Raw genomic sequence first — 49,902 nt, forward strand, 5'->3', positions numbered from 1 at the left:
AGCTCACCGTGCCTGGCAAGGCGCTGTACAGCTGCATGCTGAACCCCCAGGGCGGCGTGATCGACGACCTGATCATTTATTTCTTCGCCGCCGATGAATGGCGCGTGGTGGTCAATGCCGGCACCGCCGACAAGGACGTGGCCTGGATGCAGCGCGTCAAGCAGGCCGGCCGGTTCGACGTCGCCATCACGCCGCGCCGCGACCTGGCCATGGTCGCCGTGCAGGGCCCCAACGCCCGCGCCAAGGTCTGGGCCACGCGCCCGGCGTGGCAAGCCGCCAGCGAGCCGCTGACCGCCTTCGTGGCCGCCCGCGTGGGCGACGACACTCTGGTGGCACGCACCGGCTACACGGGCGAAGACGGCTTTGAAATCGTGCTGCCCGCCGCCGAGGTCGTGCAGCTGTGGCGCGATCTGGTTGCCCAGGGCGTGCGCCCCTGCGGCCTGGGCGCGCGCGACACGCTGCGCCTGGAAGCCGGCATGAACCTCTACGGTCAGGACATGGACGAGCTGACCCAGCCCGACCAGGCCGGCCTGACCTGGACCGTGTCCCTGAAAAACGCCGAGCGCCGCTTCATCGGCCGCGACGCGCTGGAACAATTCGCCACCCCCGCCACCTTCATCGGCCTGAAGCTGCAAGAGCGCGGCGTCATGCGTGCGCACATGGCCGTGCGCACCAAGCAAGGCACGGGCGAACTCACCAGCGGCACCATGTCCCCCACGCTGGGCGTGTCGATCGGCTTCGCGCGCCTGCCGCAAGGCGTGAAGCCGGGCGATACGGTCGAGGTCGACATCCGCGGCAAATGGGTGCCCGCCCTGGCCTGCAAATTGCCGTTCGTGCGTAACGGCAAAGCGGTCGAACACTCGTAAACTCGAAGCTTCGCTCGAGCCGCCGGCCCATGGGGCGACGGCCGCCCGCGCGAGGCGCGCAACACCATTCATCTACCCGCATTCCCTCAGGAGTTCCCATGAGTCTGCCCACCGATCGCAAGTACACCGAGTCCCATGAATGGGTCAAAGCCGAAGGCGACGTGTTCGTCGTCGGCATTACCGATACCGCCCAGGACCAATTGGGCGATCTGGTCTTCGTCGGCGACGTGAAGGTCGGCGCCAAGCTGAACGCCGGTGAAACCGCCGGCGTGGTCGAGTCGGTCAAGGCCGCTTCGGACATCTATGCTCCCGTGGCCGGCGAAATCGTCGCGTTCAACGAAGAACTGGAAAACAACCCCAACCTGATCAATGAATCGGCCTTCACCGCCTGGATCTTCAAGATCAAGCCGGTCAACGCCGCCGACGCCGACAAGCTGCTCGACGCCGCCGGCTACGAAGCCGTCGCCAACGGCTAAGCCGCCTGGCCGGAACGGACGCGGCGCCGCAAGCCCCGCGCCCGTTCCGCAAGATGCATTACCGTCCGTCCCCCGACGACACCCGCTATCCCGAGATCCTCCATGTCGCGCGCCCTAGACACCCATACCGACTTCATTCCCCGCCACATCGGCCCCTCCGACGCCGACCAGGCCGCCATGCTCGCCGTTATCGGCAGCGCCAGCCTGGACGCCTTGATCGAAGAAGTCGTGCCGCCCAAGATCCGCAGCCAGGCCCCGCTGGCGCTGCCCGCCTCGCGCAGCGAAACCGACGTGCTGGCCGAGCTGAAGCAGATCGCCGGCCGCAACAAGGTCTACCGCAGCTACATCGGCCAGGGGTACTACGGCACGCAGACGCCCAACGTGGTGTTGCGCAACATTCTTGAGAATCCCGCCTGGTACACGGCCTACACGCCTTACCAGCCCGAGATCTCGCAGGGCCGTCTCGAAGCCCTGCTGAACTACCAGACCATGGTCGCCGACCTGACCGGGCTGGACATCTCCAACGCCTCGCTGCTGGATGAAAGCACCGCCGCCGCCGAAGCCATGACGCTGGCGCGCCGCAGCGCCAAGTCGAAGAGCCCGGTGTTCTTCATCTCGCGCCACGTGCATCCCCAGACCATCGAGGTCGTGCGCACGCGCGCCGAAGGCCTGGATATCGAAATCGCCATCGGCGACGAGGCCGAAGGCCTGCCCGAGTGTTTCGGCGTGCTGCTGCAGTACCCGCACAGCACCGGCTCGGTGGTCGACTACCGCAAGCTGGCCGAAGCCGCGCACGCGCAAGGCGCCATCGTGGCCGTTGCGACCGACCTGCTGGCGCTGGCCCTGCTGGCCGCGCCGGGCGAATGGGGCGCGGACATCGCCATCGGTTCGGCCCAGCGTTTCGGCGTGCCGTTCGGTTTTGGCGGTCCGCACGCCGGCTTCATGGCCTGCAAGGACGCCTTCAAGCGCAACATGGCTGGCCGCCTGGTCGGCGTGTCCAAGGACGCGCAGGGCAACCCGGCAATGCGCTTGGCGCTGCAAACGCGCGAACAGCACATCCGCCGCGAGAAAGCCACTTCCAACATCTGCACCGCGCAAGTGCTGCTGGCCGTCATGGCCGGCATGTACGCCGTGTGGCACGGTCCGGCCGGCATCCGTCGCATCGCCGAGCGCGTGCAGCGCAGCACCGCCATCCTGCGCGCCGAGCTGGTCAAGCTGGGCGTGAAGGTCGCCAACGACACCTTCTTCGATACGCTGCTGCTGGAAACCGGCGCGGCCACCCCGGCCATCCTGACCGCGGCGGACTGCGAGCACGTCAACCTGCGCCGCGTCGACGGCGCACGCCTGGCGGTTTCCTTGGACGAGACCGTCACCGTGGCCGACCTGCAGGCGCTGGTCAATGTCTTCGCCGCCGGCCTGGAGCGCGACGACGTCGAGCTCGACATCGACGCGCTGGACGCGGCCGCCGCGAGCGGCATTCCCGCCGGCGTGGCGCGCGCAAGCGCCATCCTGACGCATCCGGTGTTCTCCAGCGTGCAGTCGGAAACCGACATGCTGCGCTACCTGCGCAAGCTGGCCGACAAGGATCTGGCGCTGGACCGTACCATGATCCCGCTGGGCTCCTGCACCATGAAGCTCAACGCCACCGCCGAGATGATCCCCATCACCTGGCCCGAATTCGCGCTGATCCACCCGTTTGCGCCGGCTTCGCAAAGCCAGGGCTACAACGAGCTGATCGACCGCCTGTCGGCCGCGCTGTGCGAAATCACCGGCTACGACAACATCAGCCTGCAGCCCAACTCGGGCGCGCAGGGCGAGTACGCGGGCCTCTTGGCCATCCGCGGCTACCACCAGGCCAACGGCCAGCATCAACGCAACATCTGCCTGATCCCGTCGTCGGCGCACGGCACCAACCCGGCCTCGGCGCAACTGGCCGGCATGGACGTGGTGGTGGTGGCTTCCGACTCCAACGGCAACGTCGATCTGGCCGACCTGCGCGCCAAGATCGAACAGGTCGGCGACAAGCTGGCCGCCCTGATGATCACGTATCCGTCGACCCACGGCGTGTTCGAGGAAGCCGTCACCGAGATCTGCGATCTGGTGCACCAGGCCGGCGGCCAGGTCTACCTGGACGGCGCCAACATGAACGCGATGGTGGGCGTGGCCCAGCCGGGCAAGTTCGGTTCGGACGTGTCCCACCTGAACCTGCACAAGACCTTCTGCATCCCGCACGGCGGCGGCGGTCCCGGCGTCGGTCCGGTGGCGGTGCGCGCGCACCTGGCGCCGTACCTGCCGGGCGTGGTGAACGAGCAGGGCAAGCTGCCGGGCGACGCCAAGGTCGGCCCCGTGTCGGCGGCGCCGTTCGGTTCGGCCGGGATCCTGCCCATTCCGTTCGTGTACATCTCGCTGATGGGCGCCGATGGCCTGCGCCGCGCCACCGAAGTCGCGATCCTGAACGCCAACTACATCGCCACCCGCCTGCGCGACCACTATCCGGTCCTGTACGCGGGCCGCAATGGCCGCGTGGCGCACGAGTGCATTCTCGATGTGCGTCCGCTCAAGGAAACCAGCGGCATCAGCGCCGAAGACATCGCCAAGCGCCTGATGGACTACGGTTTCCATGCGCCCACCATGAGCTTCCCGGTGGCCGGCACGCTGATGGTCGAGCCGACCGAATCGGAAGGCGTGGCCGAACTGGACCGCTTCATCGACGCGATGATCTCGATCCGCGAGGAAATCGCTCAAGTCGAGCGCGGCGAGCGCGATGCGGAAGACAACGTCCTGAAGAACGCGCCGCACACCGCGCAGATGCTGCTGGCCGAGGAATGGCTGCACGACTATCCGCGCCAGCAAGCCGCCTACCCGGTGGCCTCGCTGCGCGACGCCAAGTACTGGCCGCCGGTTGCCCGCGTGGACAATGCCTACGGCGACCGCAACCTGGTGTGCGCCTGCCTGCCGATCGAAGCCTACGCATAAACGCGGACGGCAAGGCCCGGCACCAGCCGGGCCCGGGCAAAAAAAATCCCCCATCGAAAGATGGGGGATTTTTTCGTCCTGCGTCGGCTGAAATTTACTTCGCCGGCGCGGCCTTGCTGGTGACGGCGAAGTCTTCCGCGATGCTGAAGAACGTGTTGAGCATGATCTGCAGGTTTTCCTTGCCGATGCCGCCCTCCGAGTTCATGTCCATCTGCAGCACGGCCCGGTTCTTGTCGTCCAGGTAGGCGCGCGTCCAGCGGTATTCCTGGTTCCAGGCGTTGATGGCCTTGAGCGAGACCGGCTTCTTGCTGCTGTAGGTCGCGGTCACGACGAGGTCATGGCACTTCTCTGTGAAGTCGTTGCACAGGAAGTCGACGCGCAGCTCGCTGGCGCCGGTGTCGCGGGGATCCAGCATCAGGACAGGACCTTCGTCGCCATCCTGCTTGCGCGGGTTGTAGGCCATGTCGTCCAGCATGGCGGTCACGGTGTCCATGTCGAAGTCCTGCATGTAGCCGGCCACGGAGGCGGTGTCGGTGGCTGCGGCCAGCTCGGCGCCTTCGGCCGGTTCGCCTTCCTCTTCCATGCCGTCCATGTCGTCGTCCATGCCGGTCGCGCCCAGCAGGCCCGCGAACAGTTCATCGGCGGGGATCTTCTGGCCGTTCAGATCGCCCATGCCATCGGCGAAGTGGAACTTGCCGATGATGTTGTCGCCGTCGTTCTTGCCGACGTTGAGCATTTCAGCCATGCCGGACATCGAGCGCATCTGGTCGTCGGCTTCCTCGGCGGCCTTTTCCGCGGTCAAGCCTTGCTTCTTGACGGCGTACTGCACGATCAGGTCGCGCACCATGGGCTTGGAGATGACCAGGGTGGCATCGATCTGCTTGATGGCCTTGACCATGATCTCCTGGGGAGTCAGATCCTTGACGTTGGGCGGATTGGTCAGGTCCAGCGTGAAGTTCAGCTTGCTTTCGCCCTTGTCGGTCTTCCAGCTGATCGGATCGATGCTGAACGAGGGGTTGCCGTTGAGCAGCTTGCCGGCGTTTTCCAGCACGGCGTCGAACTGCTCGTCCTTCAGGCCTTCGTCGCTGGCGCCCAGCATGTACTGGCGCACGATCTGGTTATAGGTGTCCGACAGCTGCTTGATGGCGGCGCCGTCCAGCTTGGCCAGCTTGATCACGGCCTGGCCGCTGCCCAGCGCCACGTCGTTCAGCGTGATGGTGCCGGTCTGGTAGGTGGCTTCGACATTGACGTTCTTGTCGTCTTCGGCCAGCTTGACGCCATAGCCCAGATTGTCCACCGAGACCTTGACGTCGTCACCGGGGCGGGTGACGTCGATGCGCTTGAGCTTGACGCTCGAATCGCCGACCGACAGGCCGAACTTGCCCATGCGGCTGTTGACGTCCATGGTCAGGCCGGACAGCAGCATCTTGATGGGGTCATCCGACTTCTCGCCATCCACCGACAGCGTTTCGACCAGGGCGTGCGCCGTGACGGCCTGCTGCGCGCGGTCGAAGGTGCCGTTGATCGCCATGCCGCTAAAGTTGACAGCGTTGCCGTCGTGCGTGATCTGCACGGGGGCGATATTGGCGGTGGAGGTGGCGAAGCCGCCGAAATTGATGACCGTGTCCGCGCTCAGGGGCGCTACGCCCTTGGTCAGCTCGAACAGTTCCTTGATGTTGTCGGTCTTGGCGAGCTCGGCGTGCGTGAACGCCAGCTTGGGGGCGATGGCGCCGCGCGCCAGGGCGCTCTTGGGGAAGGGACCGTGTTCGATGGACGCGTCGAACTCGATCATGCCCTTGGGCAGGTCCTCGCCGAGCTTGTCGCCGTTGACCAGCGACACGCCATAGCGCGCCTGCGTCGAGAACAGGCCGCGTTCGTACTTCAGCTGATCGATGCGCAGACCGAACAGAGGCGTGATCTTGGCCAGTTTCTCGTTGGCTTCCGCCAGATGGCGCTGCGAGCTTTCCTCGATGCGCTTGCCGGTGTACCACGTGGCCCCGACCCAGCTTCCCGCTCCCACTATGACCACGCCGAGGGTGATCGCTACGCTCTTTTTCATCGTTCTGCTTGTATCGTTGATTGTCGAGTCATATCCGGTGACTGGCGGCTGCTTGTGGCCGCTGGACCCTGTTGCTGGCGTCCGCCATCGGAATACGCGCATTCATCGGCCTGTAAGGCCCGCGGCGAGTATACCGAGGCCGGTGGTCATGTGACCGTGCTCGCAGTTACAGAAGATTTCAAAATGAAAGCCGGCGCGTTCGCGCCGGCTTTTCAGGGCAAAAGGCCAAGGTCGCGGATTACATCGGATCCAGGGGATAGATCGGACGGCGCACGTGCTGGAAATCGAGCTGGCCGTAATCCGAGGTGGTAACGCCCACGCCGGTGCATTCAATCACTTGCGTTGCCATGTCGGAGAAGCCCGCGCGCCAGTGCACCCGGCTCTTGAGCACGACGTAGCGCTTTTGCAGCGGATCGATGCCGGCCGACAGCAGGCAATTGATGTCGAAGGGCTCCTGGTGGCGCGACACGACCACGATCTCCACGCGGCCGGTATCGATCACGACGGTCAGGCCGGTGTCGTTGCGTACGCCGCGGTACATGGGGCCGCGGTTCAGGTAGACGCCGTCGAACACCAGCTTGACGCGGCCGGTGATTTCCAGCGGTTCGCTGGGTTCCTTGATGGCGGGCATGGCCATCTTGCCGCCGAGCTTGATCGTGATGGTCTGGCCCACGCCGGCCGCTGCCGCCTGCTGCGCCGCCTGCGGGTCGCAGATGGCGTAGAAGACCACGTTCTCCAGTTCCTGGCGCAGCACTTCGGCCAGTACGGCGGTGGTGTCCATGGTGCCGCCGGAGCCGGTATTGTCGTAGTGGTCCAGCAATACGACGGGGCCTTGTTCGATAGCCTTGGCGCGTGCGATGGTGGGTGCCAGCGGCTCCGGGTGGAACACCCAGTCGGCGCGGCCGTTCCAGGCCTGGTCCAGCAGTTCGTCGCGGTAGCGCTGCGCGTCGGCCAGGTTGCCGTCGGTACAGACCACGGCGCTCAGGCCGGCTTCACGGATGTCGGCGTGCGGAAATCCCACGAAGACCGAGGCGGCCAGCACGCCGCCGGCTTCCAGCTCCTGGCAGCGTTCCTGCAGCGGCTTGTTGGGCGCGGCATGGGTGCCCTGGCACATGATGTGCGGCAGCATGGGCTTGTTGGCCCAGGACATGACGGGCTTGATCTCGCCCTTCAGGGTGCGCGCGATCACGTTCGCGGCGCGCAGGCCCGCCGCGCGGATGTCCACGTGCGGGTAGGTATGGAAGCCGCTGATGACGGTGGCGTGCTTGACGATGTCGTCGTAGATATTGGCGTGCATGTCCAGCGTTACCGCCACCGGCGTGTGCGGATCGATCTCGCGCAGGCGGCGCAGCAGGTCGCCCTCGGCGTCCTCCACGCCCTCGGCCACCATGGCGCCGTGCAGGTCGAGCAGGATGGCGTCATAGCCGCCGCGCTGGACCTCGTCCAGAACCAGCTTGCACAGCCGTTCGTGGGTGTCGGCGCTGGCTGGGCCGCTGGGCCAGGACTCGGCCGCCACCGGCACGACCATCTCGGCGCCTTCGCGGCGCGCCACTTCGATATAGCCGCCCAGGCCGCTGTCGGTATTTTCGTAGGCCTTGATGGCGCGTTCGCCGGCCAGGACCTCGGGGTTGCCGCGGAAAAAGCGTTCAAGCGGTGTCGGCACGGGCGAAAACGTATTCGTTTCGTGCTTGATCATTGCCAAAAGCCAACGCATGGGAATTCCTGTGGGTTTGCTGTTGAGGATAGGTCAGGCTGCCTGGGGCGGTTGGGGCCAGGGGTGTTGTTCGGGCCGCAGGGTTTCCCAGGCGCGCGCGATGCGCAGCACGCCCAGGTCGTCGAAGCGGGCGCCGGCGATCTGCAGGCCGATGGGCAGGCCCGCCTTGGTATAGCCGCAATTGACGGACGCCGCGGGCTGCTCGCTCATGTTGTAGGGCAGCGTGTAGCCGATGTGGTGCATGGTGGTCGCGACTTCATTGGTGGGCGACGGCCACTCGGCGTTGTAGGCGACGACCGGCGCCACGGGCGAAAGCACGTAGTCGTAGGGCGCGCAGGCCGCGACCGTCTTGGCGCGCACGTTCATGGTCTCGTAATAGCTGCGGAATACGTCCTCGCCGGATTGGCCGCCGCCGCTTTCCGCCCAGGTGCGGATGAAGGGCAGGATCTTGTCGCGGCGCTCCTGGGGCAGGGCTGCCAGGTCTATGGCCGAGCGGGTGCGCCAGAAGCGGTCCACGCCTTCCAGCATGGCGGGCGTCATCCAGGGCTGCATCGGCGTGACGGTGGCGCCGGCGGCCTCGAAGGCGCGGGCCGCGGCCTCGATCGCAGCGCGGATTTCAGGGTCCAGGGGCAGGCCGCAGCCCGCGTCCAGCAGCAGGCCGATGCGCAGGCCGCGCAGGTCGCGCTCGAGGTCGAGCCAGTCGAAGTCCTGGTAGGGCAGGCTCATATGGTCGCGCGCGTCCGGCTGCGACAGCACGCCCATCATGAGGGCCGAGTCGGCGACCGTGCGGGTCATGGGGCCGGCGCAGCGGCCCATGAAGGGCGGATCGATGGGGATGCGGCCCAGGCTGGGCTTGAGGGTGGCGATGCCGCACCAGGCCGCCGGCAGGCGCACGGAGCCGCCGATGTCGGTACCGATGTGCAGCGGGCCGTAGCCCGCGGCCGCCGCGGCGCCCGCGCCGGCGCTGGAGCCGCCCGGGTTCTTGGACAGATCCCAGGGATTGCGAGTCAGTTCATGGAAGCTGGACAGGCCTGAGGACAGCATGCCGAAGTCGGGCATGGTGGTCTTGCCCAGCAGCACCGCCCCGGCTTCACGCATGCGCGCGGCCGGCGGCGCATCGGCGGCGGCGGGCTTCAATTCCGTGGCTGCCGTGCCCAGCGGCACCGGCACGCCGCGCGTGGCGATGTTCTCCTTGATGGTGGCCGGCACGCCATCCAGCGTGTGGCCCCCGGTAGCCAGCGGTTCGCCCTTCATCCAGCGGGCTTCGGAGGCGCGGGCCTGGGCCATCGCACCGTCCGCGTCCAGGGCGTAGGTGGCCTTGAGCCGCGGCTCCCAGCGCGCGATGTGGTCCAGCACCGAGCGGGTGACCTCGACGGGCGAGAGCGTCTTGTTGCGGTAGGCCTGGAGCATCTCCACGGCGGACAGTTCATGCGGTTGCGGCATTTCGGTTCCAGTGTGTGTACAGGCTGCGAGCCTCAGGGCGCGGCGGCGTGGCCCAGGCCGGCCGCGACCGGCCGGAAGTTGCGGAAATCCCAGTCGCGTCCGGGCGCGGCATCGATCAGGGCCCGCGTGTATTCGTGGCGCGGTTCGGTCAGCACGGTTTCGGCGGAGCCGGTCTCGACGACCTTGCCCCGCTGCATCACCATGATGGTGTCGCAGATCTGCGCGGCCACGCGCAGGTCGTGAGTGATGAACAGCACGCCCACGCCGGTGCGCTGGCGCACCTGCTCCAGCAGCTCCAGTACCTGCGCCTGTACCGACACGTCCAGGGCGGACACCGCCTCGTCGGCCACCAGGACCTCGGGGTCCATGACGAGGGCGCGCGCGATGCAGATGCGCTGGCGCTGGCCGCCGGAGAACTGGTGCGGATAGCGGTTCATCGCGTCCGGGCTCAGGCCCACGACGCTCAGCGTTTCGCCGGCGCGCTTCAAGGCCTGCTCGCGGGCCACGCCGAAGTTCAGCAGGCCCTCGATGATGGATTCGCCGACCGTGCGGCGCGGATTCAGCGAACGGTACGGATCCTGGAACACGATCTGGATGCGGCGGCGCACGGGGCGCAGCGCCGCGCCGGACAGGGTGCTGAGGTCTTCGCCGCCCATCATCATGTGGCCGGCGGTGGGTTCTATCAGGCGCACGATGCAGCGCGCCACGGTGGACTTGCCCGAACCGGATTCGCCCACGATGCCCAGGATCTCGCCCTTGCGCAGCGTCAGGTTGACGTCGGTGGCCGCGATCACGCTGCGCGCGGTCTGGCGCGAAAAGAGCGAGCTCTTGGTGCCGTAGGTACGGCCCAGCCCCTTGACGTGCAGCACCGGCATGCCGGCCGGCGCCTCGCGGCGCGAGGGCACCAGGCTGGGCACGGAGGACACCAGGCGGCGGGTGTAGGACTGCTTGGGCTCGGCCAGGATCTCGTTGCGCGTGCCGCTTTCGATCAGGTCGCCGCGGTTCATCACCACGATGCGGTCGGAGATCTCGGCCACCACGCCGAAGTCGTGCGTGATGAACAGCACGGCGGTCTGGTGCTTGACCTGCAGTTCCTTGATAAGCGCCAGGATCTGCTTCTGCGTGGTGACGTCCAGCGCCGTGGTCGGCTCGTCGGCGATCAGCAGCTTGGGTTCCAGGATCAGCGCCATGGCGATGACGATGCGCTGGCGCTGGCCGCCCGACAGCTGATGCGGATAGGCCTCGAAGATGCGTTCGACGTCGGGCAGGTGCACGGAGCGGAACATGTCCAGCACCTTGGCGCGGCGTTCCGCGGCCGACATCTGCTTGCGGTGCAGGCGCAGCACTTCGTCGACCTGCTTGCCCACGGTGTGCACGGGGTTCAGCGCGGTCATGGGTTCCTGGAACACCATGGCCATGCGCGTGGCGCGCATCTCGCGCAGGCGGCGCTGCGTGGCGCTGACCACGTCTTCGCCTTCGACGCGGATGGAACCCGCGCTGACGCCCAGCACGCCGGGCGGCAGCAGGCCCATCACGGCCAGCGAAGTGACGGACTTGCCCGAGCCGGATTCGCCGACCACGCACACGGTCTCGCCGGCGTGCACGTCCAGGCTCAGGTTGCGCACGACGCGGTTGCCGGCGCCGGCGACTTCTACCGAGAGGTTGCGGATGGCCAGGATGGCGGACGAGGTGTCGCCCGCGGGAGGAATGGGAGAGTAGGTCATCGGCATCAGATCCTGCGCACCATTTTCGGGTCCAGCGCGTCGCGCAAGGCGTCGCCCAGGATGTTCACGCTGAGCACGGTCAGCGACAGGAAAAGGCCGGGGAACAGGATCAGGCCGGGCAGCATGCGGAAGTACATGCGCCCTTCGGACATGATGTTGCCCCAGGAGGCGATCTCGGGCGGGATACCCGCGCCCAGGAAGCTCAGGATGGCTTCGGTGAGCATGGCGGAGGCGAAGACATACGTGCCCTGCACCGTCAGCGGCGCGATGGTGCTGGGCACCATGTGGCGCCACAGCAGCAGCGGCAGCGGCGTGCCCAGGGCCAGCGCCGCCTCGACGTAGGGCTCGCCGCGCACGGTCAGGATCTGGCCGCGCACCAGCCGCACCACCCGCGGAATTTCCGGGATGGTGATGGCCACCAGCACCGTGGTGATGCTGGCGCCCGTGACCGACACCAGGGCGATCGCCAGCAGGATGCCGGGGATGGCCATGATGGCGTCCATGGTGCGCATGATCAGCCCGTCCAGCGAGCGGAACCAGCCCGCGATCACGCCGATGACCAGGCCGAGGGCGACGCTGACCAGCGCCGCGCCCAAGCCTGCAATCAGCGAGATGCGGGCGCCGTAGGCCACGCGCGACCAGACGTCGCGGCCGAAGGCGTCAGTGCCCAGCAGGTAATCGGAGAAGGGCGGCTTGAGGCGCGCGCCGGGGTTGATGAAAGTGGGGTCGACGGTGCCCAGCAGCGGCGCGAACAGCGCGATGGCGACGACGGCCACCAGCACGATCAGCGCCAGCATCACGGGCCAGCTTTTGAGCCCCAGCCGGATCTGGCGCCAGGCGGTGGCCTGGGGCGTGCCGCCTCCGGGGAGATCGGCGGCCGCTTGCGCGGCGGCATCGGTTGGCGTTTGCATCGTTAGTACCTGATCCGCGGGTCGAACACCGTGTAGGCGCAATCGACAACCAGATTGATGAACACGTAGACGAACGCGAAGAAGAGCGTCAGGCCCTGGATGACTGGGTAGTCGCGCGCCAGCACGGCTTCCACCACCAGCCGGCCCAGGCCAGGGATGTTGAACACCGATTCGGTCACGACCACGCCGCTGATCAGCAGCGCGATGCCCAGGCCCACCACCGTGGCGATGGGCACCGCGGCGTTGCGCAGGGCATGGCCCAGCAGCACGCCGGTTTCGCCCAGGCCTTTGGAGCGCGCCGTGCGGATGAAGTCCTCGCCCATGACCTCGATGACGCTGGTGCGCGTGATGCGTGCGATCAGCGCCACGTAGACCGTGGACAGGGCCAGCGACGGCAGGATGAGGCGGTGCAGATAGGGCCAGAAGCCTTTTTCCAGCGGCGTGTAGCCTTGCACGTTGAACCAGCCCAGCTTGATGGCGAAGAGCCAGATCAGCACATAGCCCGTGACGAATACCGGCACCGAGAAGCCCAGCACCGAGAAGCCCATGACGGCGCGGTCCAGCAGCTTGCCTTGCCGCCACGCGGCCAGCACGCCCAGCGGGATGGCGACGATCAGCGTGAACACCAGGGTCAGCACCGCCAGGCTGAGCGAGGGTTCAAGGCGTTGGCCGATCAGCTTGGTGACCGGCACGCCCGACATGAGCGAAGTGCCCAGGTCGCCTTGCAGGAGCTTGCCGCCCCAGATGAAGAATTGCTTGATGACCGGCTGGTCCAGGCCCATCGTCTGGCGTATCTGCACGATACGCTCGGGCGTGGCGCCATCGCCCGCCATGATGATGGCCGGATCCCCCGGGCTGAAACGCAATATCGCGAAGACCACCACCGCGACCATCACCAGAACGGGGATGGTCGCGAGGAGCCGGCGTGAGACAAATGCCAGCATGTATTTCCCCCTGAACTACTTGCCCGTCAAGGGGCTTTCTTGACATTCCAGAACGCGAACACCGGCGCATGCACCAGGCCCGACAGCTTGGTCGAGTAGACGGTGGGCACGGACATCTGGCCCAGCGGCACGTACAGGCCTTCATCGATGCCGATGCGCTGCACTTCCTCGGCGATCTTCTTCTGTTCCGCAGGGTCGGAGGTCAGCGCCATCTTGGTGCGCAGTTCCTCGATCTGCGGGAAGTCGGGCCAGCCGAACCAGGCGTTGTCGCCGTTGGCCGCGGCCGGTGCGGAACGGACCGGGTCCATCACGTCGGTGGCGTACCAGTTGGTGTTGTGGATGTTCCAGCCGCCTTCGGCGGGCGCGGCCTTCGAGGCGCGGCGGGTGGCTACGCTCTGCCAATCCATCGCGGCGAGGTTGACGTTGAAGCCGGCCTTGCGCAGCGCCTGGGCCATCACCACCGGTTGGGCCGACAGGGTGCCGACGTCGGTCGCGTGCATGACCAGGATGGGCGTGTTGTCGTAGCCGGCTTCCTTCAGCAGCGCCTTGGCCTTTTCGATGTTGGACGGTACCACCATGTCCTTGCCGATGTCGCTTTCCAGCGGCGTGCCGCAACCCCACAGCGAGGCGCAGGTCTTCCAGTACTTGGGATTGCCGACCAGCGCCTTCATCACGTCTTCCTGGCCGATGGCGTACATCGCGGCCTGGCGCACCTTCTTGTTGTTGAACGGCGGGTACTTGAAGTTGAAGCGGTACATCGTGAAGTAGCCGACCGGGCTGAGCGACTCTTCCTTCAGATCCTTGTTGCCTTCGATCATCGGCAGCAGATCGTAGGGGAACTGTTCGACGAAGTCGATCTCGCCGCCCAACAATGCGTTGGCGGTGGTCAGCGCGTCGGGCATGACGTCCCACTCGACCTTGTCGACGTTGACGACCTTGCCGCCGGCCAGGCCGCTGGCGGGTTCCTTGCGCGGCACGTAGTCGGCGTTCTTGGCGTAGACCGTCTTCACGCCGGGCTTGAATTCGATGACCTTGAACGGGCCCGAACCGGTCATGTCGGTGATGGGCTGGCCGATGGCCTGTTCGGCGATGCGCTTGGGCATCATGAACGGCGCGGTGCCGGTGGGCTTGGACAGGGCGCGCAGCGCCAGGTCCGTGGGTTCCTTCATGACGATGCGGAAGCTCTTGTCGTCGATGACTTCGATCTTGTCGGTGAACTTCAGCAGCGTGCGGCCCATGCCGTCGCCGGCGGCCCAGCGCTTGATCGAAGCGACGCAGTCCTCGGAGGTCACCGGCTTGCCGTCATGCCACTTCTGGCCGTCGCGCAAGGTCATGGTGTAGGTTTTGCCGTCGGGCGAGACTTCCCACTTTTCCAGCATCTGCGGCTGGATCTTGTTGTCCGCGTCGGTGGCCAGCAGGGTGTCGTAAATCATGTAGCCGTGCCACGTCGTGATGTACGCGGTGGTGGCATGCGGATCGGTCAGTCGCAGAGGCGAATGCATTACCGTCTTGATGACGGTCTCGGCGTAGGCGCCGTGAGCCATCATCAGGGTGGCGCCGGCCAGCGCGGCCGCTCGGACGTACTTCAGCATGAATGTTCCCCTTGATGCGTAGTGAGCGGCGCCATCGCGCCGCTGCGTCGTTGATCCGCCGCGCTGGGGCGGCGTGCGAGCTTCAGGCGGTAGCGGGCCCGTCCGAAAAGACGGGTCCGCAAGGCGCCATTCTGATGCCGGGACGCAACCGTGTCCATGGTTGTTTTGCCGCATCCATCAGCATGGAACCGGGGGCCGCGCACACCAGGATCGTCTGGGCGATGCCGGTAAAATCGGCGCGGAAGTGCGCGGAACTCTTGACCACCAGGATCGCGGCGCGTTGCGGCTCCACGCCGGCGAAACGGAACATTTCCTGGTCCGCCATCTGCACCTTGTTCGACGCGACGATGATGCGCACCCCGCCTACGCGCAGGCAGGCGCTGGGACCCAGGTCCATATGGAAGCCGCGATAGAACGCGCCATGCGTATCGAAGCGTCCATCCGACGTTTTCTCGACGATGAACTCGCTGTCCAGCGGCTCATCGTCGGGAATACCCGAGTGTCCACCCAATGCAATGCGTACCTTGTTTCCGGTGCCCGCGCGATGGGCCGCCAGCGCCGCCGCAGGGTCCACGATCAGGCCAATGGCGGTGTCGCGCGCATCGTGCCGGATCAGCGCACGCAGCACGCCGGTGGTGTCCGAGCTGCCGCCAGCGCCCGGATTGTCCTGCGCGTCGGCGATGACCACGGGTTTATGCGCGTCGCGCGCCAGGCGCATGGCTTCCTGCACGGCTTCGTCGGGCGTGTAGAGCTTGCCGCCGAAGTCGCGTTCCGCGTTGAGCACGGCGCGTGTCATCTCGTCGGCCGCGGCGTCGGCTTCGACTTGCGTGGCGCCGTAGGCCCACACCGTGGGCGCGCATTCGGGGAAGTCGGCCGCGGGAAAACCCGTGGCGAACGACAGGCTGAGAGCGCCGCGCGTTTCGAGCTCGCCCACCATCTGGTACAGGCTGCGCGAGGGTTCGATATCGGTGGACTGCCAGCACAGCGAAATCAGGTAGGGCAGCGAGCGTAGGGCCACGCAGGGCCGCGGCGCGCCGGCCAGCCGCGCGGCCAGCAGTTCGGCGGCGCGTTGTCCGGTTTCGGCCATGTCGATGTGCGGATAGGTGCGGTAGCAGATCAGCGCGTCCGCGTGGCGCACCATGGCGCGGGTCACGTTGGCGTGCAGGTCCAGGCTGGCGACGACGGGTACGTCGGGGCCCACCAGCTCGCGCACGCGCCTGAGCAGCTCGCCTTCACCATCGTCCAGATGCTCGGTGACCATGGCGCCATGCAGGTCGAGATAGACGCCGTCCAGCGGCAGCGCCAGCGACAGACCCTGCAGGATCATCGCGCTGATGCGTTCGAATGCGTCCTTGGTGACGGGGCCAGAGGGGCTGGCCGCCGCCCAGGTGGTGGGCAGCAGCGTGTGCCGTCCCATGGCTTCAATAAATCCCGCCACCGGAATGTTGGCGCCCGCCACCGCCTGGAACATCGCGGGCCCGCTGACCAGCTTGGGCCAGCCACCGCCCTTCTCGGCAAAGTCTTCCCACGCCGCGCGCGAAGGCGCGAACGTATTGGTTTCATGCTGAAAGCCGCCTATCCCGATGCGCATCAGGATCCCCTTGTTGTTTTGATGTGAGGAAAGGCGCGGGCCAAGCCGCGCCCAAGTCAGTTCTAAAGTGGCGCCACCGCACCACCAGCCACGCATAAAACAAGCACAAAGAAAACAGGAGCAAAGAAAACAGGCACAACGCCGCAATCAGGCAAAACGTCCCCCAAGCCGGGTCGCGCGGATCCGGCTCCGCCGGTCCGCAGCGACGCCCCCCTGGGGGGGAAGCGCGCAGCGCTTCGGGGGGGGACCCTCACTCAGCCACTGGCATCGTGAATTCCGCGCCCTTGGCGATGCTGTCCGGCCAGCGCTGCATCACGCTCTTGTAGCGCGAATAGAAGCGGATGCCTTCTTCGCCGTAGGCGTGATGGTCGCCGAATAGCGAACGCTTCCAGCCACCGAAGGAGTGCCAGGCCATAGGCACGGGAATGGGCACGTTGATGCCGACCATGCCGACCTTGATCTGGCGGGCGAAGGCGCGCGCCACGCCGCCGTCGGACGTGAAGCAGGCCACGCCATTGCCGAACTCATGGGCGTTGATCAATGCCACGGCCGATGCAAAGTCCGGCACGCGCACCACGCACAGCACCGGCCCGAAGATTTCTTCGCGGTAGATGTTCATGGCGGGCTTGACGTTGTCGAACAGCGTGCCGCCCAGGAAAAAGCCCTTTTCGTTGCCCGGCACCTGCAGGCCGCGGCCATCGGCCACCAGCGTGGCGCCCGCGGCGATGCCGTCCTCGATGTAGCCCACGACCTTGTTGCGATGCTGCGAGGTGACAAGCGGACCCATTTCAGCGTCGCCCTGCATGCCGTCCTTGACCACCAGCGCCTTGACGCGCGGCGTCAGGCGCTCGACCACCTTGTCGGCCACGTCGCCCACCGCCACGGCCACCGAGATGGCCATGCAGCGCTCGCCGGCCGAGCCGTAGGCCGCGCCCATCAGGGCGTCGGTGACCTGGTCCAGGTCGGCGTCGGGCATGATCACCATGTGGTTCTTGGCGCCGCCCAGCGCCTGCACGCGCTTGCCGCGGCGGGTGCCTTCGGCGTAGATGTACTCGGCGATGGGGGTCGAACCGACAAAGGACAGGGCTTCGACGTCCGGGTGCGCGATCAGCGCGTCCACTGCCTGCTTGTCGCCATGCACGACGTTGAATACGCCTGCGGGCAGGCCGGCCTCGGCCAGCAGTTCAGCCAGGCGCAGCGAGGCCGAGGGATCGCGCTCGGAAGGCTTGAGCACAAAGGTGTTGCCGCAGGCGATGGCGACCGGGAACATCCAGCACGGCACCATCATGGGGAAGTTGAACGGCGTGATGCCGGCCACCACGCCCAGCGCCTGGCGCATGCTCCAGTTGTCGATGCCGCCGCCGATCTGGTCGGAGTACTGGCCCTTCATCAACTGCGGAATGCCGCAGGCGAATTCGACGATTTCGATGCCGCGCGTGACTTCGCCCTTGGCGTCGGAAAAGACCTTGCCGTGTTCGCGCGTGATCAGCTCGGCCAGTTCGTCCTGGTGCTTGTCCAGCAGCGCCTTGAAATTGAACAGGATGCGCGCGCGCTTGAGCGCGGGCGTTTCGGACCAGGCCGGAAAGGCGGCGCGGGCGGCGGCCACGGCCAGCGCCACTTCTTCGTTGGACGCCAGCGGAATGGAGGAGGTGACTTCGCCGGTGGCGGGGTTGAAGCCGTCGGCGTAGCGGTTGCTGCGGCCGTCGTAGTGCTGGCCGTTGATGAAATGGGGGATCTTCTTCATGGGTCGAACGCTCGAATCCGGGGCTTGGAAAAATGCCGGAGGGCGGCCTGGGGCCGCCCTGGCGAGATGCCGCCCCTCGCGGGGCGGCGCAGTATCAGGCGAGTTCTTTCAGTACCTTGCCGATCTGTTCGAAGATCTGGCCGATCTGGGCTTCTTCGATGATCAGCGGGGGCGAGATCGCGATGATGTCACCGGTGTAGCGCACCATCAAGCCGCTGTCGAAGCACTTCTGGAACACTTCGGCGGCACGTGCGCCGGGAGCGCCCGCGCGCGGGGCCAGCTCGATGCCGCAAACCAGGCCCAGGTTGCGCACGTCGATGACGTGCGGCGCGCCCTTCAGGCCGTGGGCGGCTTCCTGGAAAGCGCCGGACAGCTTGCGGGCGCGGCCGAACAGGTCTTCGCGGCGGTAGATGTCCAGCGTGGCCAGGATGGCTGCGGCCGCGAGCGGGTGCGCCGAATAGGTGTAGCCGTGGAAGAACTCGATGCCGCCGGCGGGGCCGTTGACGATGGCGTCATGCACTTCGCGCTTGACCGCGACGGCGCCGGCCGGCACCGCGGCGTTGCTCACGCCCTTGGCCATGGCGATGATGTCCGGCGTGACGCCGAAGAATTCGGATGCCGTGGCGGCGCCCAGGCGGCCGTAGGCGGTGATGACTTCGTCGAAGATCAGCAGGATGCCGTGCTTGGAGGTGATCTCGCGCAGCTTTTCCAGATAGCCCTTGGGCGGGATCAGCACGCCGGTCGAGCCCGCCATGGGTTCGACGATGACCGCTGCGATGGTGGAGGGATCGTGCAGGGCGACGATGCGTTCCAGCTCATCGGCCAGGTGCGCGCCCCAGGCCGGCTGGCCCTTGGAATAGGCGTTCTGCTCGATGTTGTGGGTGTGCGGCAAGTGGTCCACGGCGGGCAGCAGCGCGCCGGAGAAGGTCTTGCGGTTGGTCGAGATGCCGCCGACCGAAATGCCGCCGAACCCCACGCCGTGGTAACCGCGTTCGCGGCCGATCAGGCGGGTGCGCTGGCCTTCGCCGCGGGCGCGGTGATAGGCCAGGGCGATCTTCAGGCAGGTGTCGACGGATTCGGAGCCCGAGTTCGTGAAGAAGACCCGGTCCAGGCCCTGGGGCATCATTCCGGCGACGGCGGTGGCGGCTTCGAAGGCCAGCGGGTGGCCCAGCTGGAAGCCCGGCGCGTAGTCCATCACGCCCGCCTGGCGGGAGATCGCGGCGACGATTTCCTCGCGGCCGTGGCCGGCGTTGACGCACCACAGGCCGGCGGTGCCGTCCAGGATCTGGCGGCCGTCGGTCGAGGTGTAGTACATGCCCTTGGCGGTCGCCAGCATGCGCGGATGGGCCTTGAACTGCTTGTTGGCAGTGAAGGGCATCCAGAGGTGGGACAGGTCAGGCAATTCGGCGGGGGCGTTCATGGCGGCTCCAGGGGACGGACAAGCGCTGGACTTGGGCGACGGGTGTGCAGCCAGCGGGATTGAAACGATTCTGGTGCGTCTGGAGGGGAATGAAAATATACGATCCGCGCAAATGCGGCTAACTGTATAGTTATCAGCGACACAACTGTACAGTTAATGCCGTGATCGATTTTCAGCCAAACCGCGCCCGTGGCCGCGGACAGGCGCCGACTCTGGTCGAGCAGCTGGTTGCAGCCATCCTGCGGGCCATCGAAGAACAGACCCTGCGTCCGGGTATGTCCCTACCTTCGGTACGCGAGTTCGCGCGCCTGTACGAGGTCAGCACCTTCACGGTGGCCAGCGCCTATAGCCGCCTGGTATCGCTGGGCTGGCTGGCGGCACGGCCGGGCGCGGGCTATCGGGTCGCGACGCCGGACGCGCCGGCCCGCCCGAGCCAGCCGCCGTCCTGGGAGCCGCCGCGCCTGAACGCCGGCTGGCTGCTGTCGGATATCTTCGCGGACCATTCCATCCCCATCAAATCGGGCTGCGGCTGGCTGCCCGGCGAATGGCTGAACGAAGAGGGGCTGCACATGGCGCTGCGCCACATGGGGCGGGTACCCGCCATGCGCATTGCGAACTACGGCCATCCCTACGGCTATGCGCCGCTGCGCGAGACCATCGCGGCCAGCCTTAGCGCGCAGGGCATGGAGGTCGAGGCCTCGCAGGTCGTGCTGACCCAGGGCGTGACGCACGGGCTGGACATGGTGATACGCACTTTGCTGCGGCCGGGCGACACGGTGGTGGTGGAGCAGCCCGCCTATGCCAACCTGCTGCAGATGTTGCGCCTGGCCGGTATGCGCGCGGTGCCCGTGCCGCGTACCTTGGATGGGCTGGACTGCGAGGCGCTGGAAGCGGTGGTGGCGCGCCACCGGCCGCGGGCCCTGGTCGTCAATACCGCCTTGCAGAACCCGTCGGGCGCCAGCATCAGCATGGCCAATGCCTTCCGCATCCTGCAAGCGGCCGAGCGGCACGGTTTGTGGGTGGTGGAAGACGACATCTCGCGCGAACTCGCGCCCGGCGTGACGCCCATGCTGGCCGCCCTGGACGGCGCGCGGCGCGTGGTCTACCTGGGCGGCTACTCCAAGGTCATCAGTCCGTCGGTGCGGGTGGGCTATGTGGTGGCACACCGCGATCTGGCGCGCGACATCGCGCGCACCAAGATGGCGGTAGGCCTGACCTCGCCGGAGATCATGGAGCGCATCGTGCACCAGGTCATCCGCGAGGGGCGCTACCGCGCCCACATCGCCCGTACCCGCGAGCGTCTGGCGGTGGCCCATGCGGGCGTGGCCGAACTGATGGCGCAGCACGGTTTCGAGATCTACGGAAGGCCGCAAGGCGGCCTGTTCCTGTGGGCCAAGGTGGCTGGACAATGGCGCGAGCGCGGCGCCAACGGCCTGGCGGAGTTGGCGCTCAAAGATGGCATCTGGCTGGCGCCCGGTTCCTATTTCGAGGCTGACGAGGCCGACACCCCTTGGGTGCGCTTCAACGTGGCCTATTCGGAGGCGCCCGCCCTCTGGCGCTTCATGCGCAATGCCGGCGCGGCGGCCTGAGTCACTGCCGCTCGTAGGTCACGAAATCGTATTCGTAGCCGTTTTCGGCCGGCTGCGCGGCGCGCGCCGTTTCCTTCCATTGAAAGGCGGGCAGCAGCGGGAAAAAGGCATCGCCTTCGACCTCGGCCCGGACTTCGGTGGCCAGGACGCGCCGGGCCAGGGGCAAGGCCTGCGCGTAGATCTGCGCGCCGCCAATGACAAAGGCCGCGTCGATGTCGCCGCAGGCCTGGATGGCCGCCTCCAGCGAGGGGACCACGATGGCGCCCGCGGCGCTGAAGCCGGGGTTGCGGCTGATCACGATATTGCTGCGGCCGGGTAGCGGCCGGCCCAGCGAGTCCCAGGTCTTGCGGCCCATGATGATGGGATGGCCCAGGGTGCTGCGCTTGAAGTGCGCCAGATCGCCCGCCAGTTTCCAGGGCAGGGCGTTGTCGCGTCCGATGACGCGATTGGTGGAATAGGCGACGATAAGGGTAAGGCTGGCGGGCATGCGGAGTCGGGAGGGTAGAGGTTCGGCCGGTTGGCTACGGCAAGCGTAGCAAATTTGCGCGGCGGCCTGCGCCGCGCTGGCTGCCTCAGTCGATCGCGTGTTCCAGGAATTCAGTGGCGGGCATGGGTTTGCCCAGCAGGAAGCCCTGCAGCGAATCGCAGCCCAGGCCGGTCAGGAATTTCTGCTGCGCCGGCGTTTCCACGCCTTCGGCCACGATGCGCAGGTTCAACTGCTGCGCCAGCGCGACGATGGCCGACACGATGGCGGCGTCCTCGTTGTCGTTTTCCAGCTGGTTGACGAAACCGCGGTCGATCTTCAGTTCGGTGGCCGGCAAGCGCTTCAGGTAGAGCAGGCTGGAATAGCCGGTGCCGAAGTCGTCGATGGAAATCGTCACGCCCAGGTTCGACAGGCGCTTGAGCACCGCCAGGCTGGCCTCGGCGTCGCGCATGGCGGTGGATTCGGTCACTTCCAGGGTCAGGCAGGCCGGCGGAACGCCGTGGCGTTCCAGGGCCGAACGCACCGTTTCCACCAGGCTGGCGTGGGCGAACTGCAGGGCCGAAATATTGACGGCGACGGTCCAGTGGCCCTGGCCGGCGTTGATCCATTCCCGCATCTGGCGGCAGGCTTCGTTGATCACCCATTCGCCGATGGACAGGATCAGGCCGGTCTTTTCCGCCGTGGGGATGAACTGGTCCGGGCCCACCAGGCCGCGCGTCGGATGGTTCCAGCGCAGCAGGGCCTCGGCGCCGATGATGGGGCCGGCGGGCGCTTCGTACTTGGGTTGGTAATGCAGGACGAGCTGGTTGCGTTCCTGCGCCAGGCGCAGGTCGTGCAGCAATTCGATCTGCTCATGCGCGTCCGCGTTCATGGACGGTTCGAAGAAGCTGTAGCCGGTGCCGCCCAGGCGTTTGGCGTGGTACATCGCCGCATCGGCGTTGGTCAGCAGGGCATGCGTATCCTGGCCGTTGTTGGGATAGATGGCGATGCCCACGCTGGAGGTCACCATGACCTCATGCCCGTAGACCGTGACCGGCCGGGCGATGGCCTCGATCAGGCGGTCGGCCACGTTGGCCGCGTCCGTGGGCTCGACCACTTCGCTCAGCACAATGAACTCGTCCCCGCCCAGGCGCGCCACCGTGTCCTGGGTGCGCAGAGTCAGGCGGATGCGCTGCGCCAGGTCAATCAGCAATGCGTCGCCGGTGTGGTGTCCGTAGGCGTCATTGACCGCCTTGAAGCCGTCCAGGTCGAAGAACAGCACCGCGAAGTAACCCTTGCGCCGGGTGGCGCTTTCGATCGCCTGCTCCAGCCGGTCTTCCAGCAGGATGCGGTTGGGCAATTTGGTCAGCGTGTCGTGCAGCGCCAGCTGCACCAGTTCTTCATTGGCTTCCGCCAGCGAAGAGGCCAGGGCCGAGGTGCGCGCCTCCAGCCGGTTGTCCAGCACCGCGACCAGCAGGGCGATGGCCAGCACGCTCAGGGTCACCGCCGTGACGGCGATGGCCAGCCAGCCGGCCGAGATGCCGCTGTTGGCCGCCATGCAGATGCTGCCGGCGGGGAAGCCGGCAGCAGCCATGCCGGTGTAGTGCATGCCGACGATGGCGATGCCCATGATCACCGCCGCCAGCGGCCGCGACCAGGCCACGCGGGGACCGCCGTGGCGCAGGCGATAGGTGATCCACAGCGCCGCGCCTGAGGCGGCCACAGCAATCACGATGGATAGTGCGAACCACTTGGCGTCGTAGACGATGCCTGGTTCCATGAGCATGGCGGCCATGCCGAGGTAGTGCATGGCCGCGATGCCGGCTCCCATGAGCAGGGCGCCGATCAGGAGCCGCCGCCGCGGCAGCTCGTCCTTGCTCACGGTCCACAAGGCGAAGGCAGAGCAGCCGATGGCGATGACCAGCGACAGGACAGTCAGGGGCAAGTCGTAGCCCATGGCAATGGGCAGGCTGAAGGCCAGCATGCCGACGAAATGCATGGACCAGATGCCCACGCCCATCGCGAAAGCGCCGCCCGCCAACCAGTAGCGCGCGCTGGGCAACCCGTTCGAGGCCCTGACGCGGTTGGCCATGCCCAACGCCGTGTACGACGCCAGGATGGCGACTCCTAGGGATACGAGGACGAGCGAAGGGTTATACGTTCCGACGAGCATTTGTGGGGTCCTGTCCTTGGCGCATACTGCCGCCGCGCGGGCTTCATATCAAATCAATTGGTAGTCTATGGTTGCAAGTCGGTCGCAAGACAAAATCCGGCGGACGACGCTGGTGATGCACGTGCTCTCGTTGTGAGAAGGGGGGGCTGAGCAACGCCGGCGGACGGTGCTGCCGGGCGGATTGCCCGGTTTCGCGGCGAGCGACCGGCACGGCGCGGCTGGTGCCGGTCGGAAGCAATGGCGCGCGGGAATTTCTGGACGCGCGTCCATGGCTAAGGGATGGGTTATACCGAAAACGCGCCTCCAGAAGCTCACCAATCTTCACCTGCCGCCTTGGGCGCGCAGTCGGGGCGGTTTATACAGCCATGGCGGCGGTGAGGGGGGCGTGATGGGTGTAGCCCGACAGCGAGAAGTCGCCCGGTTCCACCTTCTCGAGCCATTCGGGTTCGTAGCGTCCGGTGACCGAGAAATCGGGAATGCGGTCCGACAAGACCAGCGTGGGCGCTTCGTAGGGTTCGCGCGTGAGCTGTTCGCGCAGCATCGGCAGGTGGTTCTCGTAGATGTGCGCGTCGCCGATAAAGTAGGTGAACCAGCGCGGCGTGTAGCCGGTCAGTCGCCCGACCAGATGCAGCAGGGCCGCGCCCTCGGTGAGGTTGAACGGCGTGCCCAGGCCGACATCGTTGGAGCGGATGTACAGGCACAGCGATATTTCGCGGGTGGTCGCGTTCGGCAGGAATTGATAGAGCAGGTGGCAGGGGGGCAGCGCCATTTCCTCGATCTGCGCCCAGTTCCAGCCATGGAACAGGATGCGGCGGTCGCCGGGACGCTCATGGATGGTGTCCAGGCACTGCCGCAACTGGTCCACCGCCTTGTAGAGCAGCACCTTCGGCACGCCGCCTTCCTCCAGCTCGGCCACCTGGGCGTAGCCGCGCGACAGCGCGTCGGCGATCTGCGCCGGGCGGCTGGCGTCCAGCATTTTGTAGGCCGGCCACTGGCGCCATTGCACCCCGTAGACCGGCCCCAGGTCGTCGGGGCCCTCGCGGTACGGATTCGCCAGCCACTGGCTGTTTTCGTTGGCGTTCTGGTCCCAGACCTTGCAGCCGAGCTCGCGGAATTCCGCCGCGCTGCGCGAGGCGCGCATGAAACCCACCATTTCGCCGATGGCGGACTTGAACGCCAGCTTCTTGGTGGTCACTGCGGGAAAGCCCTTTTGCAGGTCGAAGCGCAACGATGCGCCCGGCATGCTCAGGGTGCGTATGCCCGTGCGGTTTTCCTGCCACGCGCCGGTGTCCAGGATGGATTGAACGAGGTCCAGGTATTGTTTCATGGCGGTCCTTGCGCACGCTCGCCCGGCGGGTGACGCAGACAGCCGCCGCGAATGGGTCGCGGCGGCTCTTATAAGTTACGGATAGACGAATTACACCACGCGGGCGCGGTTCAGGCGGCGGCGGGCGCTTCCTGCGTGTCGACGATCTCGACCGAGAAGGTCAGCGCCGCGGTTTTTTCCAGCATGGCCGAGGCCGAGCAGTATTTCTCATGCGACAGCTGCACCGCGCGCTCTACCGCGGCGCGCGGCAGGTTGCGGCCGGTGACGGTGAAGGCGAAATGGATGCGGGTGAAGACCTTGGGGTCGGCATCGGCACGATCGGCCTGGAGCTTGACGCTGCAGCCGCTGACGGCGTGGCGTCCGCGCTTGAGGATCAGTACCACGTCGTAGGCGGTGCAGCCGCCGGTGCCGGCCAGCAGCATTTCCATGGGGCGGGGGGCGAGGTTGTGCCCGCCGCCGTCCACGGCGCCGTCCATGACGGCCACGTGGCCGCTGCCGGTGCTGGCGGTGAAGAGCATGCCGTTCGGGCCGCCCCAGTCGATCGTGCATTCCATTTGTCGTGTCCTTGAGCTTGAGCGCTGTCAATGGCTGATGATACCTGTTGCGTACAATTCCGGGCATGAGAGCCCCGCCCCGCATCAGGGGCGTGCGCGCCTGCCTTGCCGAGGAGTTGCCCATGTCCACCGCTCTGTCCCGCCCCAGCCCCGTTTCCTTCCTGCGCCGCATCAGCCCCGTGGATGCCTTGCTGGCCGAGGCTGACCGCGCGTTGCGGGTGCTGTCCGGCAGCGCCACGGCCGGCCGGCCCTATCCGGCCACCGCCGACGAGGCGCCGCAGGCCCTGTCGGCCCAGGAAAAGCGCCACGCGGCCGGGCTGATGCGCGTGAACCATGTGGGCGAGGTCTGCGCCCAGGCGCTGTACCGGGGACAGGCCTCGGTCTGCCGCGAACCGGCGCCCCGCGCGCTGCTGCTGAATGCCGCGTCCGAGGAAGTGGATCACCTGGCCTGGTGCAATCAGCGGCTGTCCGAACTGGGCAGCCGTCCCAGCCTGCTGAACCCGGTCTGGTACGCCGGCTCGTTCGCGCTGGGCGTGCTGGCCAGCTATGCCGGCGTGCCGCGCAACCTGGGTTTCATGGCGGAAACCGAAAAGCAGGTTGAAGCCCATCTGGAAGAACATCTGCGCACCTTGCCGGTGCAGGACGAGCGCTCGCGCCAGATCGTCCAGAAGATGAAAGAGGACGAGGCGCAGCATCGCGCCAGCGCGGAGGCGGCGGGCGGCGTGCCGCTGCCAGCCCCGGTGAAGGCCGCAATGCGCGCCATGTCCAAGGTCATGACGACTACAGCCTACTGGGTTTGAAGGGCTCGGAAGCTAAAATGTTGCAATGCGCAAAAATGGATGCAAGTTGGTGCCGAGCGCACCATTCAGGTGCAAAAACCAGAGCGGGATTACCCGGTGCTGGCTAGGGTAAGCCCCGGGCGGGTTTACCCATTCGGCAGAAACCCTGTTTTTGGAACGGGCATTGATTGGTGCGGGTTTCCAGGCAGGTGCATCAGGGTTTGCGGCAAAAATGCAACGCAAGAAATCTCTTGTGCGGCAGGTTAAAAAAATTCTTGCATCGCACAAAAAACCTCGGTACTATTCACTCATCGGATGTTGAAACGCAGTCGGCGCGGTGCAAAACCCCGAAAGCGTAGCGAGCGGAAAGTCAGCTCCCAACATGCCACGGTTGTCTCCTCCACCCTCCTCCTTTGGTGGATTTAGCCCGAGATCTTACGATCTCGGGCTTTTTTTTCGGCATTTTTGATGCGTCCCCATTTGAGCGGGGAAGAGCATGGGTCGTAGCCTTTTGGGGCGCTTCCGCCATAGGAGGGTCTTCGCGTTTTCCCTCGGATTTTTCGCGTGTGTACAGGCGGAAAGTTCTACAATCGCTTTATGAACCTCCTATTTCCACGCCTGCGCGGTTTCGCCTTGCAGGTCCAGTCAGATGGCGGGCCGGGCGCGACCCCGACGGCAAGGCGCAAGGCGTTACGTTCTGTGCCGGTGAATTGCACTTCCTTATTCCTCCCATATATGGGCGTTACACCTGCCCCCGATAATGGCGGGCCTGTCTCGATAGACCAACCAGAGGTGACTCGGTGACCTGGCTGTACATTTGCGTGGTCGCATTCATGGTGGGGGGACTCATCGTGGCGTCGGAGCGCTGGCATGGCGCCTTTACCGGCGACAGCGATCTCAACAAACCCCAAGCCAACCATTCCCGCGCCACGCCCCGCGTCGGCGGCCTGGCCGTGCTTGCGGGCACGCTGGCGGGCCTGCTGGTCCTCGGACCCAGCAACATGACGCTGACCTGGCTGTGGCCCGCGCTATTCGTCGCGGCGCTGCCTGTGTTCGTCGCCGGCCTGCTCGAAGACATCACCAAGGACATCGGCGCCAGCAAGCGCCTGCTGGCCGCCTTCCTGTCGGCCGCGATCGCCTGGTGGCTGCTGGGCGGGGTCAGCCGCGTCGGCATGGCGCCGGTGGATTACGTGCTGTCCTTCTGGCCGGTGTCGCTGCTGTTCACCATGTTCGCGGTGGGCGGCTGTACGCATGCGCTGAATATCGTCGACGGCATGAACGGGCTGGCTGGCATGGTGGCCACGTTGATGGCCATATCGATCAGCCTGGTGGCGCTGCAGGTGGGCGACGTGCCGATTTTCCTGGTGGCGGCGGCCCTGGCTTCGGCCACGCTGGGCTTCCTGGTCTGGAATTTCCCGTTCGGGCGCGTGTTCCTGGGCGACGGCGGCGCGTACTTCCTGGGCTTCATGCTGGCCGAGTTGGCGGTATTGCTGGTGGTGCGCAATCCCTCGGTATCGCCGTTCTATGCCCTGGCGGTGCTGTTCTACCCCGTCTTCGAAACCGGCTTCTCGATCTGGCGCCGCCGTTTCAAGCGTGGCGTGCCGGTGGATCAGCCGGATGCCCTGCACCTGCATCAGTTGGTGTTCCGCCGCCTGGTCCGGGTCACGTTCAGCCGGGGCCGGCGACATGCGGTGCCGGCTTTGTGCAATGCGCTGGCCTCGCCTTACATGTGGGTGCTGGCCCTGATCGGCCTGGTGCCCGCCACCATCTGGTGGGACAACGCCTGGGCGCTGTGCGCCAGCCTGGTGGTGTTCGCCGCCGTCTATATCTGGCTGTATTCGCGGCTGGTGTCCTGGCGTCGTCCGGGCTGGCTGCTGCTGCCCTCGGTTTTGCGGACTTCCGATTAGTTTTGGGCGCCCCGGCGGTTGCCGCCCGGGGGCTCAGTGATCTTTTTTTAATCACCCGACCATATTTGAAATGCCGTAATCGTTCTACGGTGAAGGGAGAGTTATGTTGCGAATTCAGGATGTGAAACTCGCTGTTGTAGGCTTGGGCTATGTCGGCCTGCCTCTGGCGGTGGAGTTCGGTAAGAAGCGTTCGGTCATCGGGTTCGATATCAATACGCGCCGCATCGATGCGCTCAAGGTGGGCCATGACCACACGCTGGAAGTCAGCGACGAAGAGCTGAAGGAAGCGACCCAACTCAGCTACACGGCCGACCGCGCGGTGCTGGGCCAGGCCAACGTGTTCATCGTGACCGTGCCGACCCCCATCGACGAATACAAGCAGCCGGACCTGACCCCGCTGGTCAAGGCCAGCGAGACCATCGGCGCCGTGCTCAAGCGCGGCGACATCGTCATCTACGAATCTACCGTCTATCCGGGCGCCACGGAAGAAGACTGCGTGCCGGTGCTGGAGCGCGTGTCGGGCCTGAAGTTCAACGTCGACTTCTACGCCGGCTACAGCCCCGAGCGCATCAACCCGGGCGACAAGGATCACCGCGTCAGCACGATCAAGAAGGTCACGTCCGGCTCCACGCCCGAAGTGGCCGAGCTGGTCGATCAACTGTACAAGCAGATCATCACCGCTGGTACCCACAAGGCGTCCAGCATCCGCGTGGCCGAGGCCGCCAAGGTGATCGAGAACACGCAGCGCGACGTGAACATTGCGCTGATCAATGAACTGGCCCTGATCTTCAACAAGATGGGCATCGACACCGAAGCCGTGCTGCAGGCGGCCGGCACCAAGTGGAACTTCCTGCCGTTCCGTCCGGGCCTGGTGGGCGGCCACTGCATCGGCGTGGACCCGTACTACCTGACCCACAAGGCGCAATCCATCGGCTACCACCCCGAGATCATCCTGGCGGGCCGTCGCCTGAACGACTCGATGGGCAGCTACGTGGTGTCGCAACTGGTCAAGGCCATGACCAAGCGCCGCATCCACGTGCAGGGCGCCCGCGTGCTGGTCATGGGCCTGGCATTCAAGGAAAACTGCCCCGACCTGCGCAATACGCGCATCGTGGATATCGTCAAGGAATTGGGCGACTACAACGTCGACGTCGACGTGTATGACCCCTGGGTCGACCCCGAAGAGGCCGTGCACGAATACGGCCTGACCCCGGTTGCCAAGCCCGACGAAGGCAAGTACGACGCCGTGATCCTGGGCGTGGCGCACAATCAGTTCAAGGCGATGGGCGCGGAAGGCATCCGTAAGTTGGGCAAGCCGCAGCACATCCTGTACGACCTGAAGTATGTGCTTTCGCCTTCCGAATCCGATCTGCGCCTGTAAGGACTACCCATGACCACACGCTTTGAGACCATCAAGAAGGAACTGTCGGCCACACCGCGCAAGTGGCTGGTGACCGGCTGCGCCGGCTTCATCGGTTCGAACCTGTTGGAAACGCTGCTGAAGCTGGGCCAGACCGTGACCGGCCTGGACAACTTCGCCACGGGTTTTCAGCACAACCTGGACGAAGTGCGTGATTCCGTCACGCCCGAGCAGTGGGCGCGGTTCACTTTCATCGAGGGCGATATCCGCGACCTGGAAGCCTGCCGTCGCGCGGTGCAGGGGGTGGAGTTCGTGCTGCACCAGGCCGCGCTGGGCTCGGTGCCGCGTTCGCTGAAGGATCCGATCACGACCAACGAGGTGAACATCGGCGGCTTCCTGAACATGCTGGTGGCGGCGCGCGACGAGGAAGTCAAATCCTTTGTCTACGCAGCCTCCAGCTCGACCTACGGCGACCATCCGGCGCTGCCCAAGGTCGAGGAAAACATCGGCAAGCCCCTCTCGCCCTACGCGGTTACCAAGTACGTCAACGAGCTCTACGCGGACGTGTTCGCGCGCTCGTATGGTTTCGAAACGGTGGGCCTGCGCTATTTCAACGTGTTCGGCAAGCGTCAGAACCCCAATGGCGCTTACGCGGCAGTGATCCCCAAGTGGACGGCTGCGATGATCCAGAACGAGGACGTCACCATCAACGGCGACGGCGAGACCAGCCGCGATTTCTGCTTCGTGGAAAACGCGGTGCAGGCCAATATCCTTGCGGCCATGGCCGCGCCGGACGGGCGCAATCAGGTCTACAACGTTGCGGTCAGCGGCCGCAGCACCTTGAACCAGCTCTTCGGTTTTTTGGTGCAGACGCTGGACACTCAGGGCGTGGCCTATGGCAAGAAGCCGGTCTACGCCGATTTCCGCGCGGGCGACGTGCGCCACTCGCAGGCGGACGTCAGCAAGGCGGGCCGGCTGCTGGGTTACGAGCCGACGCACACCGTGCTGCAAGGCCTGGAAGTGGCCATGCCCTGGTACACGCAATTCCTGCGTTGATTTGAAAGCACTCGTCAGAAAACTCGGCAGCATCCACCCGGACCACCAGCGCATCTTCAAGGGCGCCTTCCGGGTGGCGGTGTTCCTGCTGCTGGGCAAGGCCGCCGGCGCCATCAAGGAGATGGCGGTGGCGTACCGCTACGGCGTCAGCGACGCCGTGGACGCCTACCAGTTCACGATGACCATGGCCACCTGGCTGCCGGTCACCATCGTGGGCGTGTTGTCGGTGGTCCTGATTCCGGTGCTGGTGCGGCTGCGCCGCGCCGATGCCGCCGAAAGAAACCTGTTCATCGGCGAACTGCAGGGCTGGGTCGCCGCCGCGGGCATTGCGTTGGCGCTGTTGACCTGGTTCGCCTGGCCGCAAGTGCTGGGTGTGCTGGGGCAGGGCTTGTCGGCCCGCGTGGGCGACATGACCGGCCAATTGCTTGCAGCCTTCGCCCCGGTGTCGGCGCTGCTGCTCATCGCCGGCATCAGCGCCGCGCGCCTGCGGGCGCAGGAAAGGCACGTCAATACCTTGCTGGACAGCGTGCCCGCCGTGGCGACGCTGGCCTGGGTGATGCTGGCCGCCAGCGCCGACGGCGTCGGGCCGCTGCTGTGGGGCACGCTGGTGGGTTACGCCATCCAGACCGTCTGGCTGGCCTGGCTGGCGGCGCGCGCCGACGGCGGTTTCTGGGGCGCGCCCCGGCTCTCGCTGCAATCGCCGCACTGGCCCGAACTGCTGGGCGCCGCGGGCGTGATGCTGATCGGTCAGGTCGCCATGAGCTTCGTCGGTCCGTTGGACCAGTATGCTGCCGCCAACCTGGGCGCGAACGCCAACGCCACGCTGGGCTACGCCAGCCGGCTGCTGTCGCTGGTGCTGGGGATTGGCGCCGTGTCGGTCGGGCGCGCCGCCTTGCCCGTGTTGGCCGACGTGCAAGCGCGCGGCGACACCGCTCGCGCGCGCGGCATGGCCCTGAAATGGTCGGTGCTGATGGTGGCTGCAGGGGCTGTCGCCGTCGCCGTGGGGTGGGTGCTGGCGCCTTGGGGCGTGTCGGTGCTGTTCCAGCGCGGCGCCTTCACCGCCGAGAACACCCAGGCCGTGGCCCACGTGTTTCGCTGGGGGCTGCTGCAACTGCCGTTCTACTTCGGCGTGCTGATCCTGGTGCAATTGCTGGCCAGCCAGAACCGCTACCGCGTGATGGCCGCCATCGCCGTCGCCAATTTCGCCTTGAAGGCGGTGTTGAATACCGTGCTGGCGCCCAAGATGGGCGCAGCCGGCATCATGCTGGCGACCAGCCTCATGTATCTGTTGTCCTTTGCGTGCTATCTGGTGGTGGCGATGCGCAAGGCTGAACCCAAAGAGGCCGATTGAATGCCCGAGACCGATACCGGCCCGGCGCCGCGTGTCCTGCTGTTCATCCATTCCCTGCATGGCGGCGGCGCGGAACGCGTGGCCGCCGACCTGAGCGCGCATTGGGCGGACATGGGCCGCGAGGTGATGGTGGTGACGCAGGCAAGCGCCGAGGGTGACGTCTACACGCTGCATCCCAAGGTGCGGCGCGAGGTGCTGCATACGGCGGGCGAGGGCGGCGGCCTGCGCGGCATCTGGAGCAATGTGCAGCGGCTGCGCGCCTTGCGCCGCGTGGTCAAGTCGTTCCGTCCGGATATCGTGCTGGGCATGATGACGACCGCCTCGGTGCTGTCGGTCCTGGCCTGCGCGGGCCTGTCCTGCCAGGTGGTCGCGACCGAGCATACGCATCCTCCCTCGCAGACTTTGTCGGGCTTCTGGCAGCGCTTGCGCCGGTTGACGTATCCGCGCGCGGCCAGCGTGGTTGCATTGACCCGCGGCACTGCCGACTGGTTGGCGCAGCATGTGCCGGGCAGCAAGCTGGCCGTCATCCCCAACCCCGTGCACTTCCCATTGCCGCGCGCCGAGCCTGTCCTGCCGCCCGTGTCGGGCGACGGCCGCAAACGGCTGCTGGCGGTGGGCCGTCTGCACGCCGACAAGGGTTTCGACCTGCTGATCCAGGCCTACGCGCAACTGGCGGCATCGCATCCCGGCTGGGATCTGGTTATCCTGGGCGAGGGCGACGAAAGGCGCGCCCTCGAGACGCAGGTGCGCGAGGCCGGTCTGGAGTCGCGTGTCTTCATGCCGGGGCGCGCGGGCAACGTCGGCGATTGGTATGACAGCGCCGACCTGTACGTGCTGACTTCACGCTTCGAGGGGCTGTCCAATACCTTGCTCGAATCCATGGCGAGCGGGCTGGCCGCCGTATCGTTCGATTGCGACACGGGGCCGCGCGAGATCATACGCGAAGGCGTGGATGGCGTACTGGTACGCCCCAATGGCGACGTGGCCGCGCTGTGCCAGGCGCTGGACGCCGTCATGCGCAATGACGCGGACCGTCTGCGCATGGCGCAGGCGGCGACCGGCGTGCGCGACCGTTTTTCGGCTGCGCGCGTGCTGCAGAAATGGCAAGAACTTTTTGACGGCGTGCGCGAAACCGGCCGTTGAGGCTGCGCGCCGCGCCGTTGCTACAGTGATAACGAGAACTTCATCATGTGCGGAATAGTCGGGATTTGGGGCCCTGTCGGGAACAAGGCGCAGGTGTTGGCGGAAAGCTGCCGCCGCATCCGCCACCGCGGGCCGGACAGCAACGGATTCTGGGAAGATACCGAGGCCGAACTGGCGCTGGCGCACGTGCGCCTGGCGATCCTCGACCTGACCGAGGCCGGCCACCAGCCCATGACGTCGGCCTGCGGCCGCTATGTCATGGTGTTCAACGGTGAGATCTACAACCACCTGGACATCCGCAAGCAGCTCGAGCAATCGGCGCTGGCGCCGTCCTGGCGCGGCCATTCCGACACGGAAACGCTGCTGGCGGGCTTCACCGCCCTGGGCATCGAGGCTACCCTGCAGGCCGCGGTGGGCATGTTCGCCATCGCGCTATGGGACCGCGCCTCGCGCAAACTGATGCTGGCGCGCGACCGCATGGGCGAAAAGCCGCTGTACTACGGCTATTCGGGCGCGGAACTGGTGTTCGCATCGGAACTCAAGGGCTTGATGCCGATTCCGGGCTTTGGCCGCGAGTTGAACCGCAACGCCCTGGCGTCTTTCATGCGGCACAACTACATCCCGGCGCCGCAATCCATTTACCAGGGCATCGCCAAGCTGCCGCCGGGTACCTGGGTCGAATTCACGGCCGACGATACCCGCAGCCGGCGCATGCCAGAGCCGCGCGTGTACTGGTCGGCCCGCGAGGCCGCCGACACCTCGGCGCAATCGCTGCTGTCGTTCGAATCCGACGCGCAGGCCACCGATGCGCTGGAGGGCGTGCTGTCCAAGGCGGTCGGCGGCCAGATGCTGTCGGATGTGAGCCTGGGCGCTTTCCTGTCGGGCGGCGTCGACTCGTCCACCATCGTGGCGCTGATGCAGGCGCAGAGCTCGCAGCCCGTGCGCACCTTCGCCATCGGTTTCCACGAGAAAGGCTACGACGAGGCGCAGCACGCCAAGGCCGTGGCCACGCACCTGGGCACCGACCATACCGAGCTGTACGTGACGGCGGAAGATGCGCTGGCCGTGGTGCCGTCGCTGGCCGACATGTACGATGAACCGTTCGCGGATTCGTCGCAGATCCCGACTTCGCTGGTGACGCGCATGGCGCGCCAGCACGTCACGGTAGCCTTGTCCGGCGACGGCGGCGACGAACTTTTCGGTGGCTATTCGCGCTATTTCCGCGTGAACAACTGGTGGCAGCAATGCGAGCGCGTTCCTGCCTTGCTGCGCAAGCCCGCCGGCGCGCTGCTCAGCGCATCCACGCATCTGCCGGGGCGCGGCGCCTGGCGCGGCAAGGTCGGCAAGCTGGGAGAGCTGCTGCGCGCCGACACGCGCGGCGAGTTCTACCGCCATTTCGTGTCGTATTGGGCTGAGCCGTCCAGCGTGGTGAAGGGCGGGGTGGAGCCGGTGTCCGAATTCGCCCGGGCGATGCAAGGCTCCACCTTCGAAGCCATGATGAAGCTGGACACGGTGACCTACCTGCCGGACGACATCCTGGTCAAGGTGGACCGCGCCGCCATGGCCGTCAGCCTGGAAACCCGCGTGCCGCTGATCGACCACCGCGTGTATGAATTTGCCTGGAGCCTGCCGCACCAATACAAGGTGCGCGGCAACACCGGCAAGTGGCTGCTGCGCCAGGTGCTGCACCGGCATGTGCCGCAGGCGCTGGTGGACCGTCCCAAGCGCGGTTTCGCCGTGCCACTGGCCGCTTGGCTGCGCGGCCCGCTGCGCGAGTGGGCCGATGCCTTGCTGGACCCGGCGCGCCTGCGTCAGGAAGGCTGGTTCGAACCCGAGCCCATCCTGCGCAAGTGGCGCGAGCACACCTCCGGCCATCGGAACTGGGACAGCCATCTGTGGGGTGTACTGATGATGCAGGCCTGGCTTGACCGCTATCGCGGCGCCAAGGAGCAGGGAGGAACGGTTGGGAGTCTTTGACGCATGAAAATCTTGATGCTGGTCAGTTCCATGCATGCGGGCGGTGCCGAACGGGTCGCCGCCACGCTGGTCAACGCATGGGCCGAACGCGGGGATTCCGTCATCCTGACGCCGACCTACTCGTCCAAGGGAACTTGCTTCTATCCGCTGTCGGACAAGGTCGAACTGGCCTGGCTGGCGGATCTGGCGGGTACGCGCGTGTCGGGCGCCATGGCCGCGTTCAAGCGTCTGTTGACGCTGCGCCGGCACATCCGCGAGTCCAAGCCGGACGTGGTGGTGTCCTTTCTGACCAACGTCAACGTGGCCGCCATCCTCGCCACCCGCGGGCTGGGCGTGCCGCTCATCGTCTGCGAGCGCACCAACCCGGTGGCCGAGACCACGACGGGAACGGTGTGGCGCAAGCTGCGCCGCGTTCTGTATCCCCGCGCCGACATGGTTACGGTGCAGGCGGAGGATACCGCCGGCCCGTTCGCCCGCCAGGTGCGCGGCATCAAGCGTCTGGCCGTCATTCCCAATCCCTTGCCGGCGCCCCTGCTGGATGCGCCGATGGTGCCGCAGCGTGAAGATGACGCGCCCCGCGAGCTGCTGGCGATGGGACGCCTGGTCACCGACAAGCAATTCGACCTGCTGATCGACGTGTTCGCGCAGCTGGCGCCTGATTTTCCTGGCTGGAACCTGCGCATCTGGGGCGAAGGCCCCGAACGCGGCGCGCTGGAGCAGCAGGTCGCGCGCCTGGGTCTGCAGTCCCGCGTCAGCCTGCCTGGCCGGACCGAGGCGCCCTGGGATGCGCTCGCGCGCGGGCAGGCTTTCGTGCTGAGTTCCCTGGTGGAGGGCTTCCCCAATGTGTTGTTGGAAGCCATGTCGCTGGGGCTGCCCTGCGTGGCATTCGATTGCCCTAGCGGGCCGCGCGAAATGACGCGCAACGGCGAGGATGCCTTGCTGGTACCCGCCGGCAATCGCGATGCCCTGCGCGAGGCCCTGCGCCGCCTGCTGGGGGACCTCTCCTTGCGCCAACAACTGGGCATGCGTGGCGCTTTCGCGGTGCGGCAGCGCTACGCGTTGGACAGCGTGCTGACGGAGTGGGACGAATTGTTCGATGCCGTGCGGGAGGGGCGATGAACGCGCGGCGGCTGCGTGTCCTGCACATCATCACCGGCCTGGGGCAGGGAGGCGCGGAGTCCGTGCTGTTTCGCCTGGCCACCTATCCCGAGGCGGACGTGGAGCACGTCGTCGTGTCGCTCACCGACGAGGGTATCTATGGCGAACGCCTGCGCGCTGCGGGCATCGCCGTGCATACGCTGGGCATGAAGCGCGGGCGCGTCAGCCTGGGCGGCTTCCTGGCGTTGCGCGCGCTCATCGCCGCAACGCGTCCCGACGCGGTGCAGACCTGGATGTACCACGCCGACCTGATCGGCGGCCTGGCGGCGCGCCTGGCTGGCGTGCGCGCCATCGCCTGGGGCATCCGCAATTCCGGCGAACACCTGGAGCGCAGCAGCCGTTCGGCGCGCATGGTGCTGCGGGCATGCGCGTTGTTGTCGGGCCGCATACCGAAGGCTATTGTGTGCGCCGCCCAGAAGTCGGCGCAGCGCCATGCCGACAAGGGCTATGCGCGCGAGCGCATGGTGGTGATCGCCAATGGCTATGATCTGTCGCGTTATGCGCCCGACGGCGAGGCCCGGGTGCGCATGCGCGCGCAATGGGGCTTGCCGCAGGACGTGCCGGCCATCGGTTGCGTGGCCCGTTGGGATCCGCTCAAGGATCATGCCAACCTGCTGCGCGCTGTCGCGGCCTTGGTGCGCGACGGCCGCGATGCCGGACTGCGTTGCGTGCTGATAGGCCGCGGCATGGATCCGGCAAATGCCGAGCTGGCCGCCTTGATAGACCGGCTGGGCTTGCGCGACCGGCTGGTGCTGGCGGGGCCTAGCGACGACGTGCCTGCCGCGATGAATGGACTGGACCTGCATGTGCTGTCCAGCTGCGCCGAGGGCTTCCCCAACGTAGTGGCCGAGGCCATGGCTTGCGGCGTCTACTGCGTCGTGACGGATGTGGGCGACGCCGCCTACATCGTCGGCGATGCGGGCGTGGTGGTGCCGCCGGAGCAGTCCGAGGCGCTGGCTCGCGGCATCGAAACGGCCCTGCGCGAGGTGGCCTCGCGTGGCCGAGAGCGCGCGGGCGAGGCGGGCCGTGCCCGCGTGCTGGAGAATTTCGACCTTGCGCGCATGGTGCAAAGCTACATCGCGGTGTGGCGCCGCATTTCAGGAGCACAAGCATGAGCGCCGCGCGCCGCCTGCTGTTTGTCGTCAACAATCCGGCTTTCTTCATGTCGCACCGCGTACCGGTGGCGCTGGCCGCGCAACAGGCGGGCTATGAGGTGCACGTCGCCACGATGGACGGCCCCGCAGTGGCTGATATCGAGGCGCTGGGCATGACGCACCACGCGATTCCGATGACGCGTAGCGGCAAGCATCCCTTGCAGGAGCTGGGCACGCTGCTGGCCTTGATCCGCTTGTTCCGGCGCCTGCGGCCTCGGATCGTGCATCTGGTCACGATCAAGCCCGTGCTCTACGGTGGCATCGCCGCGCGCTTGACGCGCGTGCCGGGCATGGTCGCGGCGATCTCCGGCCTGGGCTTCGTGTTCCTGTCCAATTCGCTGAAGATGAAGCTGGTGCGAGCCGTGGTGGCGCGTCTGTACCGGTTGGCGCTGGGCCATCCCAACAGCCGCGTGATCTTCCAGAACGCCAGCGACCGCGACCTGCTCAAGTCGCTGGGCGCCGTGCGCGACGCCCAGGTCGTCATGATCCGTGGCGCGGGCGTGGACCTGAACGAATACAGTGCCCAGCCCGAACCGCCGGCGCCGCCGGTCGTGGTCACCATGGTGGCGCGGCTGCTGCGCGACAAGGGCGTGCAGGAATTCGTGCAGGCGGCAAGGCTGCTGCGCGAGCGCGGCTTGCCCGTCACGATGCAGTTGGTCGGCGGCGTGGATGCCGGCAATCCCGCTTCGGCGACGCCGGACGATGTGGACGCCTGGCAGCGCGAAGGCTGCGTGCGCGCGCTGGGCGAGCGTTCCGACGTGGCCGCGCTGTACGCCGCTTCACATATCGCCGTGCTGCCTTCCTATCGGGAAGGTCTGCCCAAATCGCTGATCGAGGCCGCCGCTTGCGCGCGGGCGGTCGTGACCACCGACGTTCCGGGCTGCCGCGATGCGATCGAACCCGGCGAGACCGGGCTGCTGGTGCCGGTGCGCGATGCGCAGGCGCTGGCGGACGCCATTGCCCGTCTGGCCGAGGACCCCGCTTTGCGCCAGTCCATGGGCGCCGCGGGTAGGACGCTGGCCGAGCGCGAGTTCAACATCGAGCGCGTGGCGCGCATTCAAGTGGAAATCTACGACGCGCTTGGCACCTGAGCGGAAGTGCCGGCGCTGGCCGGTCCTCAGGGACGGCGCGTGATTGCGTCGATCCAATAGCGGGTGGAAGGATCTTGCTGGCTGGCTTGCTGCGAATTCAGCTCGTGCATGATGCCTTTGGCCAACGCCTTGCCGAATTCCACGCCCCATTGGTCGAAGGGATTGATGCCCCACACCACGCCCTGGGTGAACACCTTGTGCTCGTACAGCGCCAGCAGCGCGCCCAGCGTGTAGGCCTCCAGGTGCGGCAGGACGATGAGCGAGGACGGCCGTCCGCCCGGGTGGACGCGGTGCTGTGCCAGCAGTCGCGCGCGGTCCGGATCGCTTTCAATGGCGGAGGTTTCGGCCAGCGCTTCCTCGAAGGACTTGCCGCGCAGCAGCGCGGAACGTTGCGCCAGGCAGTTGGCGATCAGCAGCTCATGGTGCCGCGCGTAGGCGTGGTCGGGCTTTTCGCACAGGATGAAGTCGACGGGAGCGCCCCGGGTGTCCTGGTGCAGCCATTGGAAGAAGGTGTGCTGGCAGTCGGTGCCGGACATGCCCCAGACCGCCGGGCCGGTGGGCACGCCTGCCGGGCTGCCGTCAGCGGTGGCGACCTTGCCGAGCGATTCCATTTCCAGCTGTTGGGCCCAAGGCACGATGTGATAGAGCCGCGAATCGTAGGGCGCGATCACCAGGGAGTCGTAGCCCAGCACGCTGCGGTTCACGACGCCCGCCAGCGCCAGCTGGACGGGCGCGTTTTCCTCGATGGGCGCGGTGCGGAAGTGCTCGTCCATGGCGGCGGCGCCCGCCAGCAACTGGTCGAACGCGTCGGTGCCCAGCGCCAGCGCGACCGGCAGGCTGATCGCGGACCAGAGCGAATAGCGTCCACCCACCCAGTCCCAGATCTGGAAGATGTGGTCGGGCAGGATGCCCAGATTCAGGGCCGCCTCGACGTTGGCGGTGACCGCCACGACCTGCTTGATCGGATCGGCCACGCCGGCGTCGCGCAGCCAATTCATGGCGACTTCGGCGTTGGCCAGCGGCTCGGTCGTGGTGAATGACTTGGAGGCGACGATGACTAGGGTATCGTGCGGGTCCAGCCGGCTCATCGCGTCCGCAACCGAATGCGAATCCACGTTGGACGCGAAACGCACTTCGCGCCGCGCGCCGCCGTGGCGCAGGGCGCGCGTGACCAGCCGCGGCCCCCAGTCGCTGCCGCCTATGCCCAGGTGCAGCACATTGCCATAGCGTCCGCCCGCGTCGGCCTGGCGCACGAATTCTCGCATGCGCTCGCGCTCGGCCAGCACGGCCTTGGCCACCCTGGCGGGCGGTTGAGGCGCGCGCAGGGCCGTGTGCCAGGCGGGGCGTTGTTCGGTCCAGTTGGCGTTGCCGCCGTCGAACAGGCAGGCCCGGGCCGCGTCGAAGCCTTGTTGCGCGAGCAGTGCGGCCTCGGCTTTTTGCAGGTCTGGAGAATACGCCTGCGCACTCAGGTCCAGGCGCAGCCCGGGCGCACTGATGAGGCGCAATTGCTCGCCGCGGCACGGCGCGGCGCGCGTGGCCGTGATGAACTGTTGCCAGGCAGGGCTGTTCGATAAGGACATGGGCAATCTAAAAAGGCAGATCGGCTTGGGGCGCGAGCTTGCTCAGCTCGCGGCGGAAGTCGGCTTGTATGCGTTGCAGCGCCGCCGGCGTCTGCGCCTCGAAGCGCAGCACCACGACGGGAGTGGTGTTCGAGGGGCGGGCCAGGCCGAAGCCGTCCGGATACTCCGCGCGCACGCCATCGATCGTGATCACACGGTCCGCGCCGGGGAACTGCCCCTGGTCCTGCAGGGCCTGGACCAGGGTGAAAGGCTGGCCTTCTTCCATTTCCAGCTTCAGTTCGGGCGTGGAAACGTCTTGCGGCAGGGCTTCCAGCACCGCGCAGGGGTCGGCGTAGCGCGACACGATCTCCAGCAGGCGGGCGCCCGTGTAGAGGCCGTCGTCGAAGCCGTACCAGCGCTCCTTGAAGAAGATGTGGCCGCTCATCTCGCCGGCCAGCGGAGCGCCGGTCTCGGCCAGCTTGGCCTTCACCAGCGAATGGCCGGTCTTCCACATCAGCGGCACGCCGCCGGCGGCCTCGACCGACAGGCCGACATGCCGGCTGCATTTCACGTCATAGATGATGGTCGCGCCCGGGTTGCGGTCCAGCACATCGCGGGCGAACAGCACCAGTTGACGGTCCGGCCAGACGATCTGGCCCGATTTGGTCACCACGCCCAGGCGGTCGCCGTCGCCGTCGAATGCCAGGCCCAGCTCGCAGTCGGTCTCGGCCACGCACTTGATCAGGTCCTGCAGATTCTTGGGCTCGGCGGGATCGGGATGATGATTGGGGAAGGTGCCGTCCACTTCGCAGAACAGTTCGGTGACTTCGCAGCCCAGGGCGCGGAACAGCGCCGGGGCGACTGCGCCAGCCACGCCGTTGCCGCAATCGATGGCGATCTTCATGGGACGCGCCAGCTTGACGCCCGATGCCACGCGCGCGATGTAGGCGGCCACCAGGTCCAGCTGGCGGCGCACGCCGGGCCGCGCCGCCGGGGCGCTGGCGGCGCCGTTCATGCTGGCGGCCAGGGTCTGCACGTCCTCGCCGTAGAGCGCGCGGCCGCCCATCATCATCTTGAAGCCGTTGTACTTGGGCGGGTTGTGGCTGCCGGTGATGGCGACACCCGAGCCGGTCTGCATGACGTTGGCGGCGAAGTAGACCAGGGGGGTGGGCACCATGCCGATGTCCAGGGTGTCCACGCCGCCTTCCAGCATGCCTTCCTGCAGCGCCACCGACAGCATTTCGCTGCTCAGGCGGCCATCGCGGCCGACGACCAGGGTCTGCACGCCTTGTTCGCGCGCGCGGGCGGCCAGCGCCGCGCCCAGGGCGCGGGCGAAGCGGGCGTCGATCAGGTCGGGCACGGTGCCGCGGATGTCATAGGCCTTGAAGACCGATCCCGGAAATTGCGTGTTGTTGCCCACGGCGGTTCCTTGATGAGGGGTTGCAGTTCGGGTTCTGGCGCGGATTCTGGCAAACCCGTGTATCAAAACGCGCCTGGCTAGGGAATAAAGCGGAATTATCCCCCATTGGCGCTCCCCCTTCATCCGGCAGACGGCGTAGGGCGTTTTCCGTCCTTGCGCTACGGCAGGGCGTCCGCCCTGATCTGGTGCGTGCGCAGGCGTCGGCGCCTTGTTCCGGTGCGGCGCGAGGGCAATTTCCGGGGTTGGCCCGGGGAGCGGCGCGTGGCATAAAACTTGCTCATCCTCCGAAGGTGATACGCTTGCTATGCAAGCAGAAAGACCGGGGAGGGGCCATGGGCGCCAAAGTTTCTACTGTCATGTCATCCAGGGGCGCCTCAAGCCGGCGGGGTCCGCCCACGGATCACGCCGGACCGGCCGCGGGCCGCGAGCGCCGGCTCGACATCCACGTGTACGTTTCCGAAGCGGGCGGTCTGGCCACGGGCCGGGCCTGGGAGCGCTGCGTCTGGCGCGACGCCCGCGTCCTGATCGCCGAATCCCCGGCGCCGCACCTTGCTGTTTCCGTGGAAAGCGCCTTGCGCACCGTCGCCGCCGACGTGGCGCGGGACCGTGGCTGGCAAGGCATGGGTACCGTCGCCTTCGCGCTGGACGACCGCAGCGGCGTGTTCCGCGTGATCGACGCGCAGGCGCAGGCCCATTCCGGCGCGGCCGTGCATGACTGCGAGCCGGTCGCCGCCCATGCGCTGGAAGTGCGTATCGACGGCTGCGTGGACCGCCGCCTGCCGTGCACGCGGCTGCTGGTGTGCGGCGAGACCCGGGGCGAGGTCCTGCGCCGCGCCTATCGCGCCTTGTCGGAAATGCCCGGCCCCGCGGGCGTGGATCGGGCTTTTCTCATGAACCGCATCGCCTCCCGGGCCTATTGCTCAGGCCTGACTGGGGCGCGGCTGGACCAGGCGGTCGGCTGAACTGTTTTTTCCGGCGGACAGCGCGAGTCCGCCGGGCCGCGCCCGGGGCATTTCAGCCCCTACAATAGTCCGCACATCCCTAGCCTGGGGCGACCAGGCCTTACGAGTGCGGCGCATATGACCTTGCTGAGCGATCTACAGTCCCTTCTGGGCGCTTCCCACGTGCTGACGGGCACGGACGCCGACACATATGTGCTGGATTGGCGGCGCCGCTATCGAGGCGCGGCGCTGGCGGTGATCCGTCCAGGCTCGACCGCGGAAGTGGCTGCCGCCGTGAAACTGTGCGCCAAGCATGGCGTGCCGGTGGTGCCGCAAGGCGGCAACACCGGCTTGTGCGGGGGCGCCACGCCCGACCTGTCCGGCAGCGCGGTGATCCTGTCCACCGCCCGCCTGACCGCCGTGCGCGCGCTGGATACCGACAACGACACGATTACCGTGGAGGCGGGCTGCGTCCTGCAGGCGGTGCAGGACGCGGCGGCGGCCGCCGGCCGGCTGTTTCCGTTGAGCCTGGCCGCGGAAGGCAGCTGCACCATAGGCGGCAACCTCGCGACCAATGCCGGCGGCACGCAGGTGCTGCGCTATGGCAACACGCGCGAACTGACGCTGGGCCTGGAGGTCGTGACCGCCGAAGGCGAGATCTGGAACGGCCTGCGCGGGCTGCGCAAGGACAACACCGGCTACGACCTGCGCGACCTGTACATAGGCAGCGAAGGTACGCTGGGCATCATCACCGCCGCAACGTTGAAACTGTTTCCAAGGCCGGTGGCTTCGTGCACGGCACTGCTGACGCTGGATGGTATCGACCAGGCCGTCGAATTGCTGTCGCGCGCCCGCGCGGGCTTCGGCGCCGCGCTGACTGGTTTTGAACTGATGAGCGGCGCCTGCTTGCAGGCGGTCGTGCGCTTGTTCCCGCAGCAGCGCCTGCCCTTCGAGGGGAATTCCGCCGCGTCGCCGTGGTTCGCCCTGTTGGAGTTGTCCGACAGCGAAAGCGAGGCGCATGCGCGCGAACGCTTCGAGACCGTGCTGGGCGAGGCCATCGAGAGCGGGCTGGTGAACGATGCCGCCATCGCCGCGAACGTGGCGCAAAGCAAGGCGCTGTGGCATCTGCGCGAGAGCATTCCGCTGGCCGAGGCGGAGTTGGGCAAGTCGGTCAAGCATGACGTGTCGATTCCGATCTCCGCCATCGCCGCTTTCGTGCACAAGACCAACGCCTTGCTGCAGGCGCGCTTTCCGGGCGTGCGCCACGTGATCTTCGGCCACCTGGGCGACGGCAACCTGCATTACAACGTGGCCCACGCGCCGGGGCAGACCGAGGCCGAGCTGCTGGCGCTGCAAGGCGATATCTACGGCGTGGTGCACGACAGCGTGCACGCGCACAACGGTTCGATCAGCGCGGAACATGGCGTCGGTCAGCTCAAGCTCGACGAGCTGCCGCGCTACAAGAGCGCCGTCGAATTGGATCTGATGCGCAGGATCAAGCGCGCGCTGGACCCGCAAGGGCTGATGAATCCGGGCAAGGTGCTGCGGGCCTGACCGCGCACGACAGAGGACATCAACCATGGCAATAAGTCCCGCGGCGGGCGCGAATTTCAGGGTGTTGATCGTCGAGGATGACCCCGTCATCTCCGGCAATCTGTACACTTTCCTGGAGGCGCGGGGCTTCCTGCCCGACGCCGCCTATTCGGGGCCGGCCGCGCTGGAGCGGCTGAAAGAGCAGCGTTTCGACGCCCTGATCCTGGACATCGGCCTGCCCGGCATGGATGGCAACGCGGTACTGCACACGCTGCGCAATGACAGGCGCGTGGACGTGCCGGTGCTGATGCTGACGGCGCGGGACAGCCTGGAAGACAAGCTGGCCGGGTTCTCGCATGGCGCCGACGATTACCTGACCAAGCCCTTCGCGCTGCTGGAGGTGGAAGCGCGCCTGATCGCGCTGATCCAGCGCGCCAAGGGCGCGACGGTGGACGCGGTGCGGGCGTTCGGCCCCTTGTCCTACGACACCCGTAACCGCGCCGTGTCGGTCAACGGCAACCCCGTGCATCTGACGCGCAAGGCCGGCCTCATCATCGAAGCGCTATTGCGCGATCCCGGCAGGGTGGTGTCGCGCGAGGAGCTGGAATCCACGCTCTGGGGCAACGAGCCGCCTTCGTCGGACGCCTTGCGCAGCCAGGTCCACCTGTTGCGCCGCGCCTTGGCCGATGCCGGTTTCGACGGCATCGAGACCATACACGGAACCGGCTGGCGCCTGACGCTGGAAGCCGGGGCGGCGAGATGAGCGGCGTTTCTTCGGCCTCTGCCGGGGGCACCCTGACTCAGCGCGTGGTGTGGGCGCTGACCGGAACCGTGGCGCTGTTCGTGACGGCGCTGGCCCTGCTGGCCTACCTGACCTTCGACCAGATGGAAGACGATCTGGTCAACGACATCCTCAATACCGAAATGGACCGGCTGGTGCAGCACGCGCGCGTCAGCGACGGTTTCCTGCCGCGCGATGGCGTGCGCGAGTTGGGCGGCTCCATGCGGGCCTGGGTCAGCGTGGAGGGCAAGCGCCCCGCCGGCATGCCCCAGGAAATCGAATCCCTGGATAGCGGCCTGCACCTGGTCGAGCCGGGCGCTTACACCTGGCACGTGATGGTGGCCGAAACGGCGCGTGCCAAGGTGTACCTGCTGTACGACGCCACCGAGAACGAAGGGCGGGTGCATGACTTCGGCTTGATCGTTCTGGGGGTGGGCGCCATTTGTGTGGTGGGCGCCTACGCGCTGTCGCGGCGCGTGGCCGCCATCGCGGTCGGCCCGCTGCTGGACCTGACCGACCGGCTGGCGACCTGGGCGCCGGGGTCGCCCGACATGGCGGTGACCCGCGACGACGAGGCGGGCCGGCTGATAGAGGCCTTCAACCGGGTGCAGAACCAGGTGGACAGGTCGATTGCCCGCGAGCGCGAATTCGCGGGCAACCTCAGCCATGAGGTGCGCACGCCCTTGGCCGCGATCCGTTCGGACAGCGAATTGATGCTGCTGACGCAGGCGCTGACCCCGGACCAGCGCCAGCGCCTGACCCGCGTGGTGGACAACGTGGACGATGTGATCGTGTCGCTGGAGAGCGCGCGAGCCATGGCGCGCGATGAACTGCGCCCGGCGGAGCCGGTCGACCTCGCGGAATGCATGGACAATGCCTGGCGCGGCTATGAAGCCCAGGCGGGCTTGGCCAAGCTGGGGTTCGACAACCGGATTTCCGCCGGTCAGGTTCGCTCCCTGGACCGCTACGCCTTGCTGACCGTTTTGCGCAATCTGGTCCGCAACGCGGTCGAGCATGCCGCGCCGGCGACGCTGACCGCGAGCATTGCGGCCGACGGCGCGCTGGAATTGCGCGACGACGGCAAGGGTATCGCCGCCGAGGACCTGCCGTTCCTGTTCCGCCGCTATTACAGCGGCCGCATGCGAGACTCCGGGGCGGGCAGCGCCGACGAGACGGCGCGCGGCCTGGGGCTGGCGATCGCCAAGCGCGTCTGCGACATGCAAGGCTGGTCGCTGACGGTCGATTCCTCGCGGCAGAGCGAGCAGCGCGGCACCTGCTTCACGCTGCGTTTCGACGCTGGCCAGGGGCGGTCGATGGAGATGGCGGACGGGGCGCAGGGCCAAATTTGACGAAAGTTCGACTGTCCACGGCCTAAGCTGCCCGTTTGCCTGACGGTCCGCCTGCCGCCCACCATGCCGCCCTTATCGCCGCCCGCGCTGCGCCAGCCGACGCCGGCCTCGTATCTGTTCAGCCATATCATCGCGGTCACGCTGGCGCTGGCCTGTCTGGCGTGGTGGGCCAATGCTTCCGGGCTGGACTTGCGCATCGCCCGGGCGCTGTTCGATCCGGCGTTGGACGATTTTCCACTGCGCCTGAATCGTTGGCTGGAACTGGTCGGCCACCGCATGGTGCTGGCCTTGCCCATCGGGATAGGGCTGGCCGCCGTGGGGGTGGTGGCGGTGAGCTATCGCGTTCCGGCCTGGCGGGCGTGGCGCGGGCCGGCGCTGGCGCTGGCGGCGACCTGCCTGACCGGGCAAGTGCTGGTGAACCAGTTGAAGCATTACACGACGCTGCCCCGGCCCTATGACTTGGACTTCCTGGGCGGCTATACCCCCTATCCGTCGCACTGGTGGACCTGGGCTCGGACCGGGGCGGGCGGCGCCTTGCCTAGCGGCCACGCTGGCGCCGGCTTTTCGATGCTGACCCTGTATTTCGTGGGCTGGGCGCTGGGTCGCCCAGCCTGGCGCTGGTGGGGTTTGGCCGTGGGCATCGCAGCCGGTGTGGGTTTTTCCGTGGTGCGCGTCCTGCAGGGCGCCCATTTCCTCAGCCAGACGCTCTGGTCCGCGGCGCTGATGTGGTTCCTGGCGACCCTGTTTTTCTATCCCCTCATCGTGGCCCGGCCGGCTGCCAGCCGGCCGAACCGCTAGCCGCGGGACGCCCCAAAGTACAATGAGCGCCGACGCTCGGCCCCGGGCCGTGCTCAACTGCTTTCGGATAATTCCCAATGAACGTTCCCGCCGATACTCCCGTCACGCCGCGGCGTCGTCCCCGGAACCTGGCTCAGGGGCTGGTCGAGAGCATCACGGAGCGCATCCGTGGCGGGGACATCCGGCCCGGCGACAAGTTGCCGACGGAATCCGGGATCATGCGCCAGTTCGGCGTCAGCCGGACGGTGGTGCGCGAGGCGCTGTCCCGGTTGCAGGCATCGGGCCTGGTCGAGACGCACCATGGCGTGGGTACCTATGCGCTGGAGCCCAGCGGCGGCAGCGACTTCCGCGTGGATCCCGCCGACATCGCCACGGTGCGGGACGTGCTGGTGCTGCTGGAGCTGCGCATCTGCCTGGAGAGCGAGGCTGCCGGCCTGGCCGCGGCCCGGCGCAGTGCGGCACAGCTCGTGGAAATGAGGCGCGCGCTGGACGCCTTCAAAAGCGCGCTGGACGGCGGCGGGGACACGGTCACGCCGGATTTCCAGTTCCATCTGCTGGTCGCGCAAGCCACGGACAACCGCTATTTCGCGGACCTCATGTCGCATCTGGGTTCGGCCATCATTCCGCGTACCCGCATCAATTCGGCGAAGTTCGCGCACGAGGACCGCGCCGCCTATCTGGCGCGCGTGAACCTCGAACACGAGGACATCTACGGCGCGATCCAGCGTCAGGACGCGGAGGCTGCGCGCGCGGCCATGCGCACGCATCTGAGCAACAGTCGCGAGCGGCTGCGGCGCGCCCAGTAGGGACGTCCGCCGGTGGCTCGCGCCAAACCGCGTTAATCTTTGCGCGTTTTCAAATTTCGGACCACGAGGCGGCATGGCTCTGCTCGGCATACACGGCGGTATTTCTTCCACTTCTGACCGGGCGTTGCGGCGCCAGCGGAGGGCGCTCGCATGCGCCGTCTGACGCTACGGTTCGTTATCGCCGTCCTGGCGCTGCTGACGCTGTCGCGGCTGGGCCTGGCCTTTTGGATGTGGGACCGGGTCGAGGCGGCCGGTGGGCTGGGTCCGCTGCTGCTGGGCGGGCTGCGCATCGACGTCTGCCTGATGTCCATGGTGATCGCGTTGCCGGCGGTGTTTTCACCGTGGTTCGGACACCGGCCGCTGGCGGCCCGTATTACCGCCTGGTGGTTCCGCGTCTGGTGGATGCTGTATGTGCTGCTGGAAGTCTCCACGCCGCAGTTCATCGCGGAGTACGACACGCGGCCCAACCGGCTCTATTTCATCTATCTGCTCAACCCGAAGGAAGTCGGGTCGATGCTGTGGCAGGGCTACAAGGGCGTGCTGTTGGCGGCCTTGGTGGTGCTGGTCTTGGCCGCCTGGCTGTCGGTCCGGCTATTCCCTACCCGCGTGCGCGATCCGTTCATGTCGTGGTGGAAGCGGCCGGTGGCGTCGTTCGTGATCCTGGCGCTGGTGTTCCTGGGCGCGCGCGGCACGCTGGAGCATCGGCCGATCAATCCGGCCAAGGTGGCCTACAGTTCCGACGCCATGGTGAATGCGCTGGCGCTGAATTCCTTGTACAGCGTGTTTGATGCGGCCTACCGGATGCGGGACGAACGCTCATCGGCCGCCATGTATCCCAAGATGGCCGTGGATGAGATGAATGCCATCGTGCGCGAGAAGGCCGGGCTGACGGGCGCGCCGCTGGATCCGCGCTATCCCAGCCTGCACGAGCAGAAGGCGACGGTGCGCCGGGACAAGCCGCTGAACCTGGTGATCATCCTGCAGGAGAGCCTGGGCGCGCAGTATGTGGGCAGTCTGGGCGGGCGCGATCTGACGCCGAATATCGACCGGCTGGGCAAGGAAGGCTGGATGTTCCATCGGGCCTATGCGACGGGCACGCGCTCGGTGCGGGGCATCGAGGCGGTCACGGCGGGGTTTCTGCCGAGCGTGGCGGACGCGGTGGTGAAGTTGCCGCGCTCGCAGACGGGGTTCTTCACGCTGGCTCAGGTGCTGGGCAAGCATGGCTACCATTCACGTTTCGTGTACGGGGGCGAGTCCCACTTCGACAATATGCGGGCGTTTTTCCTGGGCAACGGTTTCGATGAAATCGTGGATCGTCCGAAGTTCGTGAATCCGGTGTTCGAGGGGTCTTGGGGGGCGTCGGACGAGGACATGTTCAACCAGGTGGACCGGCTGTTGCGCGCGGATGGCGACAAGCCGGTGTTCACGCTGGCGTTCTCGGTATCCAACCATTCGCCGTGGGAGTATCCGGAAGGGCGCATCAAGCCGGTGGGCGATCCGGCGACGGTGGATAACACGGTGCGCTATGCGGACTGGGCGCTGGGGCAGTTTTTCGACAAGGCGCGCAAGGCGCCGTATTGGGACAACACGGTGTTCCTGGTGATCGCGGATCACGATTCGCGGGTCTATGGCTCCATTCCGGTGCCGGTGCGGCATTTCCAGATTCCTGCGCTGATTCTGGGGGCGGGGGTTGCGCCGCGGCAGGATGAGCGGTTGGTGAGCCAGATCGACATGGCGCCTACCATGTTGTCCTTGATCGGGCTGGACAATGTGAATCCCATGTTGGGCGTGGATCTGACGCAGCGGGATCCGAACCGGGCGATGATGCAGTACGCGGATAATTTCGGGTATCTGCAGGGGGATCAACTGCTGGTGCTGGAGCCTTCGAAGCCGCCGCGGCAGTTTCGGTATGAGGCGGCGCCGGTGGGGCGTGACGAGGTTTATGCGCCGGTGGAGCCTTTGGATTCTCAGCTCTCGGAAGAGGCCTTGGCGCATGCGTTGTGGGCTAGTTGGGCTTATCGGGAAGAGCGGTATCGGTTGCCTTGAGGTGGCCTTTTTATGCGGGACGTTGCAGGTTCTCTTAAGGCGCTTGGGGCGTCGGGGGCCTGGGGCGCGCGGGGCAACGATTGCGGTCCGGAGCCTTCGCTCCGGACTGCCCCTTCGTCATCTTCGT

General features: G+C 66.7%; 37 protein-coding genes (1 of these 37 only partly in view). 21 read left to right on the forward strand and 16 right to left on the reverse strand.

Features of this window, described 5'->3' with window-relative positions; translation table 11 throughout:
* From gcvT to gcvP, 3 genes are all read left to right on the forward strand, one after another.
* On the forward strand, positions 1 to 866 hold the 3' portion of the coding sequence (gcvT, locus tag IPU70_RS27695) for a glycine cleavage system aminomethyltransferase GcvT (protein ID WP_207472464.1). Its footprint begins 235 nt before the window's first position; the window shows 866 of its 1,101 coding nt (coding positions 236-1,101); its start codon lies beyond the left edge, outside the window; the stop codon is at positions 864 to 866.
* Between the two features lie 98 nt (positions 867 to 964).
* On the forward strand, positions 965 to 1,342 hold the full coding sequence (gene gcvH, locus IPU70_RS27700) for a glycine cleavage system protein GcvH (RefSeq protein ID WP_042795177.1): 378 nt from the start codon (positions 965 to 967) through the stop codon (positions 1,340 to 1,342).
* 102 nt (positions 1,343 to 1,444) lie between these two features.
* Positions 1,445 to 4,318, forward strand: a complete 2,874-nt coding sequence (gene gcvP, locus IPU70_RS27705; protein ID WP_207472465.1) for an aminomethyl-transferring glycine dehydrogenase — start codon at positions 1,445 to 1,447, stop codon at positions 4,316 to 4,318.
* 94 nt (positions 4,319 to 4,412) lie between these two features.
* Here the strand turns inward: gcvP and IPU70_RS27710 are convergent, their stop codons facing one another.
* The 10 genes from IPU70_RS27710 to IPU70_RS27755 all read right to left on the reverse strand — a co-directional run bounded on the left by IPU70_RS27710 (position 4,413) and on the right by IPU70_RS27755 (position 19,460).
* Positions 4,413 to 6,377: a DUF945 family protein gene (locus tag IPU70_RS27710; RefSeq protein WP_207472466.1), complete on the reverse strand. Its 1,965-nt coding sequence runs from the start codon at positions 6,375 to 6,377 to the stop codon at positions 4,413 to 4,415.
* Positions 6,378 to 6,615: 238 nt separating this feature from the next.
* Positions 6,616 to 8,091 (reverse strand): M81 family metallopeptidase, encoded by a 1,476-nt coding sequence (locus IPU70_RS27715; protein WP_207472467.1) that lies wholly within the window; start codon positions 8,089 to 8,091, stop codon positions 6,616 to 6,618.
* A 33-nt stretch (positions 8,092 to 8,124) separates the two neighbouring features.
* Positions 8,125 to 9,534, reverse strand: coding sequence for an amidase (locus tag IPU70_RS27720; RefSeq protein ID WP_207472468.1), 1,410 nt, complete (start codon positions 9,532 to 9,534; stop codon positions 8,125 to 8,127).
* A gap of 32 nt (positions 9,535 to 9,566) precedes the next feature.
* Positions 9,567 to 11,258, reverse strand: a complete 1,692-nt coding sequence (locus IPU70_RS27725) for an ABC transporter ATP-binding protein (RefSeq protein WP_207472469.1) — start codon at positions 11,256 to 11,258, stop codon at positions 9,567 to 9,569.
* 5 nt (positions 11,259 to 11,263) lie between these two features.
* On the reverse strand, positions 11,264 to 12,169 hold the full coding sequence (locus IPU70_RS27730; protein WP_207472470.1) for an ABC transporter permease: 906 nt from the start codon (positions 12,167 to 12,169) through the stop codon (positions 11,264 to 11,266).
* 2 nt (positions 12,170 to 12,171) lie between these two features.
* Positions 12,172 to 13,113, reverse strand: a complete 942-nt coding sequence (locus IPU70_RS27735) for an ABC transporter permease (RefSeq protein WP_013396226.1) — start codon at positions 13,111 to 13,113, stop codon at positions 12,172 to 12,174.
* A gap of 26 nt (positions 13,114 to 13,139) precedes the next feature.
* Entirely contained in the window at positions 13,140 to 14,705 is a 1,566-nt protein-coding gene (locus IPU70_RS27740) for an ABC transporter substrate-binding protein (protein WP_207472471.1), read from the reverse strand.
* Positions 14,706 to 14,787: 82 nt separating this feature from the next.
* On the reverse strand, positions 14,788 to 16,296 hold the full coding sequence (locus tag IPU70_RS27745) for a M81 family metallopeptidase (protein WP_207472472.1): 1,509 nt from the start codon (positions 16,294 to 16,296) through the stop codon (positions 14,788 to 14,790).
* 250 nt (positions 16,297 to 16,546) lie between these two features.
* Positions 16,547 to 18,040, reverse strand: a complete 1,494-nt coding sequence (locus IPU70_RS27750) for a CoA-acylating methylmalonate-semialdehyde dehydrogenase (protein WP_207472473.1) — start codon at positions 18,038 to 18,040, stop codon at positions 16,547 to 16,549.
* A gap of 94 nt (positions 18,041 to 18,134) precedes the next feature.
* Positions 18,135 to 19,460 (reverse strand): aspartate aminotransferase family protein, encoded by a 1,326-nt coding sequence (locus IPU70_RS27755; protein WP_013396222.1) that lies wholly within the window; start codon positions 19,458 to 19,460, stop codon positions 18,135 to 18,137.
* A 161-nt stretch (positions 19,461 to 19,621) separates the two neighbouring features.
* Here IPU70_RS27755 and IPU70_RS27760 point away from each other — a divergent pair, with 161 nt between their 5' ends.
* Positions 19,622 to 21,049, forward strand: coding sequence for a PLP-dependent aminotransferase family protein (locus IPU70_RS27760; RefSeq protein ID WP_207472474.1), 1,428 nt, complete (start codon positions 19,622 to 19,624; stop codon positions 21,047 to 21,049).
* A gap of 1 nt (position 21,050) precedes the next feature.
* Here IPU70_RS27760 and IPU70_RS27765 read toward each other — a convergent pair whose 3' ends face one another.
* The 4 genes from IPU70_RS27765 to IPU70_RS27780 all read right to left on the reverse strand — a co-directional run bounded on the left by IPU70_RS27765 (position 21,051) and on the right by IPU70_RS27780 (position 25,566).
* Positions 21,051 to 21,536, reverse strand: a complete 486-nt coding sequence (locus IPU70_RS27765) for a dihydrofolate reductase (protein WP_207472475.1) — start codon at positions 21,534 to 21,536, stop codon at positions 21,051 to 21,053.
* Positions 21,537 to 21,621: 85 nt separating this feature from the next.
* Positions 21,622 to 23,685 (reverse strand): bifunctional diguanylate cyclase/phosphodiesterase, encoded by a 2,064-nt coding sequence (locus IPU70_RS27770; protein WP_207472476.1) that lies wholly within the window; start codon positions 23,683 to 23,685, stop codon positions 21,622 to 21,624.
* 355 nt (positions 23,686 to 24,040) lie between these two features.
* The gene (locus IPU70_RS27775; protein ID WP_207472477.1) at positions 24,041 to 25,012 is read right to left on the reverse strand and encodes a thymidylate synthase; all 972 of its coding nucleotides are present in this window, start codon (positions 25,010 to 25,012) and stop codon (positions 24,041 to 24,043) included.
* Between the two features lie 110 nt (positions 25,013 to 25,122).
* Positions 25,123 to 25,566, reverse strand: coding sequence for an OsmC family protein (locus IPU70_RS27780; protein ID WP_013396217.1), 444 nt, complete (start codon positions 25,564 to 25,566; stop codon positions 25,123 to 25,125).
* Positions 25,567 to 25,688: 122 nt separating this feature from the next.
* On the opposite strand from IPU70_RS27780, the gene coq7 reads away from it, so the two are divergent.
* From coq7 to IPU70_RS27830, 10 genes are all read left to right on the forward strand, one after another.
* Complete coding sequence (gene coq7, locus IPU70_RS27785; protein WP_207472478.1) at positions 25,689 to 26,366, forward strand: 2-polyprenyl-3-methyl-6-methoxy-1,4-benzoquinone monooxygenase; 678 nt, start codon at positions 25,689 to 25,691, stop codon at positions 26,364 to 26,366.
* Between the two features lie 779 nt (positions 26,367 to 27,145).
* Positions 27,146 to 28,252: a glycosyltransferase gene (locus IPU70_RS27790; RefSeq protein ID WP_207472479.1), complete on the forward strand. Its 1,107-nt coding sequence runs from the start codon at positions 27,146 to 27,148 to the stop codon at positions 28,250 to 28,252.
* A gap of 103 nt (positions 28,253 to 28,355) precedes the next feature.
* Positions 28,356 to 29,633, forward strand: a complete 1,278-nt coding sequence (tviB, locus tag IPU70_RS27795) for a Vi polysaccharide biosynthesis UDP-N-acetylglucosamine C-6 dehydrogenase TviB (protein ID WP_207472480.1) — start codon at positions 28,356 to 28,358, stop codon at positions 29,631 to 29,633.
* A gap of 9 nt (positions 29,634 to 29,642) precedes the next feature.
* Positions 29,643 to 30,668: an SDR family oxidoreductase gene (locus IPU70_RS27800; protein WP_207472481.1), complete on the forward strand. Its 1,026-nt coding sequence runs from the start codon at positions 29,643 to 29,645 to the stop codon at positions 30,666 to 30,668.
* Between the two features lies 1 nt (position 30,669).
* Positions 30,670 to 32,019: a murein biosynthesis integral membrane protein MurJ gene (gene murJ / locus IPU70_RS27805; RefSeq protein ID WP_207472482.1), complete on the forward strand. Its 1,350-nt coding sequence runs from the start codon at positions 30,670 to 30,672 to the stop codon at positions 32,017 to 32,019.
* Positions 32,020 to 33,162, forward strand: a complete 1,143-nt coding sequence (locus IPU70_RS27810) for a glycosyltransferase family 4 protein (protein WP_207472483.1) — start codon at positions 32,020 to 32,022, stop codon at positions 33,160 to 33,162.
* 45 nt (positions 33,163 to 33,207) lie between these two features.
* The gene (gene asnB, locus IPU70_RS27815; protein WP_207472484.1) at positions 33,208 to 35,139 is read left to right on the forward strand and encodes an asparagine synthase (glutamine-hydrolyzing); all 1,932 of its coding nucleotides are present in this window, start codon (positions 33,208 to 33,210) and stop codon (positions 35,137 to 35,139) included.
* A 3-nt stretch (positions 35,140 to 35,142) separates the two neighbouring features.
* On the forward strand, positions 35,143 to 36,258 hold the full coding sequence (locus IPU70_RS27820) for a glycosyltransferase family 4 protein (protein ID WP_207472485.1): 1,116 nt from the start codon (positions 35,143 to 35,145) through the stop codon (positions 36,256 to 36,258).
* Positions 36,255 to 37,412: a glycosyltransferase gene (locus IPU70_RS27825; RefSeq protein WP_207472486.1), complete on the forward strand. Its 1,158-nt coding sequence runs from the start codon at positions 36,255 to 36,257 to the stop codon at positions 37,410 to 37,412. Before IPU70_RS27820 ends, IPU70_RS27825 begins: the two co-directional genes overlap by 4 nt.
* A complete protein-coding gene (locus IPU70_RS27830) occupies positions 37,409 to 38,542 on the forward strand; it encodes a glycosyltransferase family 4 protein (protein ID WP_207472487.1) in 1,134 nt (377 codons plus the stop codon). Before IPU70_RS27825 ends, IPU70_RS27830 begins: the two co-directional genes overlap by 4 nt.
* A 26-nt stretch (positions 38,543 to 38,568) precedes the next feature.
* Here the strand turns inward: IPU70_RS27830 and pgi are convergent, their stop codons facing one another.
* Positions 38,569 to 40,122: a glucose-6-phosphate isomerase gene (gene pgi / locus IPU70_RS27835; RefSeq protein ID WP_207472488.1), complete on the reverse strand. Its 1,554-nt coding sequence runs from the start codon at positions 40,120 to 40,122 to the stop codon at positions 38,569 to 38,571.
* Between the two features lie 7 nt (positions 40,123 to 40,129).
* Entirely contained in the window at positions 40,130 to 41,521 is a 1,392-nt protein-coding gene (locus tag IPU70_RS27840) for a phosphomannomutase/phosphoglucomutase (protein WP_207472489.1), read from the reverse strand.
* Positions 41,522 to 41,853: 332 nt separating this feature from the next.
* Here IPU70_RS27840 and IPU70_RS27845 point away from each other — a divergent pair, with 332 nt between their 5' ends.
* From IPU70_RS27845 to IPU70_RS27875, 7 genes are all read left to right on the forward strand, one after another.
* A complete protein-coding gene (locus IPU70_RS27845; protein WP_207472490.1) occupies positions 41,854 to 42,483 on the forward strand; it encodes a BPTD_3102 family carboxylase-like protein in 630 nt (209 codons plus the stop codon).
* Between the two features lie 117 nt (positions 42,484 to 42,600).
* Positions 42,601 to 44,016 (forward strand): FAD-binding oxidoreductase, encoded by a 1,416-nt coding sequence (locus IPU70_RS27850; RefSeq protein WP_207472491.1) that lies wholly within the window; start codon positions 42,601 to 42,603, stop codon positions 44,014 to 44,016.
* Positions 44,017 to 44,041: 25 nt separating this feature from the next.
* Positions 44,042 to 44,758: a response regulator transcription factor gene (locus IPU70_RS27855; protein WP_207472492.1), complete on the forward strand. Its 717-nt coding sequence runs from the start codon at positions 44,042 to 44,044 to the stop codon at positions 44,756 to 44,758.
* Entirely contained in the window at positions 44,755 to 46,125 is a 1,371-nt protein-coding gene (locus IPU70_RS27860; protein WP_207472493.1) for a HAMP domain-containing sensor histidine kinase, read from the forward strand. The genes IPU70_RS27855 and IPU70_RS27860 overlap by 4 nt, the downstream gene beginning before the upstream one ends.
* Before the next feature lie 63 nt (positions 46,126 to 46,188).
* On the forward strand, positions 46,189 to 46,923 hold the full coding sequence (locus IPU70_RS27865; RefSeq protein WP_207472494.1) for a phosphatase PAP2 family protein: 735 nt from the start codon (positions 46,189 to 46,191) through the stop codon (positions 46,921 to 46,923).
* 77 nt (positions 46,924 to 47,000) lie between these two features.
* On the forward strand, positions 47,001 to 47,729 hold the full coding sequence (locus IPU70_RS27870; protein WP_207472495.1) for a FadR/GntR family transcriptional regulator: 729 nt from the start codon (positions 47,001 to 47,003) through the stop codon (positions 47,727 to 47,729).
* A gap of 150 nt (positions 47,730 to 47,879) precedes the next feature.
* Entirely contained in the window at positions 47,880 to 49,775 is a 1,896-nt protein-coding gene (locus tag IPU70_RS27875) for an LTA synthase family protein (protein WP_207472496.1), read from the forward strand.
* The last annotated feature ends 127 nt before the right edge of the window (positions 49,776 to 49,902 follow it).

The sequence above is a fragment of the Achromobacter sp. SD115 genome, from assembly GCF_017355315.1.
GTDB lineage: Bacteria > Pseudomonadota > Gammaproteobacteria > Burkholderiales > Burkholderiaceae_B > Achromobacter > Achromobacter xylosoxidans_B.

Excerpts from the sequence above, each read along its gene's own strand:
- IPU70_RS27730 (WP_207472470.1), bottom strand. The coding sequence starts at position 12,169 with ATGCAAACGCCAACCGATGCCGCCGCGCAAGCGGCCGCCGATCTCCCC.
- IPU70_RS27810 (WP_207472483.1), top strand. The coding sequence starts at position 32,020 with ATGCCCGAGACCGATACCGGCCCGGCGCCGCGTGTCCTGCTGTTCATC.
- IPU70_RS27740 (WP_207472471.1), bottom strand. The coding sequence starts at position 14,705 with ATGCTGAAGTACGTCCGAGCGGCCGCGCTGGCCGGCGCCACCCTGATG.
- IPU70_RS27710 (WP_207472466.1), bottom strand. The coding sequence starts at position 6,377 with ATGAAAAAGAGCGTAGCGATCACCCTCGGCGTGGTCATAGTGGGAGCG.
- IPU70_RS27845 (WP_207472490.1), top strand. The coding sequence starts at position 41,854 with ATGGGCGCCAAAGTTTCTACTGTCATGTCATCCAGGGGCGCCTCAAGC.
- IPU70_RS27775 (WP_207472477.1), bottom strand. The coding sequence starts at position 25,012 with ATGAAACAATACCTGGACCTCGTTCAATCCATCCTGGACACCGGCGCG.
- tviB (WP_207472480.1), top strand. The coding sequence starts at position 28,356 with ATGTTGCGAATTCAGGATGTGAAACTCGCTGTTGTAGGCTTGGGCTAT.
- gcvH (WP_042795177.1), top strand. The coding sequence starts at position 965 with ATGAGTCTGCCCACCGATCGCAAGTACACCGAGTCCCATGAATGGGTC.
- coq7 (WP_207472478.1), top strand. The coding sequence starts at position 25,689 with ATGTCCACCGCTCTGTCCCGCCCCAGCCCCGTTTCCTTCCTGCGCCGC.
- IPU70_RS27715 (WP_207472467.1), bottom strand. The coding sequence starts at position 8,091 with ATGCGTTGGCTTTTGGCAATGATCAAGCACGAAACGAATACGTTTTCG.
- IPU70_RS27735 (WP_013396226.1), bottom strand. The coding sequence starts at position 13,113 with ATGCTGGCATTTGTCTCACGCCGGCTCCTCGCGACCATCCCCGTTCTG.
- IPU70_RS27745 (WP_207472472.1), bottom strand. The coding sequence starts at position 16,296 with ATGCGCATCGGGATAGGCGGCTTTCAGCATGAAACCAATACGTTCGCG.
- IPU70_RS27780 (WP_013396217.1), bottom strand. The coding sequence starts at position 25,566 with ATGGAATGCACGATCGACTGGGGCGGCCCGAACGGCATGCTCTTCACC.
- IPU70_RS27800 (WP_207472481.1), top strand. The coding sequence starts at position 29,643 with ATGACCACACGCTTTGAGACCATCAAGAAGGAACTGTCGGCCACACCG.
- IPU70_RS27830 (WP_207472487.1), top strand. The coding sequence starts at position 37,409 with ATGAGCGCCGCGCGCCGCCTGCTGTTTGTCGTCAACAATCCGGCTTTC.
- IPU70_RS27820 (WP_207472485.1), top strand. The coding sequence starts at position 35,143 with ATGAAAATCTTGATGCTGGTCAGTTCCATGCATGCGGGCGGTGCCGAA.
- IPU70_RS27860 (WP_207472493.1), top strand. The coding sequence starts at position 44,755 with ATGAGCGGCGTTTCTTCGGCCTCTGCCGGGGGCACCCTGACTCAGCGC.
- IPU70_RS27875 (WP_207472496.1), top strand. The coding sequence starts at position 47,880 with ATGCGCCGTCTGACGCTACGGTTCGTTATCGCCGTCCTGGCGCTGCTG.
- asnB (WP_207472484.1), top strand. The coding sequence starts at position 33,208 with ATGTGCGGAATAGTCGGGATTTGGGGCCCTGTCGGGAACAAGGCGCAG.
- IPU70_RS27770 (WP_207472476.1), bottom strand. The coding sequence starts at position 23,685 with ATGCTCGTCGGAACGTATAACCCTTCGCTCGTCCTCGTATCCCTAGGA.
- gcvP (WP_207472465.1), top strand. The coding sequence starts at position 1,445 with ATGTCGCGCGCCCTAGACACCCATACCGACTTCATTCCCCGCCACATC.
- IPU70_RS27755 (WP_013396222.1), bottom strand. The coding sequence starts at position 19,460 with ATGAACGCCCCCGCCGAATTGCCTGACCTGTCCCACCTCTGGATGCCC.
- IPU70_RS27750 (WP_207472473.1), bottom strand. The coding sequence starts at position 18,040 with ATGAAGAAGATCCCCCATTTCATCAACGGCCAGCACTACGACGGCCGC.
- IPU70_RS27855 (WP_207472492.1), top strand. The coding sequence starts at position 44,042 with ATGGCAATAAGTCCCGCGGCGGGCGCGAATTTCAGGGTGTTGATCGTC.
- IPU70_RS27725 (WP_207472469.1), bottom strand. The coding sequence starts at position 11,258 with ATGACCTACTCTCCCATTCCTCCCGCGGGCGACACCTCGTCCGCCATC.
- IPU70_RS27825 (WP_207472486.1), top strand. The coding sequence starts at position 36,255 with ATGAACGCGCGGCGGCTGCGTGTCCTGCACATCATCACCGGCCTGGGG.
- IPU70_RS27720 (WP_207472468.1), bottom strand. The coding sequence starts at position 9,534 with ATGCCGCAACCGCATGAACTGTCCGCCGTGGAGATGCTCCAGGCCTAC.
- IPU70_RS27765 (WP_207472475.1), bottom strand. The coding sequence starts at position 21,536 with ATGCCCGCCAGCCTTACCCTTATCGTCGCCTATTCCACCAATCGCGTC.
- IPU70_RS27850 (WP_207472491.1), top strand. The coding sequence starts at position 42,601 with ATGACCTTGCTGAGCGATCTACAGTCCCTTCTGGGCGCTTCCCACGTG.
- pgi (WP_207472488.1), bottom strand. The coding sequence starts at position 40,122 with ATGTCCTTATCGAACAGCCCTGCCTGGCAACAGTTCATCACGGCCACG.
- IPU70_RS27870 (WP_207472495.1), top strand. The coding sequence starts at position 47,001 with ATGAACGTTCCCGCCGATACTCCCGTCACGCCGCGGCGTCGTCCCCGG.
- IPU70_RS27865 (WP_207472494.1), top strand. The coding sequence starts at position 46,189 with ATGCCGCCCTTATCGCCGCCCGCGCTGCGCCAGCCGACGCCGGCCTCG.